General features: G+C 68.7%; 58 protein-coding genes. 48 read left to right on the plus strand and 10 right to left on the minus strand.

All coding sequences use genetic code 11. The annotated features are described in order from the left end of the window. The 30 genes from ACOZ90_RS12100 to ACOZ90_RS12245 form a co-directional block, all read left to right on the plus strand. A partial coding sequence (locus ACOZ90_RS12100) for an EF-Tu C-terminal domain-related protein (RefSeq protein WP_422893904.1) occupies positions 1-715 on the plus strand: 715 nt, incomplete at its 5' end. Positions 716-1122: 407 nt separating this feature from the next. Beyond that, positions 1123-1434: a 30S ribosomal protein S10 gene (gene rpsJ, locus ACOZ90_RS12105; protein WP_422893905.1), complete on the plus strand. Its 312-nt coding sequence runs from the start codon at positions 1123-1125 to the stop codon at positions 1432-1434. Positions 1435-1444: 10 nt separating this feature from the next. Continuing rightward, positions 1445-2092: a 50S ribosomal protein L3 gene (rplC, locus tag ACOZ90_RS12110; RefSeq protein ID WP_422893906.1), complete on the plus strand. Its 648-nt coding sequence runs from the start codon at positions 1445-1447 to the stop codon at positions 2090-2092. Between the two features lie 11 nt (positions 2093-2103). Then, positions 2104-2709, plus strand: coding sequence for a 50S ribosomal protein L4 (gene rplD / locus ACOZ90_RS12115; protein WP_422893907.1), 606 nt, complete (start codon positions 2104-2106; stop codon positions 2707-2709). Next, on the plus strand, positions 2706-3005 hold the full coding sequence (gene rplW, locus ACOZ90_RS12120) for a 50S ribosomal protein L23 (RefSeq protein ID WP_422893908.1): 300 nt from the start codon (positions 2706-2708) through the stop codon (positions 3003-3005). The genes rplD and rplW overlap by 4 nt, the downstream gene beginning before the upstream one ends. A gap of 47 nt (positions 3006-3052) precedes the next feature. Continuing rightward, positions 3053-3880, plus strand: a complete 828-nt coding sequence (gene rplB / locus ACOZ90_RS12125; protein WP_422893909.1) for a 50S ribosomal protein L2 — start codon at positions 3053-3055, stop codon at positions 3878-3880. A gap of 6 nt (positions 3881-3886) precedes the next feature. Next, positions 3887-4153 (plus strand): 30S ribosomal protein S19, encoded by a 267-nt coding sequence (rpsS, locus tag ACOZ90_RS12130; protein ID WP_422893910.1) that lies wholly within the window; start codon positions 3887-3889, stop codon positions 4151-4153. Positions 4154-4163: 10 nt separating this feature from the next. After that, a complete protein-coding gene (gene rplV / locus ACOZ90_RS12135) occupies positions 4164-4511 on the plus strand; it encodes a 50S ribosomal protein L22 (protein WP_422893911.1) in 348 nt (115 codons plus the stop codon). Between the two features lie 2 nt (positions 4512-4513). Next, positions 4514-5248 (plus strand): 30S ribosomal protein S3, encoded by a 735-nt coding sequence (gene rpsC / locus ACOZ90_RS12140; protein WP_422893912.1) that lies wholly within the window; start codon positions 4514-4516, stop codon positions 5246-5248. Between the two features lie 2 nt (positions 5249-5250). Continuing rightward, positions 5251-5664 (plus strand): 50S ribosomal protein L16, encoded by a 414-nt coding sequence (rplP, locus tag ACOZ90_RS12145; protein ID WP_422893913.1) that lies wholly within the window; start codon positions 5251-5253, stop codon positions 5662-5664. Position 5665: 1 nt separating this feature from the next. Next, complete coding sequence (gene rpmC / locus ACOZ90_RS12150; RefSeq protein ID WP_422893914.1) at positions 5666-5866, plus strand: 50S ribosomal protein L29; 201 nt, start codon at positions 5666-5668, stop codon at positions 5864-5866. 12 nt (positions 5867-5878) lie between these two features. Continuing rightward, entirely contained in the window at positions 5879-6145 is a 267-nt protein-coding gene (rpsQ, locus tag ACOZ90_RS12155; RefSeq protein WP_422893915.1) for a 30S ribosomal protein S17, read from the plus strand. A gap of 15 nt (positions 6146-6160) precedes the next feature. After that, positions 6161-6529: a 50S ribosomal protein L14 gene (gene rplN, locus ACOZ90_RS12160; protein WP_422893916.1), complete on the plus strand. Its 369-nt coding sequence runs from the start codon at positions 6161-6163 to the stop codon at positions 6527-6529. 16 nt (positions 6530-6545) lie between these two features. Beyond that, positions 6546-6866 carry a 50S ribosomal protein L24 gene (rplX, locus tag ACOZ90_RS12165; protein WP_422893917.1) on the plus strand — a complete coding sequence of 107 codons (321 nt, stop codon included), beginning with the start codon at positions 6546-6548 and terminating at the stop codon, positions 6864-6866. Between the two features lie 11 nt (positions 6867-6877). Further along, on the plus strand, positions 6878-7414 hold the full coding sequence (gene rplE / locus ACOZ90_RS12170) for a 50S ribosomal protein L5 (protein ID WP_422893918.1): 537 nt from the start codon (positions 6878-6880) through the stop codon (positions 7412-7414). Between the two features lie 13 nt (positions 7415-7427). Beyond that, positions 7428-7733: a 30S ribosomal protein S14 gene (gene rpsN, locus ACOZ90_RS12175; protein WP_422893919.1), complete on the plus strand. Its 306-nt coding sequence runs from the start codon at positions 7428-7430 to the stop codon at positions 7731-7733. Positions 7734-7764: 31 nt separating this feature from the next. Then, positions 7765-8160, plus strand: coding sequence for a 30S ribosomal protein S8 (rpsH, locus tag ACOZ90_RS12180; RefSeq protein WP_422893920.1), 396 nt, complete (start codon positions 7765-7767; stop codon positions 8158-8160). A 14-nt stretch (positions 8161-8174) separates the two neighbouring features. Then, complete coding sequence (rplF, locus tag ACOZ90_RS12185) at positions 8175-8702, plus strand: 50S ribosomal protein L6 (protein WP_422893921.1); 528 nt, start codon at positions 8175-8177, stop codon at positions 8700-8702. Positions 8703-8747: 45 nt separating this feature from the next. Further along, on the plus strand, positions 8748-9101 hold the full coding sequence (gene rplR, locus ACOZ90_RS12190) for a 50S ribosomal protein L18 (protein WP_422893922.1): 354 nt from the start codon (positions 8748-8750) through the stop codon (positions 9099-9101). Positions 9102-9261: 160 nt separating this feature from the next. Continuing rightward, the gene (rpsE, locus tag ACOZ90_RS12195) at positions 9262-9804 is read left to right on the plus strand and encodes a 30S ribosomal protein S5 (RefSeq protein ID WP_422893923.1); all 543 of its coding nucleotides are present in this window, start codon (positions 9262-9264) and stop codon (positions 9802-9804) included. After that, positions 9797-9994, plus strand: a complete 198-nt coding sequence (gene rpmD, locus ACOZ90_RS12200; protein WP_095206945.1) for a 50S ribosomal protein L30 — start codon at positions 9797-9799, stop codon at positions 9992-9994. The genes rpsE and rpmD overlap by 8 nt, the downstream gene beginning before the upstream one ends. 5 nt (positions 9995-9999) lie before the next feature. Further along, positions 10000-10437: a 50S ribosomal protein L15 gene (gene rplO / locus ACOZ90_RS12205; RefSeq protein ID WP_422893924.1), complete on the plus strand. Its 438-nt coding sequence runs from the start codon at positions 10000-10002 to the stop codon at positions 10435-10437. Further along, positions 10437-11780, plus strand: coding sequence for a preprotein translocase subunit SecY (gene secY, locus ACOZ90_RS12210; protein WP_422893925.1), 1344 nt, complete (start codon positions 10437-10439; stop codon positions 11778-11780). Before rplO ends, secY begins: the two co-directional genes overlap by 1 nt. A gap of 327 nt (positions 11781-12107) precedes the next feature. Continuing rightward, a complete protein-coding gene (gene rpsM, locus ACOZ90_RS12215; RefSeq protein ID WP_422893926.1) occupies positions 12108-12464 on the plus strand; it encodes a 30S ribosomal protein S13 in 357 nt (118 codons plus the stop codon). Between the two features lie 9 nt (positions 12465-12473). Beyond that, a complete protein-coding gene (rpsK, locus tag ACOZ90_RS12220; protein WP_422893927.1) occupies positions 12474-12863 on the plus strand; it encodes a 30S ribosomal protein S11 in 390 nt (129 codons plus the stop codon). A 14-nt stretch (positions 12864-12877) separates the two neighbouring features. Next, positions 12878-13513: a 30S ribosomal protein S4 gene (gene rpsD / locus ACOZ90_RS12225; protein WP_422893928.1), complete on the plus strand. Its 636-nt coding sequence runs from the start codon at positions 12878-12880 to the stop codon at positions 13511-13513. A gap of 105 nt (positions 13514-13618) precedes the next feature. After that, positions 13619-14617, plus strand: a complete 999-nt coding sequence (locus ACOZ90_RS12230) for a DNA-directed RNA polymerase subunit alpha (RefSeq protein WP_422893929.1) — start codon at positions 13619-13621, stop codon at positions 14615-14617. A 144-nt stretch (positions 14618-14761) separates the two neighbouring features. After that, entirely contained in the window at positions 14762-15139 is a 378-nt protein-coding gene (rplQ, locus tag ACOZ90_RS12235; RefSeq protein WP_422893930.1) for a 50S ribosomal protein L17, read from the plus strand. Between the two features lie 106 nt (positions 15140-15245). Continuing rightward, positions 15246-15767, plus strand: coding sequence for a disulfide bond formation protein B (locus ACOZ90_RS12240; RefSeq protein WP_422893931.1), 522 nt, complete (start codon positions 15246-15248; stop codon positions 15765-15767). Positions 15768-15815: 48 nt separating this feature from the next. Continuing rightward, a complete protein-coding gene (locus ACOZ90_RS12245) occupies positions 15816-17210 on the plus strand; it encodes a class II 3-deoxy-7-phosphoheptulonate synthase (protein ID WP_422893932.1) in 1395 nt (464 codons plus the stop codon). Positions 17211-17259: 49 nt separating this feature from the next. Here the strand turns inward: ACOZ90_RS12245 and typA are convergent, their stop codons facing one another. Continuing rightward, positions 17260-19119, minus strand: a complete 1860-nt coding sequence (typA, locus tag ACOZ90_RS12250; protein WP_422893933.1) for a translational GTPase TypA — start codon at positions 19117-19119, stop codon at positions 17260-17262. 185 nt (positions 19120-19304) lie between these two features. Here typA and ACOZ90_RS12255 point away from each other — a divergent pair, with 185 nt between their 5' ends. The 4 genes from ACOZ90_RS12255 (at position 19305) to prpE (ending at position 24175) form a co-directional block, all read left to right on the plus strand. Beyond that, on the plus strand, positions 19305-19799 hold the full coding sequence (locus ACOZ90_RS12255) for a peptidylprolyl isomerase (RefSeq protein ID WP_422893934.1): 495 nt from the start codon (positions 19305-19307) through the stop codon (positions 19797-19799). A 103-nt stretch (positions 19800-19902) separates the two neighbouring features. Further along, the gene (locus ACOZ90_RS12260; RefSeq protein ID WP_422893935.1) at positions 19903-21102 is read left to right on the plus strand and encodes an aminotransferase class I/II-fold pyridoxal phosphate-dependent enzyme; all 1200 of its coding nucleotides are present in this window, start codon (positions 19903-19905) and stop codon (positions 21100-21102) included. A gap of 38 nt (positions 21103-21140) precedes the next feature. Next, on the plus strand, positions 21141-22127 hold the full coding sequence (locus tag ACOZ90_RS12265) for a malate dehydrogenase (protein WP_422893936.1): 987 nt from the start codon (positions 21141-21143) through the stop codon (positions 22125-22127). A gap of 152 nt (positions 22128-22279) precedes the next feature. Further along, entirely contained in the window at positions 22280-24175 is a 1896-nt protein-coding gene (prpE, locus tag ACOZ90_RS12270) for a propionate--CoA ligase (protein ID WP_422893937.1), read from the plus strand. Positions 24176-24182: 7 nt separating this feature from the next. On the opposite strand, the gene ACOZ90_RS12275 is transcribed toward prpE, so the two are convergent. Together ACOZ90_RS12275 and ACOZ90_RS12280 are read right to left on the minus strand one after the other, a co-directional pair. After that, positions 24183-25550, minus strand: a complete 1368-nt coding sequence (locus ACOZ90_RS12275) for a M14 family zinc carboxypeptidase (protein ID WP_422893938.1) — start codon at positions 25548-25550, stop codon at positions 24183-24185. 54 nt (positions 25551-25604) lie between these two features. Beyond that, positions 25605-26855: a citrate/2-methylcitrate synthase gene (locus ACOZ90_RS12280; RefSeq protein WP_422893939.1), complete on the minus strand. Its 1251-nt coding sequence runs from the start codon at positions 26853-26855 to the stop codon at positions 25605-25607. Between the two features lie 116 nt (positions 26856-26971). Between ACOZ90_RS12280 and prpB the strand changes: the two genes are divergently transcribed. The 5 genes from prpB (at position 26972) to prpF (ending at position 33679) form a co-directional block, all read left to right on the plus strand. Then, complete coding sequence (gene prpB, locus ACOZ90_RS12285; RefSeq protein WP_422893940.1) at positions 26972-27853, plus strand: methylisocitrate lyase; 882 nt, start codon at positions 26972-26974, stop codon at positions 27851-27853. Positions 27854-27910: 57 nt separating this feature from the next. Then, the gene (gene prpC, locus ACOZ90_RS12290; RefSeq protein WP_422893941.1) at positions 27911-29068 is read left to right on the plus strand and encodes a bifunctional 2-methylcitrate synthase/citrate synthase; all 1158 of its coding nucleotides are present in this window, start codon (positions 27911-27913) and stop codon (positions 29066-29068) included. A 124-nt stretch (positions 29069-29192) separates the two neighbouring features. After that, complete coding sequence (gene acnD / locus ACOZ90_RS12295) at positions 29193-31802, plus strand: Fe/S-dependent 2-methylisocitrate dehydratase AcnD (protein ID WP_422893942.1); 2610 nt, start codon at positions 29193-29195, stop codon at positions 31800-31802. 107 nt (positions 31803-31909) lie between these two features. Further along, positions 31910-32431: a 2'-5' RNA ligase family protein gene (locus ACOZ90_RS12300; RefSeq protein WP_422893943.1), complete on the plus strand. Its 522-nt coding sequence runs from the start codon at positions 31910-31912 to the stop codon at positions 32429-32431. A gap of 57 nt (positions 32432-32488) precedes the next feature. Continuing rightward, positions 32489-33679 (plus strand): 2-methylaconitate cis-trans isomerase PrpF, encoded by a 1191-nt coding sequence (prpF, locus tag ACOZ90_RS12305; RefSeq protein ID WP_422893944.1) that lies wholly within the window; start codon positions 32489-32491, stop codon positions 33677-33679. Positions 33680-33701: 22 nt separating this feature from the next. Here prpF and ACOZ90_RS12310 read toward each other — a convergent pair whose 3' ends face one another. After that, a complete protein-coding gene (locus tag ACOZ90_RS12310; protein ID WP_422893945.1) occupies positions 33702-34160 on the minus strand; it encodes a cell wall hydrolase in 459 nt (152 codons plus the stop codon). Between the two features lie 374 nt (positions 34161-34534). Next, on the minus strand, positions 34535-36580 hold the full coding sequence (locus ACOZ90_RS12315; RefSeq protein WP_422893946.1) for an oxidoreductase: 2046 nt from the start codon (positions 36578-36580) through the stop codon (positions 34535-34537). Between the two features lie 221 nt (positions 36581-36801). Between ACOZ90_RS12315 and ACOZ90_RS12320 the strand changes: the two genes are divergently transcribed. The 3 genes from ACOZ90_RS12320 to ACOZ90_RS12330 all read left to right on the plus strand — a co-directional run bounded on the left by ACOZ90_RS12320 (position 36802) and on the right by ACOZ90_RS12330 (position 40134). Next, complete coding sequence (locus tag ACOZ90_RS12320) at positions 36802-38241, plus strand: bifunctional 2-methylcitrate dehydratase/aconitate hydratase (protein ID WP_422893947.1); 1440 nt, start codon at positions 36802-36804, stop codon at positions 38239-38241. A 183-nt stretch (positions 38242-38424) separates the two neighbouring features. Continuing rightward, a complete protein-coding gene (locus ACOZ90_RS12325; RefSeq protein ID WP_422893948.1) occupies positions 38425-39498 on the plus strand; it encodes an OmpA family protein in 1074 nt (357 codons plus the stop codon). 144 nt (positions 39499-39642) lie between these two features. Continuing rightward, positions 39643-40134, plus strand: coding sequence for a hypothetical protein (locus ACOZ90_RS12330; protein WP_422893949.1), 492 nt, complete (start codon positions 39643-39645; stop codon positions 40132-40134). A gap of 6 nt (positions 40135-40140) precedes the next feature. On the opposite strand, the gene kbl is transcribed toward ACOZ90_RS12330, so the two are convergent. The 4 genes from kbl to tdh all read right to left on the minus strand — a co-directional run bounded on the left by kbl (position 40141) and on the right by tdh (position 46634). After that, a complete protein-coding gene (kbl, locus tag ACOZ90_RS12335) occupies positions 40141-41334 on the minus strand; it encodes a glycine C-acetyltransferase (RefSeq protein ID WP_422893950.1) in 1194 nt (397 codons plus the stop codon). A 72-nt stretch (positions 41335-41406) separates the two neighbouring features. Continuing rightward, a complete protein-coding gene (locus ACOZ90_RS12340; protein ID WP_422893951.1) occupies positions 41407-44694 on the minus strand; it encodes a LysM peptidoglycan-binding domain-containing protein in 3288 nt (1095 codons plus the stop codon). Positions 44695-44814: 120 nt separating this feature from the next. After that, complete coding sequence (locus ACOZ90_RS12345; protein ID WP_422893952.1) at positions 44815-45588, minus strand: hypothetical protein; 774 nt, start codon at positions 45586-45588, stop codon at positions 44815-44817. A gap of 11 nt (positions 45589-45599) precedes the next feature. After that, a complete protein-coding gene (gene tdh, locus ACOZ90_RS12350) occupies positions 45600-46634 on the minus strand; it encodes an L-threonine 3-dehydrogenase (protein ID WP_422894114.1) in 1035 nt (344 codons plus the stop codon). A 149-nt stretch (positions 46635-46783) separates the two neighbouring features. Here tdh and ACOZ90_RS12355 point away from each other — a divergent pair, with 149 nt between their 5' ends. The 6 genes from ACOZ90_RS12355 to ACOZ90_RS12380 all read left to right on the plus strand — a co-directional run bounded on the left by ACOZ90_RS12355 (position 46784) and on the right by ACOZ90_RS12380 (position 54329). Next, positions 46784-48970: a S46 family peptidase gene (locus ACOZ90_RS12355; RefSeq protein ID WP_422893953.1), complete on the plus strand. Its 2187-nt coding sequence runs from the start codon at positions 46784-46786 to the stop codon at positions 48968-48970. 12 nt (positions 48971-48982) lie between these two features. Continuing rightward, complete coding sequence (locus ACOZ90_RS12360; protein WP_422893954.1) at positions 48983-49630, plus strand: histidine phosphatase family protein; 648 nt, start codon at positions 48983-48985, stop codon at positions 49628-49630. Beyond that, a complete protein-coding gene (folC, locus tag ACOZ90_RS12365; RefSeq protein ID WP_422893955.1) occupies positions 49627-50901 on the plus strand; it encodes a bifunctional tetrahydrofolate synthase/dihydrofolate synthase in 1275 nt (424 codons plus the stop codon). The genes ACOZ90_RS12360 and folC overlap by 4 nt, the downstream gene beginning before the upstream one ends. 56 nt (positions 50902-50957) lie before the next feature. Then, on the plus strand, positions 50958-51965 hold the full coding sequence (locus ACOZ90_RS12370) for an SPOR domain-containing protein (protein WP_422893956.1): 1008 nt from the start codon (positions 50958-50960) through the stop codon (positions 51963-51965). A 76-nt stretch (positions 51966-52041) separates the two neighbouring features. Next, positions 52042-53514 (plus strand): amidophosphoribosyltransferase, encoded by a 1473-nt coding sequence (purF, locus tag ACOZ90_RS12375; protein WP_422893957.1) that lies wholly within the window; start codon positions 52042-52044, stop codon positions 53512-53514. Beyond that, complete coding sequence (locus ACOZ90_RS12380) at positions 53511-54329, plus strand: ferritin-like domain-containing protein (RefSeq protein ID WP_422893958.1); 819 nt, start codon at positions 53511-53513, stop codon at positions 54327-54329. Before purF ends, ACOZ90_RS12380 begins: the two co-directional genes overlap by 4 nt. A 55-nt stretch (positions 54330-54384) precedes the next feature. Here ACOZ90_RS12380 and lpxH read toward each other — a convergent pair whose 3' ends face one another. Beyond that, entirely contained in the window at positions 54385-55119 is a 735-nt protein-coding gene (gene lpxH, locus ACOZ90_RS12385) for a UDP-2,3-diacylglucosamine diphosphatase (protein WP_422893959.1), read from the minus strand. Positions 55120-55191 lie beyond the last annotated feature (72 nt).

The following is a 55191-nucleotide window of genomic DNA, read 5'->3' on the forward strand; positions in this document are numbered from 1 at the left end:
CAAGTACGAGTTCCCCGGCGACGACACCCCGATCATCAAGGGTTCGGCGCTCAAGGCGCTGGAAGGCGACCAGTCCGACATCGGCGTTCCGGCGATCCTGAAGCTGGTGGACGCGCTGGACAGCTGGATCCCGGAGCCCGAGCGCGACGTGGACAAGAACTTCCTGATGCCGGTCGAGGACGTGTTCTCGATCTCGGGCCGCGGCACCGTGGTGACCGGGCGCATCGAGCGCGGCGTGATCAAGGTGGGCGAGGAAGTCGAGATCGTGGGCATCCGCCCGACCACCAAGACCACGGTGACCGGCGTTGAGATGTTCCGCAAGCTGCTCGACCAGGGCCAGGCGGGCGATAACGCGGGCCTGCTGCTGCGCGGCACCAAGCGTGACGACGTGGAGCGCGGCCAGGTGCTGGCCAAGCCGGGTTCGATCACCCCGCACACCAGCTTCGAGGCCGAGGTGTACGTGCTGAGCAAGGACGAGGGCGGCCGTCACACGCCGTTCTTCAAGGGCTACCGCCCGCAGTTCTACTTCCGCACTACGGACATCACCGGCGCCGTCACCCTGCCCGAGGGCGTGGAGATGGTGATGCCGGGCGACAACGTGAAGATGTCGGTTGAGCTGATCAACCCGGTGGCGATGGACGAGGGCCTGCGCTTCGCGATCCGCGAAGGCGGCCGCACCGTCGGCGCCGGCGTGGTGGCCAAGATCGTCAAGTAAGCATGCAGCCGGGCGGCCTCCGGGCCGCCCCGGCCAGCCTGGGTTGAAAAGGGGCTTGCATGGCAGGCCGACTTGCCTCACAATGGCCAACTCACTCGCGGATCCAGCTTCATCGGGCCCGCGAAACAGCGAAATGAGGAGCAGGAAGCACCTCGTTTTCGCCAGACAGGGAATATGTCGCGCGGCAGCGCCCCCGTCGTCCCGAAGTTCTTCGGGACATTCACGGCAGGGGCACATTGTCACGCTTGCAGTTCTCCGTCTGGGCGGGTCGGGCAACCGGCCTGCCTTGATTTTTCCCAAGGGATACTCCCGGGCTGGCGGTAACGGGCCGGAAAGTCTTTGATTCCACGGGGTTTTGCGCATCCAGCCGCAGGGCCCGTCGCTCTTTAACCAAGGAACTTCGTCTCATGGCGGACCAAAAGATCCGGATCCGGCTCAAGGCCTTCGATCATCGCCTGATCGATCGCTCGGCGAGCGAGATCGTCGAAACCGCGCGGCGCACCGGCGCCCAGGTGCGGGGCCCGATCCCGCTGCCGACCAAGATCGAGCGCTACACCATCCTGACCTCGCCGCACGTCGACAAGGACGCGCGCGACCAGTATGAAACCCGCACGCACAAGCGCGTGCTCGACATCGTCGACCCCAACGACAAGACCGTGGACGCGCTGATGAAGCTCGAGCTCGCGGCCGGCGTCGACGTCCAGATCAAGCTGACCTGAGGCCACTGACATGACTGCGAAGAAGTATTCGCTGGGAATCGTCGGTCGCAAGGCCGGCATGAGCCGGGTGTTCACCGAGGACGGCCAGTCCATCCCGGTCACCCTGATCGAAGCCACCCCGAACCGCATCACCCAGGTGAAGACGGTCGACACCGACGGCTACACCGCGGTGCAGGTCACCGCCGGGCACAAGCGCGCGTCGCTGATCAACAAGCCGGAAACCGGCCACCTGGCCAAGGCCAAGGTGGAAGCCGGCCGCGGCCTGTGGGAGCTGCGCGTGGACGACCTGGGCGAGCTCGCCGTCGGCGGCGAGATCAAGGCCGACATCTTCGAAGTCGGCCAGATGGTCGACGTCCAGGGCGTGACCAAGGGCAAGGGTTTCCAGGGCACGATCAAGCGCTGGAACTTCAGCATGGGCGACGCCACGCACGGCAACTCGCTGTCGCACCGCTCGCCCGGTTCGCTGGGCCAGCGCCAGACCCCGGGCCGCGTCTTCCCGGGCAAGAAGATGTCCGGCCACATGGGCGCAGTGCGCCAGAGCACGCAGAACCTTGAGGTGGTGCGGGTCGACGCCGAGCGCGGCCTGATCGCAATCAAGGGCGCGGTGCCGGGCGCGCCGGGCGGTGACGTGATCGTGCGTCCCGCGAGCAAGGGTTGAGGAGCAGCACGATGGAACTTGCCATCAATAACAGCAAAGAAGCGCTGACCGTTTCCGAGGCGGTGTTCGGGCGCGACTTCAGCGAAGATCTGGTGCACCAGGTCGTCGTCGCCTACCGCAACGCGGGCCGCGCCGGCACCAAGGCGCAGAAGACGCGTTCGGAAGTCGCCGGCACCACCAAGAAGTCGAAGAAGCAGAAGGGTGGTGGCGCCCGCCACGGCGCCCTGACCGCTCCGATCTTCCGCGGCGGTGGCGTGACGTTCGCGGCCAGCCCGCGCAACTTCAGCCAGAAGGTCAACCGCAAGATGTACCGCGCGGCGATGGCCTCGATCCTGTCCGAGCTCAACCGGCAGGGCCGGCTGATGGTCGTGGAGTCGTTCGACATCGACGCCCCGAAGACCAGCGGCCTGGTCGCCAGGCTCAAGGAGTTCGATCTGGGCAAGCGTCCGCTGATCGTCACCGAGGAAGCCTCCGAGAACCTGTACCTGTCGGCGCGCAACCTGCCGTACGTGGAGATCCGCGACGTGCAGGGCCTGGATCCGGTCGCGCTGGTCGGCGCCGACAACGTGCTGATCACCACCGATGCCGTGAAGAAGATCGAGGAGTGGCTGGCATGAACGAGGCAAAGCTCTATGAAGTGATCCGCGCGCCCCGCGTGTCCGAAAAGACCGCGCGCCTGCAGGAGCTCTCCAACCAGTACGCGTTTGAAGTCGCCCGTGATGCCACCAAGGCCGACATCAAGGCCGCGGTCGAGAAGCTTTTCGACGTCCAGGTCCAGGCGGTGAACGTGGTCAACGTGAAGGGCAAGAACAAGTCCTTCCGCTTCCGTGCCGGCCGCCGCGGCGACTGGCGCAAGGCGTACGTGACCCTGGCCGAGGGCCAGGCGATCGACGTGATGACGGCCAAGGTCTGACGGAGCCCTGATCCGATCAGGACTCCATACAAACAGGATCCAGTCCCATGCCTTTGATGAAATTCAAGCCCACTTCAGCCGGCCGCCGCTCCGCGGTCCGCGTGGTCTCGCCCGAGCTGCACAAGGGTGAACCGCATGCGCCGCTGCTGGAGAAGAAGAGCCGCACCGGTGGCCGCAACCACCACGGCCGCATCACCACCCGCCACATCGGCGGTGGCCACAAGCAGCACTACCGCATCATCGACTTCAAGCGCAACAAGGAAGGCATTCCGGCGCGGGTGGAGCGGATCGAGTACGACCCCAACCGCACCGCGCACATCGCGCTGCTGGTGTACGTGGACGGCGAGCGCCGCTACATCATCGCCCCGCGCGGCCTGAAGGCCGGCGACCAGGTGATGGCCGGTTCGGATGCGCCGATCAAGGTTGGCAACACCCTGCCGCTGCGCAACATCCCGCTGGGCTCCACGGTGCACTGCATCGAGATGAAGCCGGGCAAGGGCGCGCAGATGGCCCGCGCCGCCGGTGCCGGCGTGCAGCTGGTGGCCCGCGAGGGCACCTACGCCACGCTTCGCCTGCGTTCGGGCGAGATGCGCCGGGTGCCCAGCGAGTGCCGCGCCACCATCGGTGAAGTCGGCAACGTCGAGCACAACCTGCAGAAGCTGGGCAAGGCCGGTGCCAAGCGCTGGCGCGGCATCAAGCCGACCGTCCGCGGCGCGGCCATGAACCCGGTCGACCACCCGCACGGTGGCGGCGAGGCCAAGGCCGGGCAGGGCAACCCGCACCCGGTCACCCCGTGGGGTGTGCCGACCAAGGGTTACAAGACGCGTCACAACAAGCGCACCCAGAAGTTCATCGTGCGCGACCGCAGGAGCTGATCGACCATGGCACGTTCACTTAAGAAGGGTCCCTTCATCGACCACCACCTCATCAAGAAGGTGGAGGCCGCGGGCACCAGCAAGCGCCCGATCAAGACCTGGTCGCGCCGTTCGATGATCCTGCCGGAAATGGTGGGTTACACCATCGCCGTGCACAACGGCCGCAACCATATCCCGGTGCTGATCAACGAGAACATGGTCGGCCACAAGCTCGGCGAGTTCGCCCTGACCCGCACCTTCAAGGGTCACAGCGGCGACAAGAAGTCGCGGTAAGGAGATGATGATGGAAGCCAAGGCAATCCTGCGCACCGCGCGCATCTCCCCGCAGAAGGCCCGCCTGGTCGCCGACCAGGTGCGTGGCCTGCCGGCCGAGCGCGCCGTCAACCTGCTCCGTTTCTCGGACAAGAAGGCCGCCCACCTGATCCGCAAGGTGGTGGAGTCGGCCATCGCCAACGCCGAGAACAACCAGGGCGCCGACGTCGACGAGCTGTCGGTGACCACCATCATGGTGGACGAGGGCCCGACGCTGAAGCGGTTCATGGCGCGCGCCAAGGGGCGCGGCACCCGCATCCTCAAGCGCACCAGCCACATCACCGTGGTGGTGGGCGAAGCCACCGGAAAGGGCAAGTAAACATGGGTCATAAAGTTCATCCCACCGGCATTCGCCTGGGCATCTCCAAGGACTGGAATTCCAAGTGGTACGCCGGCAAGAAGGAATACGCCGAGTACCTGACCGCCGACCTGAAGGTCCGCGAGATGCTCCGCAAGAAGCTGGCCCAGGCCGGCATCAGCAGGATCATGATCGAGCGTCCGGCCAAGACCGCGCGGGTGACGATCCACACCGCCCGCCCGGGCGTGGTGATCGGCAAGCGCGGCGAGGACATCGAGAAGCTGCGCAAGGAAGTGAGCGACATGATGGGCGTCCCGGCGCACATCAACGTCACCGAGGTGCGCAAGCCGGAGCTGGACGCCCAGCTGGTGGCCGAGTCGATCGCCCAGCAGCTCGAGCGCCGCATCATGTTCCGCCGCGCGATGAAGCGCGCCGTCGGCAACGCGATGCGCCTGGGCGCCCTGGGCATCCGGGTCAACGTCGCCGGCCGCCTGAACGGCGCCGAGATCGCGCGCTCGGAGTGGTACCGCGAAGGCCGCGTGCCGCTGCACACCCTGCGCGCGGACGTGGACTACGGCTTCGCCGAGGCCCGTACCACCTACGGGATCATCGGCATCAAGGTATGGGTCTACAAGGGCGAGATCTTCGATTTCAGCCAGGTCGGCCAGGAAAAGCAGGACGATTCGCCGCGCGGCGATCGTGACGGGCGCGGCGAGCGCCCGCGCGGGCCGCGCCGTGATCGCGAGGCGAGGGACTAATCATGCTGCAACCCAAGCGAACCAAGTACCGCAAGATGCACAAGGGCCGCAACGAGGGCCTGTCGTGGAGCGGCAACCTCGTCAGCTTCGGCGAGTTCGGGCTCAAGGCCACCCAGACCGGGCAGATCACCGCCCGCCAGATCGAGGCCGGCCGCCGTTCGATCAGCCGCCACGTCAAGCGCGGCGGCAAGATGTGGATCCGCGTGTTCCCGGACAAGCCGATCACCAAGAAGCCGATCGAAGTGCGCATGGGCAAGGGCAAGGGCAACGTGGAGTACTGGGTTGCCCAGATCCAGCCCGGCCGCATGATCTACGAGATCGAGGGCGTCGACGAGGCGACCGCGCGCGAGGCGTTCCGCCTGGCCGCCGCCAAGCTCTCGGTTACCACCCAATTCGTGACCCGGACGGTGCGCTGACATGGCAAGCATCAACGAACTGCGCGAGAAGTCGGCCGAGGAGCTGCAGGCGCACCTGGTGGAGCTGCACAAGGAGCAGTTCTCCCTGCGCATGCAGAAGGCCACCGGGCAGCTGGACAAGACCCACGACGCCCGCCGCGTGCGCCGCGAGATCGCGCGCGTGAACACCCTGCTGGGCCAGCACGCTGGCGAGCAGAAGTAAGGAAGGCCGACGATGAACGAGAACACCGAGAAGAAGCTGCGCACGGTCGAAGGCCGGGTGGTCAGCAACAAGATGGACAAGACCGTGACGGTCCTGGTCGAGCGCCAGGTCAAGCACGCGCTGTACGGCAAGTACATCCGCCGTTCCAGCAAGCTGCACGCCCACGACGCCGAGAACTCCTGCAACGAGGGCGACACCGTCCGCGTGGTGGAGATCGCGCCGATGTCCAAGACCAAGAACTGGCGCGTGGTCGAAATCGTCACGCGTGCGGCCGAGTAAGACAGGAGCGCTGACATGATCCAGACCGAAAGCCACCTCGACGTGGCAGACAACTCCGGCGCCAGGGAAGTGATGTGCATCAAGGTGCTCGGCGGTTCCAAGCGCCGCTACGCCGCGATCGGCGACATCATCAAGGTGTCGGTGAAGGAAGCGATTCCGCGCGGCAAGGTGAAGAAGGGCGAGGTCTACAACGCCGTGGTGGTGCGCACCCGCAAGGGCGTGCGCCGTCCCGACGGCTCGCTGATCCGCTTCGACGGCAACGCCGCCGTGCTGCTGAACGCCAAGCACGAGCCGATCGGCACCCGCATCTTCGGGCCGGTCACCCGCGAGCTGCGCTCCGAGAAGTTCATGAAGATCGTCTCGCTCGCTCCCGAAGTGCTGTGAGCGGAGGACAGGAATAATGGCTATCAACCGAATCAAGAAGGGCGACCAGGTGATCGTGGTCGCCGGCAAGGACAAGGGCAAGCGCGGCGACGTGGTGCGCGTGGACGGCGACCGGGTGGTCGTTTCCAACGTCAACATCGTCAAGCGCCACACCAAGCCCAATCCCCAGGCCGGGCAGCCGGGCGGGGTGATCGAGCGCGAAGCCTCGATCCACGTGTCCAACGTGATGCCGTTCAACCCTGCCTCGGGCAAGGGCGAGCGCATTGGTACCAAGGTGCTGGAGGATGGACGCCGGATCCGGGTGTTCCGCTCCAGCGGTGAGGCGCTCGACGCCTGAGGAATGAAGAAATGAGCCGTCTGGAAACGTTCTACAAGGAAGAAGTGGTGCCGAAGCTGATGAAGCAGTTCGGCTACACCAATCCGATGCAGGTGCCGAAAATCACCAAGATCACGCTCAACATGGGCGTGGGCGAGGCCGCTGCCAACAAGAAGGTGCTCGAAAACGCCACCGCCGACATGGCCAAGATCTCCGGCCAGAAGCCGAAGATCACCAAGTCGCGCGTGTCGGTTGCCTCGTTCAAGATCCGTGACGGCTGGCCGATCGGCTGCAAGGTCACGCTGCGCCGCACCCGGATGTACGAGTTCTTCGACCGCCTGGTGAACGTGTCGCTGCCGCGCGTGCGCGACTTCCGTGGCGTGTCGCCGCGTTCGTTCGACGGCCGTGGCAACTTCAACATGGGCGTGAAGGAGCAGATCATCTTCCCGGAGATCGACTTCGACCAGGTCGACGCGGTCCGCGGCATGGATATCGCCATCACCACCACTGCGAAGACCAACGAGGAGGCCAAGGCCCTGCTCGAGGCCTTCCGCTTCCCGTTCCGCTGAGGAAGGTACAGATATGGCTAAGAAAGCAATGGTCAACCGCGAGGTCAAGCGCGAGAAGCTGGCGGCCAGGCACGCTGCCAAGCGCGAAGAGCTCAAGAAGATCATCTCCAGCGAGTCGTCCAGCTACGACGAGAAGATGGAAGCCGTGACGAAGCTGCAGAAGCTGCCGCGCGACTCCTCCCCGTCCCGCCAGACCACCCGCTGTGCCCTGACCGGCCGCCCGCGCGCCGTCTACGCGAAGTTCGGCCTGGGCCGCAACAAGCTGCGTGAAGCCACCATGCGTGGCGACGTGCCCGGACTGCGCAAGGCGTCCTGGTAACCCTTTCGGATATCGATGCAGGAAACCAATCATGAGCATGACTGATCCCATCGCCGACATGCTGGTGCGCATGCGCAATGCCGCCGCCGTTGGCAAGCCCTCGGTGAAGATGCCGTCCTCGAAGATGAAGGCGTCCATCGCCACCGTCCTCAAGGAAGAAGGCTACATCACCGATTTCCGCGTGACCGAGGACGGCGCCAAGCCGCAGCTCGAGGTCGAGCTGAAGTACTACGAAGGCAAGCCCGTCATCGAGCACATGCGGCGCTTCTCGCGCTCGGGCCTGCGCCAGTACCGCGGCAAGGACGACCTGCCCAAGGTGCTCAACGGCCTGGGCATCGCCATCATTTCCACCTCCAAGGGCATCATGACCGATGCGCAGGCGCGCCAGCAGGGCGTCGGCGGCGAGGTCCTGTGCTTCGTGGCCTGAGCGGAGAAACCAGCATGTCCCGTATTGCCAAGAAGCCGATTGCCCTGCCCAAGGGCGTCGACATCAACATCCAGGACGCCGAGATCAGCGTCAAGGGCCCCAAGGGCACCCTGTCCGTGGCCCGCCCCGAGGGCGTGGACCTCAAGGTCGAGGACGGCAACATCGTGCTCGCCCCGGTCGAACCGCAGCACATGGCGATCACCGGCACCATCCGCTCGATCGTGGACAACATGGTGCGCGGCGTTTCGGAAGGCTTCGAGCGCAAGCTCGAGCTGGTGGGCGTCGGTTACCGTGCCGCCGTGCAGGGCAAGGAACTGAACCTGACCCTGGGCTTTTCGCACCCGGTGCTGTTCCCGATCCCGGACGGCATCACCATCACCACCCCGACCCAGACCGAGGTCCTGGTGGCCGGTGCCGACAAGCAGCAGGTCGGCCAGGTGGCTGCGAAGATCCGCGGCTTCCGTCCGCCGGAGCCCTACAAGGGCAAGGGCGTGAAGTACTCCGACGAGACCATTATCCGCAAGGAAGCCAAGAAGGCATAAGGCGGGATCCCCCGCGCCGATCCGCTTCCAACTGAGAACGACACCATGGACAAGAAGAACGCCCGCCTGCGCCGCGCCCGCTCCACCCGCGCGCGCATCCGCGAACTCGACGTGCCGCGCCTGTCGGTGCTGCGCACCGGCCAGCACCTGTATGCGCAGGTGTTCACCGCCGATGGCTCGAAGGTGCTGGCCGCCGCCAACACCACCCAGGCCGACGTGCGCGACGGCCTGAAGACCTTCAACAACATCGAGGCCGCCACCAGGGTCGGCAAGGCGATCGCCGAGAAGGCCAAGGCCGCCGGCATCGAGAAGGTCGCCTTCGACCGCTCCGGCTACCGCTACCACGGCCGCGTCAAGGCGCTGGCCGATGCGGCCCGCGAGGGCGGCCTGCAGTTCTGATCGATCGGGCGGGGCCTGCCCCGCCCATGCGCCACCTGCCGGTGCGGGCTGCACCGGGCGCCCGCCGCCTTCTGCGCGGCGAAGCGGAACACAGCACCAGCACCCAACCACAAGCGGCCATGAGCCGTACATATCCCGAATCCACACAGGCAGCAGAAAAATGGCAGAAGACAGGGCACCGCGGGGGCGCGATCGCAATCGCCGCGAACGCGAGGAAATCGACGACGGCATGATCGAGAAGCTGATCACCGTCAACCGCGTGGCGAAGACGGTGAAGGGCGGTCGCCAGTTCACCTTCACCGCGCTGACGGTGGTGGGCGACGGCGAGGGCCGGGTCGGCTTCGGCTACGGCAAGGCGCGTGAAGTGCCGGTCGCGATCCAGAAGTCGATGGAAGCGGCCCGCAAGGGCATGCGCAACATCGAGCTCAGCGGCGGCACGCTTTGGCACACCGTCAAGTCCAACCACGGCGCGGCGCAGGTGTTCATGCAGCCGGCCTCGGAAGGTACCGGCGTGATCGCCGGCGGCGCCATGCGCGCCGTGCTCGAAGCGGTGGGCGTGAAGGACGTGCTGGCCAAGGCCACCGGCTCGCGCAACCCGATCAACCTCGTGCGCGCCACGATCAAGGGCCTGGAGCAGATGCACTCGCCGGGCAAGATCGCGGCCAAGCGCGGCAAGAAGGTCGAGGAGATCCTCCATGGCTAAGAACGAATCCACCGGCGGCACCGTCAAGGTGCGCCTGGTCAAGGGCTTGCAGGGAACCCAGGGCCGTCACCGGCTGTCTGTGAAGGCGCTGGGCCTGCGCAAGGTCAACGACGTACGTGAACTGAAGGACAGCCCGCAGGTGCGGGGCCTGATCAACAAGGTCCATTACCTGGTCCGGGTCGAGGAGTAATCGCCATGCGTATGAACACTCTCAAGCCCGCAGAGGGCGCCCGCACCGAGCGCACCCGCGTCGGTCGCGGCATTGGTTCGGGCCTGGGCAAGACCGCCGGCCGCGGCCACAAGGGTACTTTCGCGCGTTCGGGCAAGGGCAAGATCAAGGCCGGCTTCGAAGGCGGCCAGATGCCGCTGCGCAAGCGCCTGCCGAAGATCGGCTTCCGCTCGCGCATGGCCGGCGACACCGCCGAGGTGTTCCTGTACCAGCTGGACAAGCTGGACGGGGAGATCGACTTCAAGGCGCTGCGCGCCGCGAAGCTGGTGCCGGCCACCGCCAAGCGCGCCAAGATCGTGAAGAAGGGCGAAGTCTCGAAGAAGCTCGTGCTCAAGGGCGTGCTGGCCACGGCCGGTGCCCGCGCGGCGATCGAGGCTGCCGGCGGTAGCATTGAGGAAGCCTGATGTCGCGTAGCGCTGGTGCCATGGGCGGCCTGGGCGCAGGCCTGGGCAAGTTCACCGAGCTGCGGCAGCGCCTGCTGTTCGTGGCCGGTGCGCTGCTGGTCTACCGCATCGGCTGCTACATCCCGGTGCCGGGCGTGAACCCGGATGCCATGCTGCGGCTCATGGAGCAGCAGCAGGGCACCATCGTGGACATGTTCAACATGTTCTCCGGTGGCGCGCTGGAGCGCTTCAGCCTGTTCGCGCTGAACGTGATCCCCTACATCTCGGCCTCGATCGTCATGCAGCTGATGGTGCAGATCGTGCCGAGCCTGAAGGCGATCCAGCGCGAGGGCGAGTCCGGCCGACGCAAGATCACCCAGTGGTCGCGCCTGGGCGCGATCCCGCTGGCGATCTTCCAGTCGGCGGGCATCGCGTTCGCGCTGCAGAGCTCGGGCGCGGGCGCCGGCCTGAACGTGGTCTACGCACCCGGGATGGGCTTCGTGCTGACCGCGATCGTGGCCCTGACCGCCGGCACCATGTTCCTGGTGTGGCTGGGCGAGCAGGTGACCGAGCGGGGCATCGGCAACGGCGTTTCGCTGATCATCTTCGCCGGCATCGTGGCCGGCCTGCCGAGCGCAATCTTCACCACGCTGGAGCAGGCCCGCAACGGCGACATGAGCCCCATCGCGGTGATCACGATCGGCGCGATCGTGCTGGCCTTCACCTTCTTCGTGGTGTTCATCGAGCGCGGCCAGCGCCGGATCACGGTCAACTACGCGCGCCGCCAGGGCGGCCGCAACGCCTACCAGAACCAGAGCTCGTTCCTTCCGCTCAAGCTCAACATGGCCGGCGTGATCCCGGCGATCTTCGCCTCGTCGATCATCATGTTCCCGGCCACGGTCTCGACCTGGTTCGGCCAGGCCGGCTCGGCGCTGTGGCTGCAGCGCGCGGCCCAGGCGCTTTCGCCGGGACAGCCGCTGTACATCCTGCTTTACGGCGGCCTGATCGCCGGTTTCACCTTTTTCTACACGGCGCTGGTGTTCAACAGCCAGGAAACCGCCGACAACCTGAAGAAGTCCGGCGCGCTGATCCCGGGCATCCGTCCGGGCAAGGCCACCGCCGAGTACATCGACAGCGTGCTGACCCGGCTCACCGCGGCGGGCGCGACCTACCTGGTCGTGGTCTGCCTGCTTCCGGAGTTCATGCGCACCGAGCTGAACGCGTCGTTCTACTTCGGCGGCACCTCGCTGCTGATCGTGGTGATCGTGGTGATGGACTTCATCTCCCAGATCCAGGCGCACCTGATGTCGCACCAGTACGAAAGCCTGCTCAAGAAGGCGAACCTGAAGGGCGGCAAGCGGTAACGTATACAAACGCGGCCCCGCGGGGCCGCATGGATCCCGGGACATCGCGCCCGGATCCGGATGGGCGACCCGGGCGGCGATCTCGCGCACGGGTGGGCCGCGCCGGTTCCCTGCTGAGTGGCAGGGACGGCCGGATCGGGGCAACCCGATCCGGTACAGCGCCGGCCCGTCGCCGGAGCATGGGCACACTCCCCATGCCGTGGTCACCGGGCGTTTGCCCGGGGGCTTCCTGACAACCCGAGATCCTGTTACAATTTCTTGTTCACTCTGCCGGATGCGCGCCTGTTTGACGCCGTCCGGACAGTCCAACCGTTTGGAGACCGCGTCATGGCGCGAATTGCTGGCGTCAACCTGCCTGCCCAGAAGCATGTCTGGGTCGGGCTGCAGAGCATCTACGGCATTGGCCGTACCCGTTCCCGGAAGGTCTGCGAAGCGGCCGGCGTCGATGAGACGACCCGCATCGTTGATCTTTCGGAGCCGGAAGTCGAGCGCCTTCGCGCCGAAGTCGGCAAGTTCGTGGTCGAGGGCGACCTCCGCCGTGAAGTAGGCATGTCGATCAAGCGTCTGATGGACCTGGGCAGCTACCGCGGCCTTCGCCATCGTCGCGGCCTGCCCCTGCGCGGTCAGCGCACCCGCACCAACGCGCGTACCCGCAAGGGCCCGCGCAAGCCGATCAGGAAGTAAGGAATCGCCATGGCAAAGCCGGCAGCCAAGACCCGGAAGAAGATCAAGCGCGTCGTCACCGACGGCATCGCCCACGTGCACGCGTCCTTCAACAATACGATCATCACGATCACCGACCGCCAGGGCAATGCGCTTTCCTGGGCGACCTCGGGCGGCGCGGGCTTCCGCGGCTCCCGCAAGTCGACCCCGTTCGCAGCCCAGGTCGCAGCCGAAAAGGCCGGCAAGGTCGCGCTCGACTACGGCCTGAAGTCGCTGGAAGTGCGCATCAAGGGCCCCGGCCCGGGTCGTGAATCCGCCGTGCGTTCGCTCAACAACGTCGGCTACAAGATCACCAACATCATCGACGTGACGCCGATCCCGCACAACGGGTGCCGTCCGCCGAAGAAGCGTCGCGTCTGAGGGAGCGATAAGAAATGGCACGATACATCGGTCCTACCTGCAAGCTCGCCCGCCGCGAAGGCGTCGACCTGGGCCTCAAGAGCCCGACCCGCGCGCTGGATTCCAAGTGCAAGCTGGAGCAGAAGCCCGGCCAGCACGGTGCTGGCCCCGGCGCCCGCCGCAGCAAGCTGTCCGACTACGCCACCCAGCTGCGCGAGAAGCAGAAGGTCAAGCGCATCTACGGCCTGCTCGAGCGCCAGTTCCGCAACTACTACAAGAAGGCCTCGACCAAGAAGGGCAACACCGGCGAGAACCTGCTGCAGCTGCTGGAAACCCGCCTGGACAATGTCGTCTACCGCATGGGCTTCGCCGTGACCCGCCCGGCCGCGCGCCAGCTGGTCTCGCACCGCGGCGTGACGGTCAACGGCCAGGTCGTGAACCTGCCGTCCTACCAGGTCAAGGCCGGCGACGCGATCGCGCTGTCGGAAAAGGCCCAGAAGCAGATGCGCGTGCAGGAAGCCCTGGACGTGTCCTCGCAGATGGACCTGTCGCCGGGCTGGGTGGAAGTGGATTCCAAGAAGTTCAGCGGCGTGTTCAAGGCGGTTCCCGACCGCGGCGACCTGCCCGCCGACATCAACGAAGCGCTGATCGTCGAGCTGTACTCGAAGTAATGGCCATGGCTGCCGCGGGAGCGTGCTCCCGCTGGCGCCTGCAGGCCCCTGATATCCCCCCGGCCGGCCGCCCCGCGTGCCGGCATTGCTGGAGAAGCCACTAACATGACGGTTACCGCCAACCAGGTTCTGCGCCCGCGTGCTCCCCAGATCGAGCGCCTGAACGGCAATCGCGCAAAGGTCGTGATCGAGCCGCTGGAGCGCGGCTACGGCCATACCCTCGGCAACGCGCTGCGCCGGGTGCTGCTGTCCTCGATCCCGGGTTTCGCGATCACCGAGGTCGAGATCGACGGCGTGCTGCACGAGTACAGCGCCATCGAGGGCCTGCAGGAGGACGTGCTGGAGGTGCTGCTCAACCTCAAGGACGTCGCCATCCGCATGGGCACCGGCGAGTCGGCGACCCTGTCGCTGGCCAAGTCCGGCCCGGGCACGGTCACCGCGGCCGACATCAAGACCGACCACAACGTCGAGGTGCTCAACCCCGACCACGTGATCTGCACCCTGACCAAGGACGCCTCGATCAACATGCGCCTGCGGATCGAGCGCGGCTTCGGCTACCAGCCGGCCGCCACCCGCCGCCACCCGGATGAAGAGACCCGCGCCATCGGCCGGCTGATGCTGGACGCGTCGTTCTCGCCGGTGCGCCGCGTGGCGTACGAGGTCGAGGCCGCGCGCGTGGAGCAGCGCACCGACCTGGACAAGCTCGTCCTGGACATCGAGACCAACGGCACCATCGACGCCGAGGAAGCCGTGCGCACCGCCGCCGACATCCTCACCGACCAGCTGTCGGTGTTCGGCGACTTCACCAACCGCGAGCGCGGCGCCAGCAAGCCGCAGCCCACGGGCGTGGATCCGCTGCTGCTGCGTCCGATCGACGACCTGGAGCTGACCGTGCGTTCGGCCAACTGCCTCAAGGCCGAGAGCATCTACTACATCGGCGACCTGATCCAGAAGACCGAGGTGGAGCTGCTCAAGACCCCGAACCTGGGCAAGAAGTCGCTCACCGAGATTAAGGAAGTGCTGGCCCAACGCGGCCTCTCGCTCGGCATGAAGCTGGAAAACTGGCCGCCGGCCGGCCTGAGCACCCACGGGATGCTGGGGTAAGCAACAACGCAACACAGCCGACGGCCCCAGGCCGCGGCACGAGCCGGCAAGGGATGCCGGCCAGGGCCATCCGCAGTCCATGTTCCAACGCCAGGAAGGCGACAGCGAAGTCCAAAGCCACAGCCCTAACAAGGAACCAGACCCATGCGCCACCAGAAAGCCGGACGCAAGTTCAACCGCACCAGCGCGCACCGCCAGGCGATGTTCAAGAACATGGCCGCGTCGCTGTTCAAGCACGAGCTGATCAAGACCACCCTGCCCAAGGCCAAGGAGCTGCGCCGCGTCGCCGAGCCGCTGATCACCCTGGCCAAGGTGGACAGCGTCGCCAACCGCCGCCTCGCGTTCTCGCGCCTGCGCGACAAGGAAGCCGTGGGCAACCTGTTCACCACCCTGGGCCCGCGCTACCAGGCGCGCCCGGGCGGCTACCTGCGCATCCTCAAGTGCGGCTTCCGCGCCGGTGACAATGCGCCGATGGCCTACGTCGAGCTGGTCGACCGTCCGCAGGCCCAGGCCGAAGACTGATCCGCTCCAGGCACAAGATGATTCCAGCGACCCCGGCCCAGGCCGGGGTTTCTGTTTCCGGCGATTGCATTGGATAATCCGTCGGTCACGCCCAACCGGTAGCGCAATGAATCCGTTCAAATGGTCTTTCCGCGAACAGTTCCTGCTCGGGGCCACGGTCTCGCTCGGCCTGGTCGTGGCCGCGATCACGGTGGGCGGCGTGCTCGGGCTGGAGGCGTGCCCGCTGTGCATCTTCCAGCGCGTGGCCTTCGGCGCGCTGGGGCTGATGTTCGTGCTCGGCGCGCTGTTCGCACCGTCCGGGCGCACGGGGCGCGGCGTCTGGAGCCTGGCGGCGTTTGCGGCGGCGTGCGTGGGCATCGGCATCGCCGGGCGCCACGTCTGGCTGCAGCTGTTCCCGAGCGAAACCGCCACCTGCGGCATGCCGCTGTCGTTCATGCGCGAAACCATGGATACGCCCGGCCTGCTGCGCCAGCTCTACAACCAGGCGATGAACGCCCGCGGCGACTGCGCCCTGGTCGACTGGAGCTTCCTGGGCCTGTCGATGCCGGCCTGGAGCCTGGTCTGGTTCGTGCTGCTGGCGGCGTGGGCGCTGTACGCGGGCTTTCGCGGCGACCGCCGCAAACTTTGATGCGCTGCAGCAATCTGGCATGATGCGGGCGAGTCCCGGGAACTTCCGATGTCCAATACCGAACGCAACCTGCGCGCCGTGAACCTGCCTGCCGACTGGCGGCCCGACAGCTGGCGCGCGCGCCCGGCGCTGCAGATGCCGGTGTATCCGGATGCCGGCGAGCTGGCCGGGGTGCAGCGTGAGCTGCAGGCGCTGCCGCCGCTGGTCACCTCGTGGGAGATCCTCAACCTCAAGCAGCAGCTGGCCGAGGCCCAGGAGGGCCGGCGGTTCCTGCTGCAGGGCGGCGATTGCGCGGAGAACTTCGCCGACTGCAGCTCAGAGGTGATCTCCAACCGGCTCAAGGTGCTGCTGCAGATGAGCCTCGTGCTGGTGCACGGCCTGCGCCTGCCGGTGGTGCGGGTAGGGCGCTTCGCTGGCCAGTACGCCAAGCCGCGCTCGGCCGACACCGAATCGCGCGACGGCGTGGTGCTGCCCAGCTATCGCGGCGACATCGTCAACGGCCCCGAGTTCACCGCCCAGGCGCGCCGGCCCGATCCGCGGCGCATGGTCAAGGCGCACGCGCGCTCGGCGATGACCATGAATTTCATCCGCTCGCTGATCGACGGCGGCTTCGCCGACCTGCACCATCCCGAGTACTGGGGCCTGGAGTGGGTGGGGGACTCGCCGCTGGCCGACGAATACCAGCGCATGGTGTCCGGGCTGGGCGACTCGGTGCGCTTCATGGAGACCCTGGTCGGCGCCCAGATCCACGACCTCAAGCGGGTGGACTTCTACACCTCGCACGAGGCGCTGCTGCTGCCCTACGAGGAGGCGCAGACGCGCCAGGTGCCGCGGCAGTGGGGGTGGTTCAACCTCAGCACGCACTACCCGTGGATCGGCATGCGCACCGCTGCGATCGACGGCGCCCATGCCGAATACTTCCGCGGCATCCGCAACCCGATCGCGGTCAAGGTTGGCCCGTCGGTGACGCCCGACCAGCTGCGCAGCCTGATCGACCTGCTCAACCCCGACGACGAGCCGGGCAGGCTGAGCCTGATCCACCGCATGGGCGCCACGCAGGTCGCCGAGCGGCTGCCGCCGCTGCTGGAAGCGGTCAAGCGCGACGGCCGCCGGGTGCTGTGGGTGTGCGACCCGATGCACGGCAACACCGAGTCCACCAGCAACGGCTACAAGACTCGCCGCTTCCACAACATCCGCAGCGAGATCGAGCAGGCCTTCGACATCCACGCCGCCGCCGGCACCCGCCTGGGCGGCGTGCACCTGGAGCTGACCGGCGAGGACGTGACCGAATGCACCGGCGGCGCCCGCGAGCTGACTGATACCGACCTGTGCCGGGCGTACCGCTCGCCGGTCGATCCGCGCCTCAACTACGAGCAGTCGCTGGAGATCGCGCTGGCGATCGTGCGCAAGCACGCGCAGCTCAGGCGGCCGGTCGAGGCCTGAGCCGCAGGACGGTGGCGATGCCGCCGCCAGTCCGGAGACAGCCTGCGGCTTACGCCGAGCGGCTGGCCCGCTTGCGGTCGACCTCGGTGCGCAGCTTCTTGCGCAGGCGGATCTGCTTCGGGGTGACTTCGACCAGCTCGTCGTCGTCGATGAACTCCAGCGCCTGCTCCAGCGAGAAGCGCACCGGCGGTACCAGGCCGTCGTCGTCGTCCTTGCCCGAGGCGCGGAAGTTGGTCAGCTGCTTGCCGCGCAGCGCGTTGACGGTGAGGTCGTTGTCCTTGGAGTGGATGCCGACGATCTGGCCCTCGTAGATTTCCTCGCCCGGCTCGATGAACAGCCGCCCGCGCTCCTGCATCGCGATCTGCGCGTAGGCGGGGGAGGGGCCGGTGCCGTTGGAGATCAGCACGCCGTTGATGCGCTGGCCGATGTCGCCGTCGGCCTTCGGGCCGTAGTGGTCGAACACGTGGAACAGCATGCCCGAGCCCGAGGTCAGGGTCTTGAACTCGGTCTGGAAGCCGATCAGCCCGCGCGCGGGGATGATGAATTCCAGCCGCGAACGGCCCTTGCCGTCCGGCTCCATCGACTGCAGGATCGCCTTGCGCTCGCCCAGCCGGCCCATCACCGAACCCTGGTGCTCCTCTTCGATGTCGACCACCAGCGACTCGTAGGGCTCCTCCACCACGCCGTCGGTCTCGCGCACGATCACTTCCGGGCGCGACACCGCCAGCTCATAGCCCTCGCGGCGCATGGTTTCGATCAGGATCGACAGGTGCAGCTCGCCGCGGCCGGAGACCTTGAAGCGGTCGGCCTCGGCGGTGTCCTCCACCCGCAGGGCGACGTTGTGGCGGGTCTCGCGGATCAGGCGGTCGCGCAGCTGGCGCGAGGTCAGGAACTTGCCGCCGGAGCGGTCCTTGACGCCCGCGAACGGCGAATCGTTGACCTGGAAGGTCATCGAGATCGTCGGCTCGTCCACCGCCAGCACCGGCAGCTGCTCGACCGCGGCCGGATCGCACAGGGTGTCGGAGATGCCCAGGTTGTCGATGCCGGAGAAGGCGATGATGTCGCCGGCCCGCGCCTGCCCAACTTCCACCCGCTCCAGGCCCAGGAAGCCCAGCACCTGCAGCACCTTGGCGTTGCGGCGGCTGCCGTCGGCGGCGATCACGGTCACCTGCTGGTTGGTCTTCAGGGTACCGCGCTGGATCCGGCCCACGCCGATCACGCCCACGTAGCTGTTGTAGTCCAGCGAGGTCACGCGCATCTGGAACGGGCCGTCCGGATCCACCGGCGGCGGCGGCACGTGGGTGGTGATGGCCTCGAACAGCGGGGTCATGTCGCCGTCGCGCACGCTCTCGTCCAGGCCGGCGTAACCCTGCAGGCCGGACGCGTAGATGGTGTGGAAGTCGAGCTGGTCGTCGTTGGCGCCCAGGCGGTCGAACAGGTCGAAGGTCTGGTCAAGCACCCAGCTGGGGCGCGCGCCGGGGCGGTCGACCTTGTTGACCACCACGATCGGCTTGAAGCCCATCGCGAACGCCTTCTGGGTGACGAAGCGGGTCTGCGGCATGGGCCCGTCCATCGCGTCCACCAGCACCAGCACCGAGTCCACCATCGAGAGCACGCGCTCGACCTCGCCGCCGAAGTCGGCGTGGCCCGGGGTGTCGACGATGTTGATGCGCCAGACCTCGCCGGTTTCCGGATGCGTCCAGCGGATCGCGGTGTTCTTGGCCAGGATGGTGATCCCGCGCTCTTTCTCGATGTCGCCGCTGTCCATGACCCGGTCGGGCACGATGGCGCGTTCGTCGAAGGTGCCCGACTGGCGCAGCAGCTGGTCGACAAGGGTGGTCTTGCCGTGGTCGACGTGGGCGACGATGGCGATGTTGCGCAGGCGCTCGACGGAATTGGATTCTGGCATCGGGAAAGCCGCACCCTTGGGCCTTCGGCAGGCAGGCGCGGCGCAGTCAGTGGAGGAAGCCGACTATTATACCTTGCTGCGCTGCCGCATGGCGGCGGCCGGGGCAAAAAATTGCGCCCGTTCAGTTGAAACGCGGCCCGCCGGGCCGCATCTCCTCCCGCACACCCAGATCCGAGGATTCACGCATGTCCCTGCACGCCCTGTTCGACACCGACCGCGGCCAGATCAAGGTCGAGCTGCTGGCCGACAAGGCCCCGCTGACCGTCGCAAGCTTCGTCAACCTGGCCAAGCGCGGCTTTTACGACGGCCTCAACTTCCACCGCGTGATCGCCGACTTCATGATCCAGGGCGGCTGCCCGCAGGGCACCGGTACCGGTGGCCCGGGCTACAAGTTCGAGGACGAGGCCAACAACGGCGTGCCGCACGAGCGCGGCGTGCTGTCGATGGCCAACGCCGGCCCCAACACCAACGGCAGCCAGTTCTTCATCACCCACATCAAGACCGACTGGCTGGACGGCAAGCACACCGTGTTCGGCAAGGTGGTCGAGGGCCTGGAGGTGGTGGATGCGGTGAAGCAGGGCGACGCCATCAAGTCGGTGAAGATCGAAGGCGACGCCGACGCCGCGCTGGCCGCCAGGGCCGACCGCGTGGCCGAGTGGAACAAAATCCTCGCGGCCTGAGCGGAGCCACGCAGGCCGGGCACCCGCCTGGCCCGTGTTAAAATCGGGGGCTGCGGCAGGCGCGACACTGCCGCGGTTCCCACGTCGACAGGAAGGTGTCCAGATGCCCCAGCTTGCCCGGCGGATCGGCCGCGCCCGGCCCAGCGCCATCATGCAGGTTGCCCGCAAGGCCGCGCGCCTGAAGGCCGAAGGGCGGGACATCATCAACTTCTCGATCGGCGTGCCCAACTTCCTGCCGGGCGAGCACGTGTACGCCGCCGCGCACGCGGCAGTGGATGCCGACTCCGGCCAGTACGGCACCAACCGCGGCTCCGACGCGCTGCTCGATGCGTTCCTGGGACACCTGGAATCCATCGGCCTGCCCGGCTACACGCGCGCCAACTGCGCCACCGGCGTGGGCGCCAAGCAGCTGATCTTCAACCTGGCCGAGGCGCTGCTGGACGAGGGTGACGCGATCGCCTTCGCCACGCCCTACTGGACGAGCTACCCGGACATCGCCGCGATCGTCGGCGCCGAAGTGCGGCTGCTGCCGTGCCCGCCGGAGCAGGACTACAAGCTCACCCCCGCCCAGCTGGACGCCGCGCTGGCGGACAGGCCGAAGGTGTTCCTGTTCAACAACCCGTCCAACCCGACGGGCATGGTGTACACGAAGGACGAGATCGCCGCGCTGGCCGACGTGCTGGCCCGGCATCCGGACACCTGGATCATCACCGACGACATCTACAACCGGATGGTGTTCGACGGCGTGGGCTACCACAACTTCGTCCAGGCACGCCCGGAGCTGCGCGAGCGGCTGGTGTTCATCGACTCGTTGTCCAAGACCTGGGGCATGCCCGGCTGGCGCGTGGGCCTGATGGCCGGCCCGGAAGTGGTGGCCCAGGCGGTCAGCACGCTCAATTCCAACCACATCACCAGCCTGCCCGAAGTGGCCACCGCCGCCGCGATCGCGGCGCTGTCCGGCCCGCAGGACGTGCCCGAGGCCAAGCGCGCCGAATTCCAGGCCAAGCGCGACCAGGTGCTCGAGGCGCTGGCCACGATCCCCGGCGTCACCTGTCCGCGGCCGCAGGGCGCGTTCTACGTGTTCCCCGACATCAGCGTGGCCTTTGGCAAGTCGCACCAGGGCCGGGTGATCGAAAACGACATCGACCTGTGCACCGCGCTGCTGGAATCCCGGGGCGTGGCCTGCGTGCCCGGTTCCGCCTTCGGCGAGCCGCGCAGCATGCGGATCAGCTACACCTGCCCGACGCCGCAGCTGGCGCCGGGGCTGGAGCGCATCCGCGCATTCTTCGCCGAGCTGGACTGAGCCGGCCCCATACCCCACGCAAGCAAGAGGATCCCGTCATGAAAACGCCCGTCCGAGTCGCAGTCACCGGCGCCGCCGGCCAGATCGGCTACGCCCTGCTGTTCCGCATCGCCTCCGGCGAGATGCTGGGCAAGGATCAGCCCGTGATCCTGCAGATGCTGGAGCTGCCGCTGGACAAGGCCCAGGCCGCGCTGAAGGGCGTGATGATGGAGCTGGAGGACTGCGCGTTCCCGCTGCTGGCCGGCATGGTCGGCACCGATGATCCGGAAGTGGCGTTCAAGGACGCCGACATCGCCCTGCTGGTCGGCGCGCGTCCGCGCGGCCCGGGCATGGAGCGCAAGGATCTGCTGCTGGAGAACGCCAAGATCTTCACCGCCCAGGGCGCGGCCCTGAACAAGGTCGCCAGCCGCGACGTCAAGGTGCTGGTGGTCGGCAACCCGGCCAACACCAACGCCTACATCGCCATGAAGTCCGCGCCGGACCTGAAGCCGCAGAACTTCACCGCGATGCTGCGTCTGGACCACAACCGCGCGCTGAGCCAGCTGTCCAGCAAGCTTGGCAAGCCGGTGGGCGGGATCGAGAAGCTGATCGTCTGGGGCAACCACAGCCCGACCATGTACCCGGACTACCGCTTCGCCACCGCCGACGGCGCCTCGATCGGCGAGGCGATCAACGACCAGGCGTGGAACGCGGACACCTTCATCCCCACCGTGGGCAAGCGCGGCGCGGCCATCATCGAGGCCCGCGGCCTGTCCTCGGCCGCATCGGCCGCCAACGCCGCCATCGACCACGTGCGTGACTGGGTGCTCGGCTCCAACGGCAAGTGGGTGACCATGGGCGTGCCGTCCGACGGCAGCTACGGCATCCCCGAGGGCGTGATCTTCGGCTTCCCGGTGACCACCGAAAACGGCGAATACACCCTGGTCAAGGATCTGCCGATCGACGACTTCAGCCAGCAGTACATCGACAAGACCCTGGCCGAGCTGGAGGAAGAGCGCGCCGGCGTGGCGCACCTGCTGGGCTGAACGCGTGAGCCAATCAGGTTGACCGGATCGGTCAACGTGTCGAAAAGGCCCGGATTTCCGGGCCTTTTCGCGTTTCCCGGACGCTAAGACCAACGTCGAAGCGCGCCGGCGCGCGCGTGGGTCTAGCCTTGGCGGATACCACGGAGGTGGCCATGGGATACGAAGAGACTTATCGCCGTTCGGTCGAGGAGCCGGAGGCCTTCTGGGCCGAGCAGGCCGAAGCCATCCACTGGCACAAGGTGCCGGAGAAGATCCTCGACTACTCCAATCCGCCGTTCCGCAAGTGGTTCGTCGGCGGCGAGACCAACCTCTGCTACAACGCGGTCGACCGGCATCTTGAAGAGCGCGGCGACCAGCTCGCGCTGGTCGGTTATTCCACCGAGACCGGCAGCGTCCGCGAGCTGAGCTACCGCGAGCTGCACCGCGAGGTGAACGTGTTCGCCGCGGTGCTCGGCTCGCTGGGTGTGGGCAAGGGCGACCGGGTGGTGATCTACATGCCGCACACGGTGGACGCGGTGATCGCGATGCTGGCCTGCGCGCGGATCGGCGCGATCCACTCGGTGGTGTTCGGCGGCTTCGCGTCGAAGAACCTGGCGCTGCGCATCGACGACGCCGGGCCGAAGGTGCTGGTGTGCGCCGACGCCGGCAGCCGCGGCGGCAAGGTCATTCCCTTCAAGCCGCTGGTGGACGAAGCCCTGGGCCAGGCGCAGCACCCGCCCGCGCACGTGCTGGTGGTCAGCCGCGGGCTGGTCGGCGAGGTGCCGATGCAGGACGGTCGCGACCTGGACTACGCGCAGCTGCGGCGCGACCACGAAGGCGCGCAGGTGCCGGTGCAGTGGCTGGAGTCCAACGAGCCCAGCTACATCCTCTATACCTCCGGCACCACCGGCACGCCCAAGGGCGTGCAGCGCGACGTGGGCGGCTACGCGGTGGCGCTGGCGCTGTCGATGTGGGCGGTCTACGACATCCGGCCCGGGCAGGTGATGTTCTCCACCTCCGACATCGGCTGGGTGGTGGGGCATTCCTACAACGTCTACGGGCCGCTGATCGCCGGCGCCACCTCGATCATCTACGAGGGGCTGCCGGTGCGGCCGGATCCGGGGGTCTGGTGGCAGCTGTGCGAGCAGTACGGCGTGCGCACGATGTTCTCCGCGCCCACCGCGCTGCGGGTGCTGAAGAAGTTCGACACCTCGTACATCACCGACCGCGACCTGTCGAAGCTGGAGCACCTGTTCCTGGCCGGCGAGCCGCTGGACGAGCCGACCGCGCGCTGGATCTCCGACGTGCTCGGCAAGCCGGTGATCGACAACTACTGGCAGACCGAGACCGGCTGGCCGGTGCTGACCCTGATGCCGGGGCTGGACATGAAGCCGGTCAAGCTCGGCTCGCCGGGCCTGCCGAACCTGGGCTACAAACTGCGGGTGATCAACGAGGTCACCGGCGAGGACGCGCCGGCCGGCGAGAAGGGCGTGCTGGTGATCCAGCCGCCGCTGCCGCCGGGCTGCATGAGCACGGTGTGGCGCAACGACGAGCGCTTCATCGCCAGCTACTTCAGCCATTTCAACGAGCTGCTGTACAGCTCGCTGGACTGGGCGATCCGTGATGAGGACGGTTATGCGTACATCCTCGGCCGCACCGACGACGTGATCAACGTGGCCGGGCACCGCCTGGGCACGCGCGAGATCGAGGAGGCGGTGTCCAGCCACCCGGCGGTGGCCGAGGCCGCGGTGATCGGCGTGCACGACGAGGTCAAGGGCCAGGTGCCGGTGGTGTTCACCACCTTCAGGCAGCAGGGCGATGGCCACGCCAACGCCGAGATCGCCGAGCAGATGCTGCAGGCGGTGACCAAGCAGCTTGGCGCGGTGGCGCGGCCGGCGAAGGTCTACGTGGTCAGCGCGCTGCCCAAGACCCGCTCGGGCAAGCTGCTGCGGCGCTCGCTGCAGGCGCTGGCGGAGAACCGCGACCCGGGAGACCTGTCCACGCTGGACGACCCGGGCGCGCTCGAGGATGCGCGGCGGGCGATTGCCGAGGGGCGGGAAGGCGGCTGAGGCGGGCTCAGGGGTGGGGACTGGAAGGGTCGACGTCCTCGTCCAGCGTCCAGACGACGTCGCGGCCTTCCGGGTCGCGGCTGAGTGCGAAGCGGGCCGGTGAGCGGCTGCTGATTGCGGCCGGCGCGCCGGTGGCGGCGTCGGGGAGCGGCACGAGGAACAGGCCACCGGCGTCGATCACCCGGCGCGCGCGGACATCGCCCAGGTCGCCGACCTCGTTGATCCGGCCGCCGCGCTCGGCCAGCGCATGCTCGAAGTTCACCAGCACGTCCGCACGCGCCGGCTCCACGCCCGGGATCGCGAGGGTGGCGCCGGTGACCAGCAGATCCGGCCACACCCGGCCGTTCTCCGGCAGGTCGGTGTAGAGCGCGGTCGGCGTGCCGGCATAGCTGCCGCTGGCGATCGCATCCAGCGCCGCCGCCAGCCCCAGGAAGTTCAGCCGCCGTACCGCCTGCTTCTCCGGATCGCCCTCGATCCCGCCGGATTCGACCAGCACGGTGCTGGTACCCCAGGCGGTCATCATGTCGCCGAAGGCGCGCGGGTTGAAGGTGTCGTCCCAGCGCGCCATGTGGCCGGCGATGCGCGGCTCCAGCGCCGTTCGCATCACCGCAGCCACTTCCATCGCGCGCTGGCGTACCGGGTTGATCCCGCGCGTCCGTTCGAACGGCGGCGCCAGCAGGGCGATGGCCACGCCGCGGTCGCTATCGCCGGCGCGGTAGCCCGGGCGCTGGTCGTGCAGGTTGAAGCCGAACTCCGGCTCGATCCGATCGCGCAGCGCCTTCAGCGCCCGGCCTTCCGGCGTGGCCAGCGCGCGCGCGTCGCGGTTGATGTCGATGCCCTGGGCGTTGCGGCGCTGGAAGCGTGCCGCGCCGTCGGGATTGACCAGCGGGAAGAAGTGCAGCGTGGTGTCTTCGCGCAGCCGGGCCACCAGCGGATGATCCGGATGGGCGCCGAGGAAGTGGAACAGATCCGCCAGCGCCATCGTCGCGGTGCTTTCGTCGCCGTGCATCTGCGACCACAGCAGCACCCGGGTGTCGCCGTTGCCCCACTGCACGTGGCGCAGCGGACGGCCCTCGGCGCTTGCGCCGATCTGTTCAATCCGGAAGCCCGCTTCTGCCGACAGCAGCGGGGTCGCCACCTGCCACCAGTGCTCCGGCGCAAAGGTGCGCTGCTCAAGGCCTGCAACGCGGATGGCATCGGGATAGCTGCGATCCAGCTCGTCCAGCCATGCGGAAGGCGACGGCATCGCCGATGTCGTCGCGGTGGCGGATTGCGCATCAGTGCCGGATGCCTCTGCGGGCGTCGTGGCACAGGCGGCAAGCGTCGGCGCGAACAGCGCAAGCAGGCCGATGGTCAGCAGGCGGGTAGGGCGCATCGTGCAGTCCGGTTGAACGGGGATGATGGAGCCTCGCGGCCGCACCACGCCATGTCAATCGATCGCCGCGCCGCCCTGGTCTTCGGCGTTGCCGCTGGCGGCCGGTTGATCGCCGACATAGCGCGCGCGGGGACGGATCAGCATGCCCGACGCCTGCTGCTCCAGCGCGTGCGCCAGCCACCCGGCCAGGCGCCCGGCGGCGAACATCACCAGCGCCGGTGCGGCCGGCAGCCCGTGGGCGTGGCACAGCGCCGCCAGCAGCAGGTCGATGTTGGGGCGCTGGCCGCTGGCCTCCTCGGCGGCGGCGATGACCTGCTCCAGCCCGCGCATTGCCGGACTGCGGCCGCGCGCCTCGCGCAGCATGTCCAGCAGGGTGGTGGCACGCGGGTCGCCTTCGGGATACAGCGCATGGCCGAAGCCGGGCAGGTCGTCGCCGCGCGCCCAGCGCGCCGCCACGTGGGCGCCGGGGGAGGGCGCGGCGAGCGCCTCGCCGACCAGGGCGTGGGCGCGCGCGGTGGCGCCGCCGTGGCGCGGCCCGGACAGCGCCGCCAGCCCGGTGCAGACGGTGGCGTGCAGGTGCGCGCCGGTGGAGGCGACCACGCGCGCGGCAAACGCGGACACGTTGAGCTCGTGGTCGGCGCACAGCACCAGCGCGGCCCGCACCATTTCGGCAAAGCGCGGGTCACGCGGCTTCCAGTGCCGGGCCAGCAGCAGGTGCACCGGTGCGTTGGCCGGGGCCACGCCGGCCACCAGCGCGGCGTTCTGGCGCAGCAGGGCGGCGGCGATTTCGCGGCGCACCGTGGCCGAGGAGCTGAACGAGTGGCGCACTTCCAGCGCCAGCAGCGGGATCGCCGCCATCGCCCGCTCCAGCGGCGGCAGGCGGGCGTCGCCGGCCACGGCGCGCACGGTGTCGGGCCACTGCGGATCCAGCGGACGCGCGAACGGATCCTCCCCGCCGCAGTCCCACAGCAGCCGCGCGGTGTCTTCCAGCGTGGCTCCGCCGCGGGCCAGCGCCACCGCGGAGTGGCCGCGGTAGTAGGGGCCGTCGGTGCGGATCAGCGAGATCCGGGTTTCCATCACCGGCAGCCCGCGATCCAGGCTCTGGGCCGCGCCGCGCGCGGCGCCGCGGCCGGCGCGCTTGCGCTGCAGCAGTTTGTCCACGTCGCTGCGGCGGTACACGCGGCTGCGGTGATCGGCGCCGGGGCGCGACTGCACCAGCCCGCGGCTGACGTAGGCGTAGAGGGTGGCCGGGCTGATGCCGAGCAGTTCGCAGGCCTCGGGAGCGGGGATGAAATCGTCGTCCATGGCGATATATTGATTCAATTGGTCAAGATTGATCAACAGGTTGTTTGATGCGAGCCTGTCATCCGCCGCGGAGATCATTCCCCGGGTACCGCGGCCCGCATCCGCAGGAGCAAACGATGAGCCATGCCTCCCCCGGCGCGCGCTTCCGCGCCGCCCTCGCCGAAGAATCCCCGCTGCAGGTGATCGGCGCGATCAACGCCAACCACGCCCTGCTGGCCGAACGCGCCGGCTTCCGCGCCATTTACCTGTCCGGCGGCGGCGTGGCCGCCGGCTCGCTGGGCATGCCCGACCTGGGCATCAACACGCTGGAAGACGTGCTCATCGACACCCGCCGCATCACCGACGTGTGCGAACTGCCGCTGATGGTGGACATCGATACCGGCTTTGGCGCCAGCGCGTTCAACATCGAGCGCACCGTGCGCTCGCTGATCAAGGCCGGCGCAGCCGCCTGCCACATCGAGGATCAGGTGGGCGCCAAGCGCTGCGGCCACCGGCCGGGCAAGGAGATCGTGTCGCAGGGCGAGATGGTGGACCGCATCAAGGCCGCCGCCGACGCCAAGACCGATCCCGACTTCTTCCTGATCGCCCGCACCGACGCGATCCAGGTCGAAGGCGTGGACGCGGCCATCGAGCGCGCGATCGCCTGCGTGGAGGCCGGCGCCGACGGCATCTTCGCCGAGGCCGCCTACGACCTGGACACCTACCGCCGGTTCGTCGACGCGGTGAAGGTGCCGGTACTGGCCAACATCACCGAGTTCGGCAAGACCCCGCTGTTCTCGCGCGACGAACTGGCCTCTGCCGGGGTGGCGATCCAGCTGTTCCCCCTGTCCGCGTTCCGCGCCGCCAACAGGGCCGCCGAGGCCGTGTACACCGCGGTGCGCCGCGACGGCCACCAGAAGGCCGTGGTGGACGACATGCAGACCCGCGAGGAGCTGTACGAGCGCATCGGCTACCACGCGTTCGAGCAGCGTCTGGACGCGCTGTTCTCGAAGAAGTGATTCCCTGCCACCGGTCGTCCCGACCCGTGGCCACACCGCATTGACCGGAGACCCGACATGACCGAGACCACCCAGGCCCCCGCCTTCAAGCCCAAGAAGTCCGTCGCCCTGTCCGGCACCGCCGCCGGCAACACCGCGCTGTGCTCGGTGGGCCGCAGCGGCAACGACCTGCACTACCGCGGCTACGACATCCTCGACCTGGCCCGCACCAGCGAGTTCGAGGAGATCGCCCACCTGCTGGTGCACGGCACGCTGCCGAACAAGGCTGAACTGCGCGCGTACAAGGCCAAGCTCAAGTCGCTGCGCGGCATCCCGGCCGCGGTCAAGGCCGCGCTGGAGGAACTGCCGCCGTCGGCGCACCCGATGGACGTGATGCGCACCGGCGTGTCGATCCTGGGCTGCGTGGCGCCGGAGAAGGACGACCACAACCATCCGGGCGCGCGCGACATCGCCGACAAGCTGATGGCCTCGCTCGGCTCGATGCTGCTGTACTGGTACCACTGGAGCCACAACGGCCGCGCCATCGACGTGGAGACCGATGACGATTCGATCGGCGGCCACTTCCTGCACCTGCTGCACGGCGAGCCGGCGCCCGAATCGTGGGTCAAGGCGATGCACACCTCGCTGATCCTCTACGCCGAGCACGAGTTCAACGCCAGCACCTTCACCAGCCGGGTGATCGCCGGTACCGGCAGCGACATGTATTCGTGCATTGCCGGCGGCATCGGCGCGCTGCGCGGACCCAAGCACGGCGGCGCCAACGAGGTCGCCTTCGAGGTGCAGAAGCGCTACGACAACCCGGACGAGGCCGAGGCCGACATCCGCGAGCGGGTGGGGCGCAAGGAAGTGGTCATCGGTTTCGGCCACCCGGTGTACACGGTGAGCGATCCGCGCAACGAGGTGATCAAGGCGGTGGCGCGCGAGCTGTCCGAAGAGCAGGGCAGCATGAAGATGTACGATATCGCCGAGCGCCTGGAATCGACCATGTGGGACATCAAGAAGATGTTCCCCAACCTGGACTGGTTCAGCGCGGTCAGCTACCACATGATGGGCGTGCCCACGGCGATGTTCACCCCGCTGTTCGTGATCGCCCGCACCGCCGGCTGGAGCGCGCACGTGGTCGAGCAGCGCATCGACGGCAAGATCATCCGCCCCAGCGCGAACTACATCGGGCCGGAAGACCGCAAGTTCGTGCCGATCGACGAGCGCGGCTGATCCGCGCCGTCGTTACCGGTTCCACCGTCGCTCCCGCGGCTTTCAACAGACGCATGTCTGATCATGCGGGAGTGACGGAAAGACCGACCACCGCCAGCAGCCAGCGACCAGCCAGCGAATTGAAATGAACAACGCCTACCGCAAGCCCCTCCCCGGAACCAGCCTCGACTGGTACGACGCCAGTGAGGCGGTTGAAGCCATCAAGCCCGGCGCCTGGGCCACGCTCCCATACACCTCCCGGGTGTACGCGGAGAACATCGTGCGCCGCGCCGATCCGGCGCAGCGCGATGCGTTCCTGGGCCAGCTGATCGAGCGCCGACGCGACTTGGACTTCCCGTGGTTCCCGGCGCGGGTGGTCTGCCACGACATCCTCGGCCAGACCGCGCTGGTGGATCTGGCCGGCCTGCGCGACGCGATCGCCGAGGCCGGCGGGGATCCCGCGCAGGTCAACCCGGTGGTGCCGGTGCAGCTGATCGTCGACCACTCGCTGGCGGTGGAGCACGACGGTTCGGACCCGGCGGCGTTCAACCGCAACCGCGAGATCGAGCAGCGCCGCAACGCCGACCGCTTCCACTTCATCGACTGGACGGCCGAGGCCTTCGAGAACGTGGACGTGATCCCGCCGGGCAACGGGATCATGCACCAGATCAATCTGGAGAAGATGTCGCCGGTGGTCTACGTCGACGACGGCGTGGCCTTCCCCGACACCTGCGTGGGCACCGACAGCCACACCCCGCACGTGGACGCGCTGGGCGTGATCGCCATCGGCGTGGGCGGCCTGGAAGCCGAGAGCGTGATGCTCGGCCGCGCCTCGTGGATGCGCCTGCCGGACATCGTCGCCGTCGAGCTGAGCGGCGAGCCGCAGCCGGGCATCACCGCCACCGACATCGTGCTGGCGCTGACCGAGTTCCTGCGCGCCGAGCGCGTGGTCGGCGCCTACCTGGAGTTCCGCGGCGAGGGCGCCGCAGCGTTGACGGTGGGCGACCGCGCCACCATCTCCAACATGGCGCCCGAGTACGGCGCCACCGCGGCGATGTTCTTCATCGACGACAACACCCTGGACTACCTGCGCCTGACCGGGCGCGAGGAAGAACAGGTGGAGCTGGTGGAGACCTACGCGAAGACCGCCGGCCTGTGGGCCCCGCAGCTGGACACGGCCGAGTACGAGCGCACCCTGCGCTTTGATCTCTCCAGCGTGGTGCGCAACATGGCCGGCCCGTCCAATCCGCATCGCCGGCTGCCGACCTCGGCGCTGGAAGAGCGCGGCATCGCCGGCGACCTGGAAGCCGCGCGTGCCCAGGAAGCCGACGGCAAGCTCCCGGACGGCGCGGTGATCATCGCCGCCATCACCTCCTGCACCAACACCTCCAACCCGCGCAACGTGATCGCCGCCGGCCTGCTGGCGCGCAACGCCAACGCACGCGGGCTGCTGCGCAAGCCGTGGGTGAAGTCCTCGCTGGCGCCGGGCTCCAAGGCGGTGGAGCTGTACCTGCAGGACGCCGGGCTGATGGACGAGCTGGAGAACCTCGGCTTCGGCATCGTCGGCTTCGCCTGCACCACCTGCAACGGCATGAGCGGCGCGCTGGATCCGGAGATCCAGCAGGAAGTGGTCGACCGCGACCTGTACGCGGTGGCCGTGCTCAGCGGCAACCGCAACTTCGACGGCCGCATCCATCCCTACGCCAAGCAGGCCTTCCTGGCCTCGCCGCCGCTGGTGGTGGCCTATGCGATCGCCGGCACCGTGCGCTTCGATATCGAGAAGGACGTGCTGGGCGTGGACGCGGGCGGCAACGCCGTCACCCTCAAGGATCTGTGGCCGAGCGACGAGGAAATCGACGCCATGGTGGCCGCACACGTGAAGCCCGAGCACTTCCGCCAGGTGTACGAGCCGATGTTCAGCCCGCGCGATGCCATCGGCCTGAAGGTGGATCCGCTGTACGACTGGCGCCCGCAGAGCACCTACATCCGCCGCCCGCCGTACTGGGAGGGCGCGCTGGCGGCCCCGCGCACGATGAAGGGCATGCGCCCGCTGGCGGTGCTGGGCGACAACATCACCACCGACCACCTGTCGCCGTCCAATGCGATCCTGGCGACCAGCGCGGCGGGCGAGTACCTGGCCTCAATGGGCGTGCCGGAGGAGGACTTCAACTCCTACGCCACCCACCGCGGGGACCACCTCACCGCGCAGCGGGCGACCTTCGCCAATCCCAAGCTGCTCAACGAGATGGTGCGCGATGAAAACGGCGAAGTTCGCCAGGGTTCGCTGGCGCGGATCGAGCCGGAGGGCGAGGTCACCCGTATGTGGGAGGCGATCGAGACCTATATGGAACGCCGGCAGCCGCTGATCATCATCGCCGGCGCCGACTACGGCCAGGGCTCCAGCCGCGACTGGGCCGCCAAGGGCGTGCGCCTGGCCGGGGTGGAGGCGATCGCCGCCGAGGGCTTCGAGCGCATCCACCGCACCAACCTGGTCGGCATGGGCGTGCTGCCGCTGCAGTTCCAGGAAGGCACCACCCGCAAAACCCTGGGCATCGACGGCAGCGAGACCTTCGACGTTGAAGGCGAGCCCGCCCCCGGCGCCACCCTGACCCTGGTGATCAACCGCAGGAACGGCGAGCGCGTGGAGGTGCCGGTCACCTGCCGCCTGGATTCGGACGAGGACGTGCAGGTCTACAGCGCCGGCGGCGTGCTGCAGCGGTTTGCGCAGGATTTTCTGGCCTCCAGCGCCGCCTGATGTTCGAGCGGCTGCCAGGCGGATCCGAAGCCCACCTTGCGATCAACGACGCGTGGTAGCCGAAGCATGGCCCCCGGCTGCTGTTCATCCTCAGGCTGGCGCCGTCCGTGACCGCCGAGCTTGACGCTGCGATCCGGGCCGCCGGGGTCAAGGCGGCGCTGGGTACGAAGCTGTTCCCGCCTGCGCTCTGGCATCAGTCCGTCTCGGATCGCTACGCCGACCGGCCGGAACTCAGGGAGCGGCTGCTGGCTGCCGGTGGGGACGTACGGGTGCCCGGTTTCAGCATCGATCTCGACCAGTTGCGGAAGGGCAGGAACCCGCGTGGAAACTTCAACGTGGAGGCGCGCCAGCGGAGCGCCTGTTCCGAGCTGGTGACTCTGGTGGATGCAATCAATGAAGCCGTCGCGGCGCATGGCCTGCCGAAGGGTGACGGGCATTCACCGCACGTCACCCTGAGCTACGGCTTCAATGGCGAGCTGCCCGGAACCCAGCCAATGACTCCGGTGGAGTGGCGGGTGGACGCGTTCGAACTGGTGGTTGGTGGCGGGCAGCCCTATGGCTACACCACGCTCGGCCGCTGGACGCTGGGTCCTCCCGCTGCCAGGGCGTCGCAGCCCAGCCTGTTCTGAACTTTTCCCACATGGCCTGCCGGACGCCGGACAGGCATATTTTCGCAGGACTGCACCATGACCGTTCGCAAACCTTCCCATGCCCCGCAGCTGCGGATCCCCGCCACCTACCTGCGCGGCGGCACCTCCAAGGGCGTGTTCTTCCGCCTGGAAGACCTGCCGGAAGCCGCGCAGGCGCCCGGCCCGGCGCGCGATGCGCTGCTGATGCGGGTGATCGGCTCGCCCGACCCGTATGGCAAGCACACCGACGGCATGGGCGGGGCGACGTCCTCGACCAGCAAGTGCGTGATCATTTCGAAGTCCACGCGGCCGGATCACGACGTCGACTATCTCTACGGCCAGGTGTCGATCGACACCGCGTTCGTGGACTGGTCGGGCAACTGCGGCAACCTCAGCACCGCGGTGGGGCCGTTCGCGATCGCCAACGGTTTCATCGACGCCGACCGGCTGCCGGACAACGGTACGTTCGCGGTGCGGGTGTGGCAGGCCAACATCGGCAAGACCATCGTCTGCCACGTGCCGGTGGTGGACGGGCAGGTGCAGGAGACGGGCGACTTCGAGCTGGACGGGGTGACCTTCCCGGCGGCGGAGATCGTGCTGGAGTTCATGGATCCGTCCGATGACGGCGAGGGCGGGGCGATGTTCCCCACCGGCAGCGTGGTCGATGCGCTGGAGGTGCCGGGCGTGGGCACGCTGCAGGCGAGCATGATCACCGCCGGCATTCCGACGGTGTTCGTCAACGCCGCCGACATCGGCTACGCGGGCACCGAGCTGCAGCCGGCGATCAACGAAGATCCGGCCGCGCTGGCGAAGCTGGAGGCGATCCGCGTGGCCGGCGCGCTGCGCATGGGCCTGATCAAGTCGCCGGAGGAGGCGGCCACCCGCCAGCACACGCCCAAGGTGGCGTTCGTCGCGCCGCCGGCAGGCTACGCGGCCAGCAGCGGCAAGCGCATCGAAGCCGGGGATATCGACCTCAACGTGCGGGCGATGTCGATGGGCAAGCTGCACCACGCGATGATGGGCACCTGTGCGGTGGCGATCGCCACCGCGGCGGCGGTGCCGGGAACGCTGGTGAACCTGGCGGCGGGCGGCGGCAAGCGCGAGGCGGTGCGCTTCGGCCATCCCTCGGGAACGCTGCGCGTGGGCGCGGAAGTGCGCGAGCAGGACGGCCGCTGGTCGGTGACCAAGGCGGTGATGAGCCGCAGCGCCCGGGTGCTGATGGAAGGCGCGGTGCGCGTCCCGGCCTGAGGCCGGGTCACGCCGCGGTGGATCAGCTCCGGCGCGGCTTGAGGTTCTGCACCCGCAGGAAGGTGTGGTCGTCGATCACCGCCACCTGGTAGGCGTTGCGCCAGCTGGGGGCGGCGATGGCGTGGGCCATGAAGTGGCTCGCGCCGGGCACCACTTCGCGGCGCATGTCCACCGGCAGCGCCCAGTTGCGCTCGGATTCGATCGCCACCGTCATCGAGTGGGCCAGCGCGGCCTGGTTGCGCAGGCGCATCTGGTGGGAAACGATGCCCGGCGCGAACTGCTTGCGCGCGGTGACCACTTCACACATCGTCTCGCCCCACAGGCCGCTTTCCTGGCGGCGCAGGGCCACCTCGGCCACGGCCTGCTGGCCGCGCAGCGACTGGTTGCGCGCCTCCAGGTACACGGTGGTGCCCAGGCACACCGAATCGGCCGCGGGCTGCGGCATGAGCGAGGCGAACCAGAGGATCCAGCCCAGTGTCATCGTTGTAACTCCTTGCTTCGTTGCTCCGCGGCCTCGGCTGCCTGTCCCCTTGGGGATCACGGCATCAGCGACCTGGACCGGCATGGCGAATGGGCGCACCCGGCCAGGCCGGACGCTCGCGAACGGTTCGCGACAAGAAGGGCTGCGACTCTTTGGCGCCTTGGTGCCCCGCATCCGGCGCCGCGCAGATGGGCGTGGGCTCGGATCGGCCCGCGGCGGCAGTGCCAGCCCGGGCTGCGCGCACCTTAATGGCGCGAATCCGAACTCAACCTGAATGCGAAGGCTTGACTTTGGCCGCGGCACGGCCCCGATTGCTGCGGCGCAGCATGGGCGCCGGCGGCCCGGATCCGGCCGCGCGCGCCCGCGGGCAGGCCTCAGAAACCCGCCGCCAGCCGCGAGCCCTGGTCGATGGCGCGCTTGGCATCGAGCTCGGCGGCCACGTCCGCGCCGCCGATGAGCCGGGGTTCAACGCCTGCGGCCCGCAGCGGTTCCAGCAGCGTCCGCCGCGGCTCCTGCCCGGCGCAGACCACCACGTGATCCACGTCCAGCAGCCGCTCCTCGCCTTCGACACGGATCCGCAGGCCGGCGTCGTCCACGCCCAGGTATTCCACCCCGCCCAGCGTGGTGACGCCCTTGGCCCGGATGGCGGCGCGGTGGATCCAGCCGGTGGTCTTGCCCAGCCGGGTGCCCAGCCGGCCCGGGGTGCGCTGCAGCAGCCAGACCTGGCGTGCCGGCGGTTCCGGCTGCGGCGTCGTGAGCGCGCCGGGGCCGTCGAACCCGGCATCCACGCCCCATTCGCGCATCCACAGCGCCGGATCCAGGCTGGGCGACGGGCCGGAGTGGACGAGGAGTTCGGCCACGTCGAAGCCGATCCCGCCGGCGCCGATGATCGCCACCCGCGCGCCCGGCACCACCCGGCCCGACACCACGTCCCGGTAGCCGACCACGCGCGGGTGGTCGCTGCCGGGGAAGGCGACCTGCCGCGGCTCGATCCCGGTCGCCAGCACCACTTCGTCAAAGCCCGCCAGCGCTTCCACGCCGGCGCGGGTGGAAAGCCGCACCTCCACCCCGGTCTCCTGCAGCCGGTGGCCGAACCAGCGCAGGGTCTCGGCAAATTCCTCCTTGCCGGGGATGCGTTTGGCGAGGTTGAACTGTCCGCCGATCACATCCGCCGCTTCGAACAGGGTCACCCTGTGTCCGCGTTCGGCCGCCACCGTGGCGCAGGCCAGTCCCGCCGGCCCGGCGCCGACCACGGCGATGCGCCGGGCGGCGGCAGCCGGCCGGTACACCAGCTCGGTCTCGAAGCACGCGCGCGGGTTGACCAGGCAGGTGGCCCGGCGGTTCTTGAAGATGTGATCCAGGCAGGCCTGGTTGCAGGCGATGCAGGTGTTGATGGCGTGGGCGCGGCCGGCGCGGGCCTTGTTGGCCCATTCGGGGTCGGCCAGCATCGGCCGCGCCATCGACACCAGGTCGGCGCCGCCGGAAGCAAGCACCGTCTCGGCCACGTCGGGCATGTTGATGCGGTTGCTGGCCACCAGCGGCAGCTTCACGTGTTCGCGCATCTTCGCCGTGGCCCCGGCGAAGGCGGCGCGCGGCACCGAGGTGGCGATGGTCGGCACCCGCGACTCGTGCCAGCCGATGCCGGTATTGAGGATGGTCGCGCCGGCGGCCTCGACCGCCTTCGCCTGGGTCACGATCTCGTCCCAGTCCGAACCCTCCGGCACCAGCTCGGCCATCGACTGCCGGTAGATGAGGATGAAGTCGTCGCCGCAGGCCTTGCGCACGCGCTCCACGATCTCGGTGGCAAAGCGCATCCGGTGCTCCAGCGGGCCGCCCCAGCGGTCATCGCGCCGGTTGGTGCGCGCGCTGGCGAACTCGTTGATCAGGTAGCCCTCCGAGCCCATGATCTCGACGCCGTCGTAGCCGGCCTCGCGGGCCAGGCACGCGGCCTTTGCATAGGCGTCGATGGTGCGCTCCACCCCGCGCGCGGACAGCGCCCGCGGCGTGAACGGAGTGATCGGCGACTTGATCCGCGAGGGCGCCACCGACAGCGGGTGGAAGGCGTAGCGGCCGGCGTGCAGCAGCTGCAGGCAGATCTTCGCGCCGTGCGCGTGCACCGCGTCGGTGACCTGGCGGTGCTTGCCCACCTCCCACGGCCAGCCCAGCCGGCTGGCGAACGGCTTCAGCCAGCCCTCCACGTTGGGCGAGAAGCCGCCGGTGACGATCAGCCCGACCCCGCCTGCGGCGCGCTCGGCGAAATAGGCGGCGAGCTTGGGGAAGTCGCTTCGGCGATCTTCCAGGCCGGTATGCATCGACCCCATCAGCACCCGGTTGCGCAGGCTGGTGAAGCCCAGGTCCAGCGGCGTGAACAGGTGTGGGTAGGGCGACGGGGTGGCGGGCTGGCCGTAGGGCTGCGGCATATCCGGATACGCTGGCGTATGGAAAGCCGCAGGGTGCCGGGAATCACCGCGTCCGGCAAGCCGCCCGACCACGCAAGGCAAAGGCCAGCCTGCCCCAGCCCACGGTGCCGCCCAGCCACCAGCCGATCACCAGCCGGTCACCAGCACCGTGGCTCGGCGTGGACTGCGCGGTAACGCAACCGCTGGCAGCATGGCCGTGAATCCGCAGCCGGAGCCCGCCGATGCCTGCCCAGGACGCCCGTTCCGCAGCACGCCCCGATCCCGACCGGTCGATGGTGGACATCGCCGATTACGTGCTCGACGCCCGGATCGAATCGAACGAGGCCTGGGACACGGCCCGCTACATGCTGGCCGACTCGATGGCCTGCGCCATGCTGGCGATGAAATTCGAGGACTGCACCCGCCACCTGGGCCCGCTGGTTCCGGGCGGCGAGATCCCGGGCGGGGCGCGGGTGCCCGGCACCCGGTTCGAGCTGGATCCGGCCCAGGCCGCCTTCAACATCGGCACCCTGGTGCGCTGGCTGGACTTCAACGACACCTGGCTGGCCGCCGAGTGGGGGCATCCGTCCGACAACCTCGGCACGATCCTCGCCGTGGCCGACTGGCTGGCGCGCCGGGAGGGCAGGGCCATCAGCATGCGCGACGTGCTCGGCTGGGCGATCAAGGCCCACGAGATCCAGGGCGTCTACGCGCTGCGCAACGCCTTCAACCGGGCCGGCCTGGATCACGTGATCCTGGTGCGGCTGGCCTCCACCGCGGTGGCGACCGCGATGCTGGGCGGCAGCCGGGACGAGGTGATCGCCGCGGTCTCGCACTCCTGGATCGACAACGGCGTGCTCAGGACCTACCGCCACGCGCCCAACACCGGCCCGCGCAAGAGCTGGGCCGCCGGCGACGCCTGCCGCCGGGCGGTGACCCACGCGCTGAACGCGGTGCACAGGAAGGCGGCGGGCTATCCGAGCGCGGTCAGTGCGCAGACCTGGGGCTTCCGGGACGTGGCGTTCGGGGGCAAGGAGTTCGAGTTCGAGCGGCCCTTCGGCAGCTACGTGATGGAGAACATCCTGTTCAAGATCAGCTGGCCGGCCGAATTCCACGCCCAGACCGCGGTGGAGTGCGCGATGCGGCTGCATGACCAGGTGCGCGACCGGCTGGACGACATCGAGCGGGTCGAGATCCACACCCAGGAGGCGGCGATCCGGATCATCGACAAGACCGGGCCGCTGGACAATTACGCCGACCGCGACCACTGCCTGCAGTACATGGTGGCAGTACCGCTGATCTTCGGCCGCCTCGGCGCCCGGGATTACGGCGACGAGGTGGCCGCCGATCCGCGCATCGACGCCCTGCGCGGGCGGATGCGGGTCAGCGAGGATCCGCAGTTTACCCGCGACTATTTCGACCCCGACAGGCGCTATATCGGCAACGCGGTGCAGGTGTTTTTCAGGGATGGCTCGGCGACGGAGAAGGTGTCGGTGGATTATCCGGTCGGGCATCGGCGAAGGCGTGGGGAAGGCATTCCGCTGCTGCTGGCGAAGTACCGGGATGCCCTGGAAGCCCACCTGCCGGCGGGCCAGGCCGGGAGGCTGGTTGCGCTGGCCGGCGATCCGGAAGCACTGGACCGGATGCCCGTGCAGGAATACCTTGACCTCTACCGCAGCTGAACAGAGGGGGCGCAGTGGTGTGTCCCCGCAAGCGTTATGTTACTGTTAACGCCGTCTTCACGCGGGTGTCCCTAGCCTGTGCCTCGAAGGTTTGGGCCTGCGCGGCCTGAAAAGCAAGACCTTGGTAACAGTCATACAAAACGAAACACACGCTTTATCCCCCTTGATCAAGGAGCATTACGGATGAAAATGAAACTCCTCTGTGCCGCGCTTGCCGGCGGCCTGGGCCTGGCCTCGGCGGCCAATGCGCAGGAGTTCGACGACCGCTGGTACCTGACCGCGGGCGCGGGCTACAACTTCCAGGACGGTGACCGTCGCACTGACGACGCCCCCCAGGTTTCGCTGGGTCTGGGCAAGTTCATCAGCCCGGTGTGGTCGGTTGATGCCGAGCTCAACTACCAGAACCCGAGCTTCGACAGCACCATCGCCGGTGCCAACCGCGACCTGAACTGGAGCCAGTACGGCGTTTCGTTCGACTTCCGCCGCCACTTCATCAATGAAGGCCGCAACTGGAACCCGTACATGCTGTTCGGCGTTGGTTACCAGCGCAGCGAGGAAGAGTTCGACGCGTTCCCGAACCCGGTTTCGCCGGGCGAGCGTGAAGACGGCAACTTCTCCGCCAAGTTCGGTGGTGGCGTGCAGGGCACCTTCACCAACCGCGTTGCGGTTCGTGCCGAAGTCTTCGCCCGCGGCGACTTCGACGATGACAGCTACGCTGCCAACGGCGCGCTGGATTGGGGCGGCTACCCGCACAACCAGGAAGAGAGCAGTTTCATCGATTACGTGGCCCAGGTTGGCCTGATCATCCCGCTGGGTCCGGAGCCGACCGCCCCGGTTGCCCCGCCGCCGCCGCCGCCGCCGCCGCCGGCCCCGGCCGAGCCGCCGCCGCCTGCTCCGATCACCATTGATCTGACCGGCGTGAACTTCGACTTCGACCGTTCGACCCTGCGCCCGGATGCGGTGCAGATCCTGAACGAGGCTGTCGAAATCCTGCGTCGCTACCCGGATCTGGGTGTCGAGGTTGCCGGTCACACCGACTCGGTCGGTACCGAGCAGTACAACCAGGGCCTGTCCGAGCGTCGCGCCCAGGCTGTGTACGACTACCTGACCAGCAACGGCATTGATGCGAGCCGCCTGCAGGGCCCGACCGGCTACGGCGAGAGCCGTCCGATCGCGCCGAACACCAACCCGGATGGCACCGACAATCCGGAAGGTCGCGCCCGCAACCGCCGTACCGAGCTGAACGTCCAGAACTGATTGGACCAACGCTCATGCAACACCAGGAAGCCCGGCCCAGTGCCGGGCTTCCTGCTTTCTGAACGGGCCTTTTTGAAACAAGGGTTTGCGGCGGACAGTTGAGGCGAATACACTGCTTTCGCCGCCTCCCCGGGACTCCCTGACATGTACAAGGCCACCGTCATCGCCCTGCTGCTGGCCGCAGCGCCTCTCGCCTCCCACGCAGCCACCGATTGCTCGCGCGCTTCGGCGCCTGCCGCGGTGGCGACCTCGCCGACCATGCTGGCTCCGGTTGCATCCGAGCTGGTGGCGCCCGACTACCGGCTGGGTGGCCACGGCGGCGTGCTCTCGCGCGGCTACGGCGAGGCCCAGTCGCTGGATCAGGTCCTGCTGCGGCTGAGCGTGGAGGGCTGTGCGGCGCTGGCGCCGGGAGTCGCGGTGATCGACCCGACCGGCTACGTCAAGCAGACCGAGTTCGACAACACTCCGTACCGCTTCAACATGACCCAGGATGGCAAGCGGATGACCGCCGACGACTTCGACGCCTGGCTGCAGGCCAACGGCTACAGCGTCGGGCGCCGGGTGGATCCCAACGCGCCGGCCACGCCGGAGCTGACCGACGTGCTGCCGGTCAGCGAGGTTCCCAGCGGGGAGTGAGCCGCCTCAGGCGGCGATGACGCCCAGCTCGCGGCCGATCCGGGTGAAAGCATCGATCGCGTGGTCCAGGTGCTCGCGGGTATGCGCCGCGCTCATCTGGGTGCGGATCCGGGCCTGCCCCTGGGGCACCACCGGGAAGAAGAACCCGATCGCGTAGATGCCTTCCTCGAGCAGGCGCTCGGCGAAGCGCTGCGCCAGCGGCGCGTCGTACAGCATCACCGGCACGATCGGATGCTCGCCCGGCTTGAGGTCGAAGCCGGCTTCGGTCATGCGCTCGCGGAAGTAGGCGGTGTTCTCCGCCAGCCGCGTGCGCAGCTGGCCGGCGGCATCCAGCATCTGGAATGCCTTGGTGCCCGCGGCCACCACGTGCGGCGGCAGCGAGTTGGAGAACAGGTAGGGCCGCGAGCGCTGGCGCAGCATCTCGATCACCTCGGCGCTGGCGGTGGTGAAGCCGCCGATGGCACCGCCCATGGCCTTGCCCAGGGTGCCGGTGATGATGTCGATCTTCTCCAGCACGCCCTTGACCTCGGCCGAACCGCGTCCCGTGGCGCCGATGAAGCCGGTGGCGTGGCACTCGTCGATGTGCACCAGCGCGTCGTATTTTTCAGCCAGCGCGGTGATCTGGTCGAGCGGGGCGATGAAGCCATCCATCGAGAACACGCCGTCGGTGGTGATCATGATCGTGCGCGCGCCGTCGGCCCTGGCCTGCTTGAGCTGCGCCTCCAGGTCGGCCATGTCGCAGTTGGCGTAGCGGTAGCGCCTGGCCTTGCACAGGCGCACGCCGTCGATGATCGAGGCGTGATTGAGGGCGTCGGAGATGATCGCGTCCTCCGGCCCCAGCAGCGGCTCGAACAGGCCGCCGTTGGCGTCGAAGCAGGCCGCGTAGAGAATGGTGTCCTGCTTGCTGAAGAAGTCCGAGATCGTCTTCTCCAGCTCCTTGTGCAGGTTCTGGGTGCCGCAGATGAAGCGCACCGAGGCCAGCCCGAAGCCGTGCGAATCCAGCGCGTCCTTCGCCGCCTGGATCAGGTCCGGATGGTCGGCCAGGCCCAGGTAGTTGTTGGCGCAGAAGTTCAGCACCGTGCGCCCGTCCTCGAGCGTGATCTCGGCCGACTGCGGGCCGGTGATGATGCGCTCGGACTTGAACAGGCCGGCGTCGCGGATCTCGGCGAGGGTTTCGTTGTAGCGTTCTGTCAGGGACATGGCGGCATGGCGATGAGGGAGGCCACCATTCTAGCCGGCCGCGGAAAACCCGTCGGCCGGCATGTGCGCTGATCAGAACACCCGGCCCCAGGTATTCTCCCAGACCCATTCGCCGGCATCGGCCAGCTTGCCCACGACGTCCTGGGCGAAGCCGATGCCCGCATCTGCCAGCTTGCCGAGGGCTTCCATGCCGGCGTCACCCAGGTCGGCCAGGCCGTCGATGATCTCCTTGGCTCCATCGGACAGTTCGGTGCCCCACGCCTCGATGATGCGGCTCGCGGCTTCCCCGCCTTCGGTCAGCAGGTTGGACACCACCGACTTGGCCGATTCGACGCCCTGGTCGACGAAGCTGACCAGAGCCTCGGTGGCGCGCTCGGCCGCGTCCCCGATGCCCTCGGCGAGGTTGCCCAGCGCCTCCAGGGCAGCATCGCGCACGGCGGTGGCGGATTCGATCGGGTTCTCGACGATGTACACCAGGGTGTCCACCGCCGCTTCGCCGGCCTCGGCCAGGCGGGCAATGGCCACGTCGGCCAGTGCCGCCGCGCTCTCGCCGATCTCCAGGAGCTGGTCGTAGGCGGCGATGGCAAGGTCGCCGGCCTCGGAAATGACGTCCACCAGGACGTCACGGGCCAGTGCCGCTGCCTCACCCGGGTTGTTGGCGACCCAGCCAACGAACTCCAGGCCGCGCTGGCCCAGTTCAAGGGCGCCCTGCAGAACCTGATCGATCCTGTCGCCGACCGCGTCCAGGGTCTCCAGTGCGGATTCGCCCAGCTGCAGCAGCGCGTCATGCGCGGTCTCGAGTGCCGCCATGGCGGTCTCGGCGATCCGGCGGCCTGCATCGGTCGCCATTTCAAGGCCCTGTTCAACCATGTCGCCCAGCGCCTGTGCGGCCAGTTCGGCCGCTTCGCCGGGATTGCTGGCGATCCAGGCCAGGGTCTCGATCCCCTTTTCGCCCAGCTCCTTGAGGTCGTTGATGATGCCGGTGAGCTGCTCGCGGGCCAGCTCCGCCAGTTCGCCAACGCCCTCGGCGACGGCGTTGAGCTGTTCGATCGCCTCCTGCACCAGGGTTTCGGCGGCGTCGCCCAGGATGCTCGGGTCGCGGATGATGTCGGCCAGCAGGTGCAGCCCGTCGGCGGTCAGCGACATGCCGTCGCCGAATACTTCCGCCTGCAGCTCGCCCAGGCGTGCGGTGCTCTCCGCGGTGAGGTCGACGCCGCCGTTGATCAGGTCCTCGCTCTTCTCCACCGCGCCTTCGGGCTCGAAGATCAGCATCAGCTCGGTGAATGCCTGTGGCCCGGTCAGCAGCGTGCCGGCGATCGCGGCATCCACATAGCCTGGAGCCTCCCAACCGTCCGGATCCTGACGGTAGTTGGTGATCTCCTGCTCCAGCACCACGTCGAGCACCAGGCTGGAAACGCCGATCAGCACCGAGCCGGCAGTGGTGAAGGGAATGGTGACGCCGAAGGCTTCGATGATGCTTGCCAGCGCGTCAACGGCGTTGGCCTTGCCGCCCTGCAGGGCCAGGTAGCGCAGCTCCGGCGGCAGGCTGGTATCGGTTGAGATCTGGGTGAAGCGATAGCTGTCGATCCCAGCGGGGATCGCGCCGGCAACCGGGATCAGCTTGGCGAGGTTGCGCAGCAGGCTTCCGGCCACCGCCGCGGTGATGCGGATGTCCATCGCCCCGAGCAGGTTCATCGAGTCGTTGATCATCCGCCCGAGCAGGCGGCTGTCGACGTCCACTCCGTCCAGGGCCTTGAGCAGGTCTCCGAACGCGCCGGCGCCGGCGGTGTCCGCCACGCCCAGGATCCGGATCGCGGTGTCGGCGTCGAACTCCTTGAGCAGTTTGCCCAGCTGGCCGCGTGCGTCGGCGGGCATCCCGTCAACCAGCTCGGCCAGCACCTCCGCCGCGGGGCGACCGTTGATGGTGGACGTAAGCAGATCGTCGGCCACGTCCGGACCCAGGCTGCCGATTGCCTTGAGGGTGGCCGCCGCGGACTCCGCCGACTTGCCATCCAGCGCACTGAGCAGGTTGTCCAGCGCTTCGGGGTTGCGCAGGTTGCCCAGCACCGTGCCCAGCTCGCTGGCCACATCCTCGCCGGCAGCCGCCAGGCGTGCGATGTCGCTGGCCTGCTCCGGAGTCAGGTTTTCCACCAGCTCCGGTGAGAGCTTGCCGCGCAGGGAGTCGGGGATGAGGTCGCCGCCGGGCAGCTTGCCCACCTCTTCGGCAATGGCGTCGGCGTCGGGGATGCTGCCGCCGCGGATCAGCTCCTGGATGCGCTCCACGTCGCCAGCCACATCCGGTACGTTGGCGTAGAGCTGGGCGGCCGCCTGGGCCTTGTCCGTGAGTGATGCGTCGGGATCGAGCAGGGTGATCGCCGCCGACAGCGTGCCGGTGATCGAGTCCAGCGCGCGCAGGCGATTGGCCAGCTGCGGGAACTGGTCACCCAGCGCCGACTGCAGCGAAGTGGCGATGGAAAGTGCGGCCTCCGCCTTGTCGGCGGCCGAGGCGTCGGGGTCGAGCAGCGTGTCGATGCCGCTCAGGATGCCGGCGGCGTTGGGGAGCTGGGACAGGTGCTGCTCGAAGAATTCGGAGGCACCGCTGCCGAGTACGTCGCCGACCTTGTCGAGCAGGGTCAGCGCGGCGGCAGCGCGATCCACCGGGGAGGTTCCCGCATCGATGAGCTGGGACAGGGCGGAAAGTGCGTCGGCGCTGTCGGCAATGCGCGTGAGGGTCTCATCGGAGATCCCGGCCTGTTCCAGCAGTGCGCGCACGTCATCCGCGGACAGGTTCTTGGCGAGCTTGCCGAGCGCTTCGAGCTTCTCGGACATGTCGCCGCTGCCGAGCGCCTCGACCTGGTCGATCAGCTCGCGCGCTTCGGCGGCGGTGAGATTGTCGGCGCCTTCGATGCCCTCGAGCAGGGCCTGTTCATCGGCTGTCAGCGCGGCGGGGTGGGGGATGATGAGCTCGGTGCCCACGTCCAGGGCCGGATTGTCCGGGTCCAGGCCGTTGGCTTCGGCGAGGCTCTCGGCGTCAGTGTCGTGATGGCTGGCGATGTCGTCCAGCGTCTCGCCCTGTTCCACCGTATGGGTGCTGGCTGAATCGCCGTCCTCTTGGTCGATCGGCACCTGAACCGTGTCCCCCTCTTCCAGCGGGTCGCTGGCAGCGGGCAGGTCCGGATTCGCCTCTTCCATGCGTCCGGAGCTGATGCCGTAGCGCTGTCCCAGGCTCTCAAGCGATTCGCCGCGCTGGGCCTGAACCTCCACGGTACGGGGCTCTGCAGCTGGCTGCCGCGTGGGCTGCCAGGTGGGCTGGGCGATATAGGGGCTGTAACGCAGATCGGGGGTAAGGGGATTGACCACTGGGCAGCTTCCGCGCAAGGGGTATGCCAAGTCTTCCCTGATGCGGGCCTGGAAACAATTCAGGGTGTTCCCTAGATTGTCCTGTGGAAAACGCCCTCCGGGCCGCCGCCCCGGTTGGGGTTACAGCGGCTGTTCCGCGCCCACGTAGCCGTCGAAATCCGGTGCTGCGCCGTCCACGCACTCGCTCTGCGAGCCAATGGAAACAAACTCGGGCCAGTCACTGCCGCTTGCCGGGCGGCCGTATTCGATGCGATGGGCCCGCAGGTGCGGGTCCGCGCTTGCACAGCCATCCACGCGCGCGCCCTCGAATCGGGCAACGGTGGCGGCCTGGTCACCGTCGAAGGTCAAGACCGTCAGGTCGGTCTCGACGACGCCCTCCTGGCTGGTGTCCACGCGCAGTACCAGCTCATTGCTGCCGTTGCCGTCGATATCCGGCGAGGCGAGCAGGTAGCGTACGCCTTCGCCATCCATGCGCAGCGGCTCCTGCCCACCCAGGATCACGATCCAGCGGCTGCCGTCGGCCGTGTCCGCAAGATGCGCCTGCTCCCTTGAGCGGGGGCGGGTGAAGGCACCGTCCAGGCTTCCGACGATGGTTGCCTGGCTTCCAAGCGCCGCCGACACGGCTTCGCTGGTGCGTCCGTCCGGATCCGCGGTCCGGGCCTTGGCGTCGATACGCATGTCCATCAGGACAGCGCGCGAAGCGTCGGGCAGCTCATCGGCCCCGGCCTGGCGCATGCTGGCCAGCGGCGTCGGATCGACCGTGATCACGGCTGCGGCTGCGCCGTCCGGAACATCGGCCTGCTGGCTGGACGGGGACGGATCCCCGCCGCGGCAGCCGGCGAGCATCACGGCCACAGCGAGGATCGACAGGAGACGCTGCGAGGTGGTCGGCATGCGGGGAGCCCTCAATTCCAGTTGAGCACCACCTTGCCACACTTGCCCGCTTCCATCAGGTCAAAGCCCTTCTGGAACTCGTCGGCCGGCAGCTGGTGGCTGAGGATCTTGTGCAGCGGGAAGCCGCCCAGCACCAGCTGGGTCATCTTGTACCAGGTCTCGTACATGCGCCGGCCGTAGATGCCCTGCACGGTCAGGCCCTTGAAGATGATGCGATCCCAGTCGATGCCCGCGCCCTTGGGCAGGATGCCCAGCAGCGCGACCTTGCCGCCGTGGTACATGCAGTCGAGCATGTCGTTGAAGGCGTGCGGGTTGCCGCTCATCTCCAGGCCCACGTCGAAGCCTTCCAGGTGCAGGTCGGCCATCACTTCCTTTACCGAGGCATTGGTCACGTTGACCACCCGGGTGGCGCCCATGTCGGCGGCCAGCTTGAGGCGGTAGTCGTTGACGTCGGTGACCACCACGTTGCGCGCGCCGATGTGCTTGCAGATGCCGGCGGCCATGACCCCGATCGGGCCGGCGCCGGTGATCAGCACGTCCTCGCCGACCACGTCGAACTCCAGCGCGCAGTGCGCCGCGTTGCCGTAGGGGTCGAAGAACGCCGCCAGCTCGCTCGGGATCTGGTCGGGGATCGGCCACAGGTTGCTGGCCGGCATCACCACGTAGTCGGCGAAGGCGCCGTCGCGGGCAACGCCGATGCCCACCGTGTTGGGGCACAGGTGCTGCTTGCCGGCGCGGCAGTTGCGGCAGTGCCCGCACACCAGGTGGCCTTCGGCCGAGACCCGCTGGCCGACTTCGTAGCCGCCCACGCCCGGGCCAAGCGCGGCGACGCGGCCGACGAATTCGTGGCCCACCACCAGGCCGGGCCTGATGGTGCGCTGGCTCCACTCGTCCCACAGGTAGATGTGCAGGTCGGTGCCGCAGATTGCGGCCTTTTCAACCCGGATCAGCACCTCGTTGGGCCCCGGCGCGGGCACCGGGACTTCTTCCATCCACATGCCCTTGGCGGCCTCGCGCTTGACCAGCGCGCGCATGGTGGTGGGGATCTGGCTGGGCTGGCCCATCGGGCGGTCTTCCATCTGCGAACGTGCCGCTGATTATACGCGGCGAGGTCGCATGGCAGCCCGCTGCCGGCCGGGGCGCGGGCCGCGCGGCGGGGTAAACTCGCCGGCTGTTGCCCCGACTGGACTGCCGCATGCGTAACGCCCCGATCCCTGCCTTCCTGGCCACCCTGGCACTGGCCGCCGCCGCCACAGGCGCTCCCGCTCCCGCCCAGGCGGGCGAGGGCATGTGGGTGCCCCAGCAGCTGCCCGAGATCGCGGGGCCGCTGCGCGAAGCCGGGCTGCGGCTGGCCCCGGAGCAGCTGGCCGACCTGACCGGCGACCCGATGGGCGCGGTGGTGTCGCTGGGCGGTTGCACGGCCAGCTTCGTCTCCCCGGGCGGCCTGGTGGCGACCAACCACCACTGCGCCTACGGCGCGATCCAGCTCAACTCCACCCCGGAAGACAACCTCATGCATTCCGGGTTCTATGCCCCGCAGCGCGATGGCGAGCTGAGCGCCGGCCCCAACGCGCGGATCTTTGTGCTCGATTCCATCCGCGACGTCACCGCCCAGGTGCACGGAGCGATCGACGCCGCGCCCGATCCGATCGGCCGCGCCCGCGCGCTGGAGTTCATCGAAAAGCGCCTGGTGGCCGACTGCGAGCACGAGGACGGCTATCGCTGCCGCCTGTACAGCTTCTCCGGCGGCAACGAATACCGGATGTTCCGCAACGTCGAGATCCGCGACGTGCGCCTGGTGTACGCGCCGCCGGGCGGGATCGGCAACTTCGGCGGCGAAGTCGACAACTGGATGTGGCCGCGCCACACCGGCGACTTCGCCTTCTACCGCGCCTACGTCGGCCCGGACGGCAAGCCGGCCGATCACGACGAGGCCAACGTGCCCTACGAGCCGACGCACTGGCTGAAGTTCTCCGACCGGCCGCTGCGCGACGGCGACTTCGTCATGGCCGCGGGCTACCCCGGGCGCACCAACCGCTATGCGCTGGTGGCCGAGTTCGAACAGACCGAGCAGTGGACGTATCCGATCATCAGCCGGCATTACAAGGCGCTGATCGACCTGGTCGAGGCCGAGGGGCGCGAAAACCCCGAGATCGGGGTGCGCTACGCCGCCACCATGGGCGGCTGGCGCAACACCTCCAAGAACTACGACGGCCAGCTGGAAGGCTTCGCCCGCATCGACGCAGCCGGGCGCAAGAGTGCCGAGGAGGCCGCGGTGCTGGAGTGGCTGGAGGCCCAGGGCGAGGCCGGCCGCCCGGCGCTGGACGCCTATGCCGAGCTGTTGGAGATCGCCGGCGAGGCCAGTACCACCCGCGAGCGCGACCTGATCCTGGGCCAGCTGCACCGGCTGGGCACGGTGGGGCTGGCGATGCGCCTGTACCGCAACGCGATCGAGCGCACCCGCCCCGACCCGGACCGCGAGCCCGGCTACCAGCAGCGCGACCAGCCGCAGATCGCCGGCGCGGTGGCGCAGATGGATCGCCGCTACCACCCGGACATGGACACGATTCTGCAGCGCTACTGGCTGCAGCAGTACCTGGCGCTGCCGGCCGAACAGCGGGTGGCGGCGATCGACGAATGGCTGGGCGGTGACGACGAGGCGGCGGTGGAAGCGGCCCTGGAGCAGCTTGCCGGCACCGGCCTGGCCAACGCCGACGGGCGCACGACCTGGCTGACGGCTGACCGCGGGATGTTCGAGGCCAGCGATGATCCGGCCATTCGCTACGCGGTGGCGGTGACCCCGGGCGTGATCGAGCAGGAGATGGCGCGCAAGGCGCATGCGGGCCGGATCCTGCAGGCGCGCCCGGCCTTCCTGCAGGCGGTGGCGGATTACCGCCGCAGCCGCGGCGAGCACGTGTACCCGGATGCCAACTCCTCGCTGCGCATCACCTTCGGCAACGTCACCGGCTACCGCGGCCTGGACGGCACCCGCCACCGGCCGTTCACCCGGCTGGAGGAGATCGCCGACAAGGCCACCGGCGAGGATCCGTTCCAGGCGCCGCAGCCGCTGCTGGACGCGATCGCGGACAAGCGCCACGGCGGCCTGGCCGACCGCAAGCTGCGCTCTGTGCCGGTGAACTTCCTGTCCGACCTGGACGTGACCGGCGGCAACTCCGGTTCGCCGGTGCTCGACGGCGACGGCCGCCTGGTGGGCCTGCTGTTCGACATGAACTGGGAGTCGGTGAGTTCCAACTGGGTGTTCGACGCCGACATGACCCGCACCATCTCGGTCGACCAGCGCTACATGCGCTGGGTGATGCAGGAGGCGTACCCGGCGCCCGAGCTACTGGAGGAACTCGACCTGCCGCAGATGCGGCGCTGACGGAGCACGGCGATGAGGATCCTGCTTGCACGCCACGGCGAGACCCCGTGGAACGCTGCCGGCCGCTACCAGGGCCAGGAAGACATCGCCCTCTCGCCGGTGGGCGAGGCGCAGGCGGTCTCGCTGGGGCGGCGGCTTGAAAATGTGCGGATCGACCGCGCGGTGGCCTCGCCGCTGTCGCGCGCCCGGTGCACGGCCGAGCTCGCGCTGGGGTCCGGCCGCGCCGAAATGCTGCAGATCGATCCCGGCCTGCAGGAGATCAACCACGGCAGCTGGGAAGGCCTGCTGGCCAGCGAGATCCACGAGCGCGACCCGGAGCGCCTGCGCGCCTGGCGCGAGGCACCCGACAGCGTGCGCATGCCCGATGGCGGCGAGTCGCTGCAGGACGTGTTCGACCGTTCGTGGTCGGCGCTGGTGCGCGCCAGCGAAGGACTGGCTGCGGACGAGACCCTGCTGGTCGTCGCCCATGACGCCGTCAACCGGGTGATCCTGTGCCGGGTGCTCGGCATCCCGTTCTCGCGCCTGTGGACGTTCCGCCAGGCGCCCACGACGCTCAACCTGCTTGAAGGCGACAGCGTGGAGCAGCTGGAAGTGGTGCGCCTGAACGACTGCGCCCACCACACCCCGCTGTTCGGCGAGGCCGTGCACCGGGCGCTGTGAAGCGCGATCTCGCCCAGTGGCTGGCCTGGATCGAGGGCCGCCACCCCAAGGCCATCGACATGGGCCTGGAGCGGGTGCGCCGGGTGGCCGAACGCCTGCAGCTGCCGCGCCCCGCGCGCCAGGTGATCACCGTGGCCGGCACCAACGGCAAGGGCTCCACGGTGGCCTTCATCGAGGCGATCGCGCGCGAGCAGGGCTGGCGCACCGGGGCCTACACCTCGCCGCACCTGTTCGACTACGGCGAGCGGGTGCGCATCGACGGCGCTCCCGTGGACGACGGCGCGCTGGTCGAGGCTTTCGAAGCGGTGGAGGCGGCGCGCGCGGCGGGCGACGCGGTCTCGCTGACCTATTTCGAGTACGGCACCCTGGCGGCGCTGTGGCTGTTCGCGCGCCAGCCGCTGGAGCTGGTGGTGCTGGAGGTCGGCCTGGGCGGGCGGCTGGATGCGACCAACATCGTCGATCCCGACGTGGCGGTGGTGACCACGGTCGACCTGGATCACAGCGACTGGCTGGGCGACGACCGCGAGGCGATCGGCGTGGAAAAGGCCGGCGTTGCCCGGGCCTGGAAGCCGCTGGTGCTGGGCGAGGACGATCCGCCGGCCAGCGTGCTGCGCCACGCTTACACCATCGGCGCGTCCGCGATCCGGGCCGGCTGCGACTTCTTCTTCGAGCCGGTTGACGCTGCCCGCTGGCGCTGGCGCGAGGTCGGCCATGAGATCGAGCTGCCCTACCCGTCGCTGCGCGGGCCGGTGCAGGTGCGCAACGCGGCCAGCGCCATCGCCGCCCTGCGCGCGCTGGACGCGCAGGTGTCCGATGAGGCCATCGCCCGCGGCGTTGCTGCGGCGCGGGTGCCCGGGCGGCTGCAGCCGTTCGACCTGGACGGGGTGGAAGTGGTGGTCGACGTCGGCCACAACCCGCAGGCCGCGCGCGAGGTGTCGGCGTGGCTGGCGTCCATGCCGGCGGCCGGGTGCACGCGCGCGGTGCTGGCGGCCTTGGCGGACAAGGACGTGGCGGGCGTGGTGGATGCGCTGGTCGGCCAGGTGCACGCATGGCACCTGGCGGGGCTGGAGCAGGTGCCGCGGGGGCTGGATGCCGACGCCCTGGGCGAGCGCCTGGCCGGAACCGCGGCGGCGCCGGCCACGCGCCATGCGGGCGTCGCCGAGGCCCTGGAGGCGGTGCGTGCCGCGTCGGCGGACGGCGACCGGATCCTGGTGCTGGGCTCGTTCCACACCGCGGCCGCGGCGCTCGGCCTGCTGCAGGGGCGGCATTAAGAAGCCGGCCTTGGGCGGCGCGTATAATCGCCGGGCCCCCGCTGCTGACGATGCCGATGGATCCACGACTGAAACAACGCCTGATCGGCGCGGCCGTGCTGGTCGCGCTCGCGGTGATCTTCCTGCCCATGCTGGTCAAGGGGCCCGCGCCGGACAGCGGCGTATCGGATCTGTCGCTGGATCTGCCCGAGCAGCCGGCCGCTTCAGGCACCGTGACCCGCGACCTGCCGTTGGTGGCGCCGCGTCCGCGTCCGGACGAGGGTGCGCTGGGGCTGGGTGCCCGGCCCCGTGACGGGGGCGTGTCGGCAGACGGGTCGTTGCCGACGGTCGATACCGCCGATGCCCGCAATCCCGATGCGGCGCAGCTGGCAGGCGCGGGACAGGAGCACGATCAGGTCGCGGGCTCGGGCGAACCCGGCGAAGCCGCGGCGGCAGCTGCCGAAACCGCGCCGGAGCCCGAGCCGGAGCAGGCCCTTCCGGCCACCACCGCCGGCGGCGACTACCTGGTGCGCTTTGGCAGCTACGGCGACCGCGCCAATGCGGACACCGTGGTCGAGCGCCTGAAGCGCGAAGGCTTCCCGGCCAGCAGCGCCCGCGCCCAGGTGGCGGGCAAGGACGTGTGGCGGGTGAACATCGGCGCCTACGCCAGCCGCGCCCAGGCCGAGGCGGTGCGCGTGCGCGCCGCGCAGGTCGGCCCCAACAACGCAACGGTGGTGGCGGCGGACGCGCAGCCGGCCCGGCAGCCCAGCGCGCCGGAACCCGCGCGGACAGCCGCCGCCGAGCCTCCGGCGCCGCCGCCCGCGCCCGCGGCTCCCGCAGCGGCCGCCGACGTGGGCTTCGTGGTGCAGCTGGGCGCGTTCTCCAATGCCGCTGATGCCACCGCCATGCGCGACCGCCTGCGCGGGCTCGGCTTCACCGCGTTCACCGACACCGTACAGACCGACCGGGGCGTGCTCACGCGGGTCAAGGCCGGGCCGGTGGTGAGTCGCGCCGAGGCCGAGCAGCTCAAGACGCAGATCCAGGGCCGGACGCAGATCGACGGCATGGTGCGCTCGCACCCCTGAGTGACCCTTCCAGGCCCGGTCGCCTGCTGGCAGCCGGGCCGGTTTCCTTATCCTCCAGCATCCGGGCAGACCTTCCATGTGCGGCATCATCGGCATCGTCGGAACCACTGAAGTCGCACCAGCGCTGTATGACGGGCTCACCGTCCTCCAGCACCGTGGCCAGGACGCGGCGGGCATCGCCACCGCCTCGGGCACCTCGCTGCGGGTGGACAAGGGCAACGGCCTGGTGCGCGACGTGTTCGACGAGCGCAGCATGCAGCTGCTGCAGGGGCGGATGGGGATCGGCCACTGCCGCTACCCGACCGCGGGCAGCGAGGGCATCGACGAGGCGCAGCCGTTCTACGTCAACTCGCCGTTCGGCATCGCGCTGGCGCACAACGGCAACCTTATCAATACCGATGCGCTGCGGCGCGAGGTGTTCGAGCAGGATCGGCGCAACGTCAACACCCAGTCGGATTCGGAGGTGCTGCTCAACGTGTTCGCGCACGAGCTGGATCGCGAGCGCGAGCTGGGGCCCGAGTCCGCGTTCCGCGCCATCGAGGGCGTGCACCGGCGCTCGCGTGGCGGATACGCGGCGGTGGCGGTGGTGCTGGGGCTGGGCCTGGTGGCGTTCCGCGATCCCAACGGCATCCGCCCGCTGGTGCTGGGACGCAAGGTCACCGAGGCGGGAACCGAGTACGCGGTGGCCTCCGAGTCGGTGGCGCTGGACATCCTGGGCTTCGAGCGCCTGCGCGACGTGGCGCCGGGCGAGGGCGTGGTGGTCACCGTCCGTGGCGAGCTGTATCACCGCCAGTGCGCCGAGCCGGGCGCGCTGACCCCGTGCATCTTCGAGTACGTGTACTTCGCGCGGCCGGACTCGATGATCGAGAACATCTCGGTGCACAAGGCGCGCATGCGCATGGGCGTGACCCTGGGCGAGAAGATCCTGCGCGAGCGGCCCGATCACGACATCGACGTGGTGATCCCGATCCCCGACACCTCGCGTGATTCGGCGCTGGAACTGGCCCAGGTGCTGGGAGTGAAGTACCGCGAGGGCTTCATCAAGAACCGCTATGTCGGGCGCACCTTCATCATGCCGGGGCAGGGCGAGCGGAAGAAGTCGGTGCGGCGCAAGCTCAACCCGATCCCGCTGGAATTCCGCAACCGGGTGGTGCTGCTGGTGGACGATTCGATCGTGCGCGGCACCACCTCGCACCAGATCGTGCAGATGGCGCGCGATGCCGGTGCGCGCAAGGTGTACCTGGCCTCGGCGGCGCCGCCGGTGCGCTTCCCGAACATCTACGGCATTGACATGCCCACGCCCGAGGAGCTGATCGCGCACGAGCGCAGCGAGGCGGAGATCGAGCGCATGATCGGCTGCGACTGGCTGGTGTACCAGGACCTGGAAGACCTGGAGCTGGCGGTGGCCGGGCCCAAGTTCCCGGGCATGCGGTTCGACTCGTCGTGCTTCAGCGGCGAGTACGTGACCGGGGTGGAACCGGACTATTTCGACGAGCTGAAGCGGCTGCGCTCGGACGAGGCCAAGCGCCAGCGCCGCCTGGCGCTGTGAGCGCGCAGGCGGGGCCGGCGACGCTGTTCGAGGCGGCGCGTGCGTGCCTGGATGCGGCTGATGTCGACGACAAGATCGCGCTGACCCGGCGGTTTGCGGCGGCGTTTGCCGACGGCGCGCTGCCGGTACCCGGTGAGGCGCCTCCGCCCGAACCGATCCGCATGCCCGGGCGGCCGCCGAGGCCGCGGATGGTGCATCCGCGCGAGCTTCCCAGGCGCGGCCTGGGTACGGATGAGGGGCGGGCGGCGTTCATCCATGCGATCGCGCATATCGAGCTGAACGCGGTGGATCTGGCGTGGGATGCGGCGTACCGGTTCCGCGGCATGCCGGCGGACTTCTACGCGGACTGGGTGCGGATCGCGGACGACGAGGCGCGGCACTTCCTGATGCTGCGCGAGCGGCTGCGGGCGCTGGGCCACGATTACGGCGATTTCGACGCCCACAACGGGCTGTGGGAGGTGTGCGAGAAGACGGCGCACGACGGCATGGCGCGGATGGCGCTGGTGCCGCGGGTGCTGGAGGCGCGCGGGCTGGACGTGACGCCGGGGATGATCGTGAAGCTGCGCGCGGTGGGCGATGCGGACACGGCGGCGGTGCTGGAGGTGATCCTGGAGGAGGAGGTGAGCCACGTGGCCGCCGGGAGCCGCTGGTTCCACTGGCACTGCGAGCGGGCGGGGATCGCGCCCGATCCGAAGTTCCGCGAGCTGCTGGCGGAGTACGCGCGGGCCGTGCTGCACGGGCCATTCAACGTGGATGCGCGGGCGGCTGCGGGGTTCAGTGAAGAGGAGCTCGCCGCCCTGCGGGAGTTGTCGTAGGGCGCGCGATCGTGTTGGCGGCCTTCATGTTTTGCGACGATTCGTGGGGCCTCTACTACAGGGAGGCGAGGTCGAAGCTGCCGTCGGGGCACGCGCGCAGCACCGAACCCTGCTCATACCAGTCGCCCAGGACCATGCGGCGGTGGGGGTGGCCGTCGATGTCCAGGTCGTGGATGGCCGGGCGGTGGGTGTGGCCGTGGATGAGGGTGTCGATGCCGTAGCGGCGCAGGGTTTGTTCGATTGCGTCGGGCGAGGCGTCGGTGATGGTTTCCATGGTGCCGGCGTCCTTCATCGCGCCCTGGCGCGCCTGGCTGGCGGCGCGGGCCTGCTGGGCGAAGGCGAGGCGGGCCTGGAGGGGCTGGGAGAGCATGTGTGCGCGCCACTGCGGGCTGCGTACCTGGGCGCGGATCTTCTGGTATTCGACGTCGCCGGTGCACAGCAGGTCGCCGTGCATCAGCAGCACGGGCTTGCCGTAAAGGTCGATCACCGACGGGTCGGGAAGGATCCGCATGCCGGCGCGGGCGGCGTAGTCGCGGCCGAGCATGAAGTCGCGGTTGCCGTGCATGAAGAACAGCGGCACGCCGGCGGCGTCCAGGGCGGCGAGCTTGCCGGCAACGAAGGCACCGGCTTCGGAGGGGTCGTCATCGCCAACCCAGGATTCGAACAGGTCACCGAGGATGTAGAGCGCGTCGGCGCGGCCGGCCTCGCCGTCGAGGAAGTCGCCGAACAGGCGGGTGATCTCCGGGCGTTCCGGATCCAGGTGGAGGTCGGCGATGAACAGCGTGGTCATCGCACAATGATAACGGCAGCCGGTGTCGGCCAATGACAAAAAGCAGCCCTGTCCGTGGGATCCGACTAGAAT

The organism is Luteimonas dalianensis, assembly GCF_049339425.1.
Classification (GTDB): domain Bacteria; phylum Pseudomonadota; class Gammaproteobacteria; order Xanthomonadales; family Xanthomonadaceae; genus Luteimonas; species Luteimonas dalianensis.

Excerpts from the sequence above, each read along its gene's own strand:
- rpmC (WP_422893914.1), top strand. The coding sequence starts at position 5,666 with ATGGCAAGCATCAACGAACTGCGCGAGAAGTCGGCCGAGGAGCTGCAG.
- ACOZ90_RS12245 (WP_422893932.1), top strand. The coding sequence starts at position 15,816 with ATGTCCAATACCGAACGCAACCTGCGCGCCGTGAACCTGCCTGCCGAC.
- rplE (WP_422893918.1), top strand. The coding sequence starts at position 6,878 with ATGAGCCGTCTGGAAACGTTCTACAAGGAAGAAGTGGTGCCGAAGCTG.
- ACOZ90_RS12320 (WP_422893947.1), top strand. The coding sequence starts at position 36,802 with ATGCCTGCCCAGGACGCCCGTTCCGCAGCACGCCCCGATCCCGACCGG.
- ACOZ90_RS12240 (WP_422893931.1), top strand. The coding sequence starts at position 15,246 with ATGAATCCGTTCAAATGGTCTTTCCGCGAACAGTTCCTGCTCGGGGCC.
- ACOZ90_RS12230 (WP_422893929.1), top strand. The coding sequence starts at position 13,619 with ATGACGGTTACCGCCAACCAGGTTCTGCGCCCGCGTGCTCCCCAGATC.
- rpsE (WP_422893923.1), top strand. The coding sequence starts at position 9,262 with ATGGCAGAAGACAGGGCACCGCGGGGGCGCGATCGCAATCGCCGCGAA.
- prpB (WP_422893940.1), top strand. The coding sequence starts at position 26,972 with ATGAGCCATGCCTCCCCCGGCGCGCGCTTCCGCGCCGCCCTCGCCGAA.
- rpsS (WP_422893910.1), top strand. The coding sequence starts at position 3,887 with ATGGCACGTTCACTTAAGAAGGGTCCCTTCATCGACCACCACCTCATC.
- rplX (WP_422893917.1), top strand. The coding sequence starts at position 6,546 with ATGGCTATCAACCGAATCAAGAAGGGCGACCAGGTGATCGTGGTCGCC.
- ACOZ90_RS12345 (WP_422893952.1), bottom strand. The coding sequence starts at position 45,588 with ATGCCGACCACCTCGCAGCGTCTCCTGTCGATCCTCGCTGTGGCCGTG.
- ACOZ90_RS12325 (WP_422893948.1), top strand. The coding sequence starts at position 38,425 with ATGAAAATGAAACTCCTCTGTGCCGCGCTTGCCGGCGGCCTGGGCCTG.
- ACOZ90_RS12310 (WP_422893945.1), bottom strand. The coding sequence starts at position 34,160 with ATGACACTGGGCTGGATCCTCTGGTTCGCCTCGCTCATGCCGCAGCCC.
- rpsQ (WP_422893915.1), top strand. The coding sequence starts at position 5,879 with ATGAACGAGAACACCGAGAAGAAGCTGCGCACGGTCGAAGGCCGGGTG.
- rpsH (WP_422893920.1), top strand. The coding sequence starts at position 7,765 with ATGAGCATGACTGATCCCATCGCCGACATGCTGGTGCGCATGCGCAAT.
- rplO (WP_422893924.1), top strand. The coding sequence starts at position 10,000 with ATGCGTATGAACACTCTCAAGCCCGCAGAGGGCGCCCGCACCGAGCGC.
- rplD (WP_422893907.1), top strand. The coding sequence starts at position 2,104 with ATGGAACTTGCCATCAATAACAGCAAAGAAGCGCTGACCGTTTCCGAG.
- ACOZ90_RS12355 (WP_422893953.1), top strand. The coding sequence starts at position 46,784 with ATGCGTAACGCCCCGATCCCTGCCTTCCTGGCCACCCTGGCACTGGCC.
- rpsN (WP_422893919.1), top strand. The coding sequence starts at position 7,428 with ATGGCTAAGAAAGCAATGGTCAACCGCGAGGTCAAGCGCGAGAAGCTG.
- ACOZ90_RS12315 (WP_422893946.1), bottom strand. The coding sequence starts at position 36,580 with ATGCCGCAGCCCTACGGCCAGCCCGCCACCCCGTCGCCCTACCCACAC.
- ACOZ90_RS12255 (WP_422893934.1), top strand. The coding sequence starts at position 19,305 with ATGTCCCTGCACGCCCTGTTCGACACCGACCGCGGCCAGATCAAGGTC.
- ACOZ90_RS12370 (WP_422893956.1), top strand. The coding sequence starts at position 50,958 with ATGGATCCACGACTGAAACAACGCCTGATCGGCGCGGCCGTGCTGGTC.
- rplV (WP_422893911.1), top strand. The coding sequence starts at position 4,164 with ATGGAAGCCAAGGCAATCCTGCGCACCGCGCGCATCTCCCCGCAGAAG.
- ACOZ90_RS12360 (WP_422893954.1), top strand. The coding sequence starts at position 48,983 with ATGAGGATCCTGCTTGCACGCCACGGCGAGACCCCGTGGAACGCTGCC.
- rpsK (WP_422893927.1), top strand. The coding sequence starts at position 12,474 with ATGGCAAAGCCGGCAGCCAAGACCCGGAAGAAGATCAAGCGCGTCGTC.
- rpsD (WP_422893928.1), top strand. The coding sequence starts at position 12,878 with ATGGCACGATACATCGGTCCTACCTGCAAGCTCGCCCGCCGCGAAGGC.
- rplQ (WP_422893930.1), top strand. The coding sequence starts at position 14,762 with ATGCGCCACCAGAAAGCCGGACGCAAGTTCAACCGCACCAGCGCGCAC.
- ACOZ90_RS12275 (WP_422893938.1), bottom strand. The coding sequence starts at position 25,550 with ATGCGCCCTACCCGCCTGCTGACCATCGGCCTGCTTGCGCTGTTCGCG.
- rplP (WP_422893913.1), top strand. The coding sequence starts at position 5,251 with ATGCTGCAACCCAAGCGAACCAAGTACCGCAAGATGCACAAGGGCCGC.
- prpF (WP_422893944.1), top strand. The coding sequence starts at position 32,489 with ATGACCGTTCGCAAACCTTCCCATGCCCCGCAGCTGCGGATCCCCGCC.
- rpsM (WP_422893926.1), top strand. The coding sequence starts at position 12,108 with ATGGCGCGAATTGCTGGCGTCAACCTGCCTGCCCAGAAGCATGTCTGG.
- ACOZ90_RS12330 (WP_422893949.1), top strand. The coding sequence starts at position 39,643 with ATGTACAAGGCCACCGTCATCGCCCTGCTGCTGGCCGCAGCGCCTCTC.
- rplB (WP_422893909.1), top strand. The coding sequence starts at position 3,053 with ATGCCTTTGATGAAATTCAAGCCCACTTCAGCCGGCCGCCGCTCCGCG.
- rplN (WP_422893916.1), top strand. The coding sequence starts at position 6,161 with ATGATCCAGACCGAAAGCCACCTCGACGTGGCAGACAACTCCGGCGCC.
- ACOZ90_RS12265 (WP_422893936.1), top strand. The coding sequence starts at position 21,141 with ATGAAAACGCCCGTCCGAGTCGCAGTCACCGGCGCCGCCGGCCAGATC.
- rpsJ (WP_422893905.1), top strand. The coding sequence starts at position 1,123 with ATGGCGGACCAAAAGATCCGGATCCGGCTCAAGGCCTTCGATCATCGC.
- rplC (WP_422893906.1), top strand. The coding sequence starts at position 1,445 with ATGACTGCGAAGAAGTATTCGCTGGGAATCGTCGGTCGCAAGGCCGGC.
- rplW (WP_422893908.1), top strand. The coding sequence starts at position 2,706 with ATGAACGAGGCAAAGCTCTATGAAGTGATCCGCGCGCCCCGCGTGTCC.
- ACOZ90_RS12280 (WP_422893939.1), bottom strand. The coding sequence starts at position 26,855 with ATGGACGACGATTTCATCCCCGCTCCCGAGGCCTGCGAACTGCTCGGC.
- rplF (WP_422893921.1), top strand. The coding sequence starts at position 8,175 with ATGTCCCGTATTGCCAAGAAGCCGATTGCCCTGCCCAAGGGCGTCGAC.
- purF (WP_422893957.1), top strand. The coding sequence starts at position 52,042 with ATGTGCGGCATCATCGGCATCGTCGGAACCACTGAAGTCGCACCAGCG.
- rpmD (WP_095206945.1), top strand. The coding sequence starts at position 9,797 with ATGGCTAAGAACGAATCCACCGGCGGCACCGTCAAGGTGCGCCTGGTC.
- acnD (WP_422893942.1), top strand. The coding sequence starts at position 29,193 with ATGAACAACGCCTACCGCAAGCCCCTCCCCGGAACCAGCCTCGACTGG.
- rplR (WP_422893922.1), top strand. The coding sequence starts at position 8,748 with ATGGACAAGAAGAACGCCCGCCTGCGCCGCGCCCGCTCCACCCGCGCG.
- ACOZ90_RS12260 (WP_422893935.1), top strand. The coding sequence starts at position 19,903 with ATGCCCCAGCTTGCCCGGCGGATCGGCCGCGCCCGGCCCAGCGCCATC.
- typA (WP_422893933.1), bottom strand. The coding sequence starts at position 19,119 with ATGCCAGAATCCAATTCCGTCGAGCGCCTGCGCAACATCGCCATCGTC.
- rpsC (WP_422893912.1), top strand. The coding sequence starts at position 4,514 with ATGGGTCATAAAGTTCATCCCACCGGCATTCGCCTGGGCATCTCCAAG.
- kbl (WP_422893950.1), bottom strand. The coding sequence starts at position 41,334 with ATGTCCCTGACAGAACGCTACAACGAAACCCTCGCCGAGATCCGCGAC.
- prpC (WP_422893941.1), top strand. The coding sequence starts at position 27,911 with ATGACCGAGACCACCCAGGCCCCCGCCTTCAAGCCCAAGAAGTCCGTC.
- prpE (WP_422893937.1), top strand. The coding sequence starts at position 22,280 with ATGGGATACGAAGAGACTTATCGCCGTTCGGTCGAGGAGCCGGAGGCC.
- lpxH (WP_422893959.1), bottom strand. The coding sequence starts at position 55,119 with ATGACCACGCTGTTCATCGCCGACCTCCACCTGGATCCGGAACGCCCG.
- secY (WP_422893925.1), top strand. The coding sequence starts at position 10,437 with ATGTCGCGTAGCGCTGGTGCCATGGGCGGCCTGGGCGCAGGCCTGGGC.